The 57,671-nt window shown below is 40.2% G+C and carries 40 protein-coding genes and 1 tRNA gene (2 of these 41 cut by a window edge); 12 read left to right on the top strand and 29 right to left on the bottom strand.

Features of this window, described 5'->3' with window-relative positions:
- Positions 1 to 520 carry the beginning of a beta-galactosidase gene (locus AC04Q1_RS20220; protein ID WP_478366377.1) on the bottom strand. The gene continues 1,805 nt to the left of window position 1, outside the view, so only the first 520 of its 2,325 coding nucleotides appear in the window; the start codon lies at positions 518 to 520; its stop codon lies off the left edge, out of view.
- A 456-nt stretch (positions 521 to 976) separates the two neighbouring features.
- On the opposite strand from AC04Q1_RS20220, the gene AC04Q1_RS20215 reads away from it, so the two are divergent.
- A complete protein-coding gene (locus AC04Q1_RS20215) occupies positions 977 to 1,684 on the top strand; it encodes a hypothetical protein (RefSeq protein ID WP_478366376.1) in 708 nt (235 codons plus the stop codon).
- Positions 1,685 to 2,156: 472 nt separating this feature from the next.
- The gene (locus AC04Q1_RS20210) at positions 2,157 to 2,894 is read left to right on the top strand and encodes an immunity 49 family protein (RefSeq protein WP_478366375.1); all 738 of its coding nucleotides are present in this window, start codon (positions 2,157 to 2,159) and stop codon (positions 2,892 to 2,894) included.
- A gap of 49 nt (positions 2,895 to 2,943) precedes the next feature.
- Here AC04Q1_RS20210 and AC04Q1_RS20205 read toward each other — a convergent pair whose 3' ends face one another.
- Positions 2,944 to 3,393 carry a hypothetical protein gene (locus tag AC04Q1_RS20205; RefSeq protein WP_478366374.1) on the bottom strand — a complete coding sequence of 150 codons (450 nt, stop codon included), beginning with the start codon at positions 3,391 to 3,393 and terminating at the stop codon, positions 2,944 to 2,946.
- A gap of 238 nt (positions 3,394 to 3,631) precedes the next feature.
- Positions 3,632 to 3,973, bottom strand: coding sequence for a hypothetical protein (locus AC04Q1_RS20200; protein WP_478366373.1), 342 nt, complete (start codon positions 3,971 to 3,973; stop codon positions 3,632 to 3,634).
- 1,349 nt (positions 3,974 to 5,322) lie between these two features.
- Between AC04Q1_RS20200 and AC04Q1_RS20195 the strand changes: the two genes are divergently transcribed.
- Together AC04Q1_RS20195 and AC04Q1_RS20190 are read left to right on the top strand one after the other, a co-directional pair.
- Complete coding sequence (locus AC04Q1_RS20195) at positions 5,323 to 7,263, top strand: LTA synthase family protein (RefSeq protein ID WP_478366372.1); 1,941 nt, start codon at positions 5,323 to 5,325, stop codon at positions 7,261 to 7,263.
- Between the two features lie 21 nt (positions 7,264 to 7,284).
- Positions 7,285 to 7,650 (top strand): helix-turn-helix domain-containing protein, encoded by a 366-nt coding sequence (locus AC04Q1_RS20190; RefSeq protein WP_478366371.1) that lies wholly within the window; start codon positions 7,285 to 7,287, stop codon positions 7,648 to 7,650.
- Between the two features lie 9 nt (positions 7,651 to 7,659).
- Here the strand turns inward: AC04Q1_RS20190 and AC04Q1_RS20185 are convergent, their stop codons facing one another.
- Positions 7,660 to 8,154 (bottom strand): DUF416 family protein, encoded by a 495-nt coding sequence (locus AC04Q1_RS20185; RefSeq protein ID WP_478366370.1) that lies wholly within the window; start codon positions 8,152 to 8,154, stop codon positions 7,660 to 7,662.
- A 182-nt stretch (positions 8,155 to 8,336) separates the two neighbouring features.
- Between AC04Q1_RS20185 and AC04Q1_RS20180 the strand changes: the two genes are divergently transcribed.
- Positions 8,337 to 9,146, top strand: coding sequence for an AraC family transcriptional regulator (locus AC04Q1_RS20180; protein ID WP_478366369.1), 810 nt, complete (start codon positions 8,337 to 8,339; stop codon positions 9,144 to 9,146).
- 77 nt (positions 9,147 to 9,223) lie between these two features.
- Positions 9,224 to 10,180: a nitrilase family protein gene (locus tag AC04Q1_RS20175; RefSeq protein WP_478366368.1), complete on the top strand. Its 957-nt coding sequence runs from the start codon at positions 9,224 to 9,226 to the stop codon at positions 10,178 to 10,180.
- A gap of 48 nt (positions 10,181 to 10,228) precedes the next feature.
- Here AC04Q1_RS20175 and AC04Q1_RS20170 read toward each other — a convergent pair whose 3' ends face one another.
- The gene (locus tag AC04Q1_RS20170; protein WP_478366367.1) at positions 10,229 to 11,035 is read right to left on the bottom strand and encodes an AraC family transcriptional regulator; all 807 of its coding nucleotides are present in this window, start codon (positions 11,033 to 11,035) and stop codon (positions 10,229 to 10,231) included.
- Between the two features lie 30 nt (positions 11,036 to 11,065).
- Entirely contained in the window at positions 11,066 to 12,085 is a 1,020-nt protein-coding gene (locus tag AC04Q1_RS20165) for an SDR family NAD(P)-dependent oxidoreductase (RefSeq protein WP_478366366.1), read from the bottom strand.
- Positions 12,086 to 12,138: 53 nt separating this feature from the next.
- On the opposite strand from AC04Q1_RS20165, the gene AC04Q1_RS20160 reads away from it, so the two are divergent.
- Together AC04Q1_RS20160 and AC04Q1_RS20155 are read left to right on the top strand one after the other, a co-directional pair.
- Complete coding sequence (locus AC04Q1_RS20160; RefSeq protein ID WP_478366365.1) at positions 12,139 to 12,489, top strand: hypothetical protein; 351 nt, start codon at positions 12,139 to 12,141, stop codon at positions 12,487 to 12,489.
- 2 nt (positions 12,490 to 12,491) lie between these two features.
- Complete coding sequence (locus AC04Q1_RS20155) at positions 12,492 to 12,746, top strand: PIN domain-containing protein (RefSeq protein WP_478366364.1); 255 nt, start codon at positions 12,492 to 12,494, stop codon at positions 12,744 to 12,746.
- 363 nt (positions 12,747 to 13,109) lie between these two features.
- Here the strand turns inward: AC04Q1_RS20155 and AC04Q1_RS20150 are convergent, their stop codons facing one another.
- The 3 genes from AC04Q1_RS20150 to AC04Q1_RS20140 all read right to left on the bottom strand — a co-directional run bounded on the left by AC04Q1_RS20150 (position 13,110) and on the right by AC04Q1_RS20140 (position 15,301).
- A complete protein-coding gene (locus tag AC04Q1_RS20150) occupies positions 13,110 to 13,811 on the bottom strand; it encodes a carboxypeptidase-like regulatory domain-containing protein (protein WP_478366363.1) in 702 nt (233 codons plus the stop codon).
- 40 nt (positions 13,812 to 13,851) lie between these two features.
- Positions 13,852 to 14,535, bottom strand: coding sequence for a hypothetical protein (locus AC04Q1_RS20145; RefSeq protein WP_478366362.1), 684 nt, complete (start codon positions 14,533 to 14,535; stop codon positions 13,852 to 13,854).
- 693 nt (positions 14,536 to 15,228) lie between these two features.
- Positions 15,229 to 15,301 (bottom strand) — tRNA-Lys (locus tag AC04Q1_RS20140).
- 378 nt (positions 15,302 to 15,679) lie between these two features.
- On the opposite strand from AC04Q1_RS20140, the gene AC04Q1_RS20135 reads away from it, so the two are divergent.
- Positions 15,680 to 16,324 carry a Crp/Fnr family transcriptional regulator gene (locus AC04Q1_RS20135; protein ID WP_478366361.1) on the top strand — a complete coding sequence of 215 codons (645 nt, stop codon included), beginning with the start codon at positions 15,680 to 15,682 and terminating at the stop codon, positions 16,322 to 16,324.
- Positions 16,325 to 16,427: 103 nt separating this feature from the next.
- Here AC04Q1_RS20135 and AC04Q1_RS20130 read toward each other — a convergent pair whose 3' ends face one another.
- Both AC04Q1_RS20130 and AC04Q1_RS20125 read right to left on the bottom strand, forming a co-directional pair.
- Positions 16,428 to 17,942: a glycoside hydrolase gene (locus AC04Q1_RS20130; RefSeq protein ID WP_478366360.1), complete on the bottom strand. Its 1,515-nt coding sequence runs from the start codon at positions 17,940 to 17,942 to the stop codon at positions 16,428 to 16,430.
- A 137-nt stretch (positions 17,943 to 18,079) separates the two neighbouring features.
- The gene (locus tag AC04Q1_RS20125; RefSeq protein WP_478366359.1) at positions 18,080 to 21,958 is read right to left on the bottom strand and encodes a TIM-barrel domain-containing protein; all 3,879 of its coding nucleotides are present in this window, start codon (positions 21,956 to 21,958) and stop codon (positions 18,080 to 18,082) included.
- An 829-nt stretch (positions 21,959 to 22,787) separates the two neighbouring features.
- Here AC04Q1_RS20125 and AC04Q1_RS20120 point away from each other — a divergent pair.
- The gene (locus AC04Q1_RS20120; protein WP_478366358.1) at positions 22,788 to 23,186 is read left to right on the top strand and encodes a hypothetical protein; all 399 of its coding nucleotides are present in this window, start codon (positions 22,788 to 22,790) and stop codon (positions 23,184 to 23,186) included.
- A 288-nt stretch (positions 23,187 to 23,474) separates the two neighbouring features.
- Here the strand turns inward: AC04Q1_RS20120 and AC04Q1_RS20115 are convergent, their stop codons facing one another.
- The 13 genes from AC04Q1_RS20115 to AC04Q1_RS20055 all read right to left on the bottom strand — a co-directional run bounded on the left by AC04Q1_RS20115 (position 23,475) and on the right by AC04Q1_RS20055 (position 46,952).
- The gene (locus tag AC04Q1_RS20115) at positions 23,475 to 24,218 is read right to left on the bottom strand and encodes an NIPSNAP family protein (RefSeq protein ID WP_478366357.1); all 744 of its coding nucleotides are present in this window, start codon (positions 24,216 to 24,218) and stop codon (positions 23,475 to 23,477) included.
- Between the two features lie 115 nt (positions 24,219 to 24,333).
- Complete coding sequence (locus AC04Q1_RS20110) at positions 24,334 to 27,828, bottom strand: family 43 glycosylhydrolase (RefSeq protein WP_478366356.1); 3,495 nt, start codon at positions 27,826 to 27,828, stop codon at positions 24,334 to 24,336.
- A 292-nt stretch (positions 27,829 to 28,120) separates the two neighbouring features.
- A complete protein-coding gene (locus AC04Q1_RS20105) occupies positions 28,121 to 30,412 on the bottom strand; it encodes a S9 family peptidase (RefSeq protein ID WP_478366355.1) in 2,292 nt (763 codons plus the stop codon).
- A 79-nt stretch (positions 30,413 to 30,491) separates the two neighbouring features.
- A complete protein-coding gene (locus AC04Q1_RS20100) occupies positions 30,492 to 31,940 on the bottom strand; it encodes an APC family permease (RefSeq protein ID WP_478366354.1) in 1,449 nt (482 codons plus the stop codon).
- 39 nt (positions 31,941 to 31,979) lie between these two features.
- Positions 31,980 to 33,650, bottom strand: coding sequence for a DUF885 family protein (locus tag AC04Q1_RS20095; protein WP_478366353.1), 1,671 nt, complete (start codon positions 33,648 to 33,650; stop codon positions 31,980 to 31,982).
- Between the two features lie 196 nt (positions 33,651 to 33,846).
- Positions 33,847 to 34,749: an AraC family transcriptional regulator gene (locus AC04Q1_RS20090; RefSeq protein ID WP_478366352.1), complete on the bottom strand. Its 903-nt coding sequence runs from the start codon at positions 34,747 to 34,749 to the stop codon at positions 33,847 to 33,849.
- A 376-nt stretch (positions 34,750 to 35,125) separates the two neighbouring features.
- Positions 35,126 to 36,367, bottom strand: a complete 1,242-nt coding sequence (locus AC04Q1_RS20085) for an NAD(P)/FAD-dependent oxidoreductase (protein WP_478366351.1) — start codon at positions 36,365 to 36,367, stop codon at positions 35,126 to 35,128.
- Positions 36,368 to 36,383: 16 nt separating this feature from the next.
- Positions 36,384 to 37,385, bottom strand: coding sequence for a 4-hydroxyproline epimerase (locus AC04Q1_RS20080; protein ID WP_478366350.1), 1,002 nt, complete (start codon positions 37,383 to 37,385; stop codon positions 36,384 to 36,386).
- Entirely contained in the window at positions 37,378 to 38,964 is a 1,587-nt protein-coding gene (locus AC04Q1_RS20075) for an aldehyde dehydrogenase (NADP(+)) (RefSeq protein WP_478366349.1), read from the bottom strand. Before AC04Q1_RS20075 ends, AC04Q1_RS20080 begins: the two co-directional genes overlap by 8 nt.
- A gap of 14 nt (positions 38,965 to 38,978) precedes the next feature.
- Positions 38,979 to 39,896, bottom strand: coding sequence for a dihydrodipicolinate synthase family protein (locus tag AC04Q1_RS20070; protein ID WP_478366348.1), 918 nt, complete (start codon positions 39,894 to 39,896; stop codon positions 38,979 to 38,981).
- 306 nt (positions 39,897 to 40,202) lie between these two features.
- Positions 40,203 to 41,873 carry a M1 family metallopeptidase gene (locus tag AC04Q1_RS20065; RefSeq protein WP_478366347.1) on the bottom strand — a complete coding sequence of 557 codons (1,671 nt, stop codon included), beginning with the start codon at positions 41,871 to 41,873 and terminating at the stop codon, positions 40,203 to 40,205.
- 344 nt (positions 41,874 to 42,217) lie between these two features.
- Complete coding sequence (locus AC04Q1_RS20060) at positions 42,218 to 43,615, bottom strand: aminopeptidase P family protein (protein WP_478366346.1); 1,398 nt, start codon at positions 43,613 to 43,615, stop codon at positions 42,218 to 42,220.
- Positions 43,616 to 44,195: 580 nt separating this feature from the next.
- The gene (locus AC04Q1_RS20055) at positions 44,196 to 46,952 is read right to left on the bottom strand and encodes a DUF5695 domain-containing protein (RefSeq protein ID WP_478366345.1); all 2,757 of its coding nucleotides are present in this window, start codon (positions 46,950 to 46,952) and stop codon (positions 44,196 to 44,198) included.
- Here AC04Q1_RS20055 and AC04Q1_RS20050 point away from each other — a divergent pair.
- Positions 46,951 to 47,262: a hypothetical protein gene (locus tag AC04Q1_RS20050; protein WP_478366344.1), complete on the top strand. Its 312-nt coding sequence runs from the start codon at positions 46,951 to 46,953 to the stop codon at positions 47,260 to 47,262. The two genes, AC04Q1_RS20055 and AC04Q1_RS20050, sit on opposite strands and share 2 nt — an antisense overlap.
- Before the next feature lie 135 nt (positions 47,263 to 47,397).
- Here AC04Q1_RS20050 and AC04Q1_RS20045 read toward each other — a convergent pair whose 3' ends face one another.
- From AC04Q1_RS20045 to AC04Q1_RS20030, 4 genes are all read right to left on the bottom strand, one after another.
- Positions 47,398 to 49,173, bottom strand: coding sequence for an aminopeptidase P family protein (locus AC04Q1_RS20045; protein ID WP_478366343.1), 1,776 nt, complete (start codon positions 49,171 to 49,173; stop codon positions 47,398 to 47,400).
- Positions 49,174 to 49,255: 82 nt separating this feature from the next.
- Positions 49,256 to 49,849, bottom strand: coding sequence for a hypothetical protein (locus AC04Q1_RS20040; protein WP_478366342.1), 594 nt, complete (start codon positions 49,847 to 49,849; stop codon positions 49,256 to 49,258).
- 6 nt (positions 49,850 to 49,855) lie between these two features.
- Positions 49,856 to 52,579 (bottom strand): GH116 family glycosyl hydrolase, encoded by a 2,724-nt coding sequence (locus AC04Q1_RS20035; RefSeq protein ID WP_478366341.1) that lies wholly within the window; start codon positions 52,577 to 52,579, stop codon positions 49,856 to 49,858.
- Positions 52,580 to 52,785: 206 nt separating this feature from the next.
- Entirely contained in the window at positions 52,786 to 54,315 is a 1,530-nt protein-coding gene (locus AC04Q1_RS20030) for an arylsulfatase (RefSeq protein ID WP_478366340.1), read from the bottom strand.
- 499 nt (positions 54,316 to 54,814) lie between these two features.
- On the opposite strand from AC04Q1_RS20030, the gene AC04Q1_RS20025 reads away from it, so the two are divergent.
- Entirely contained in the window at positions 54,815 to 57,160 is a 2,346-nt protein-coding gene (locus tag AC04Q1_RS20025; RefSeq protein ID WP_478366339.1) for a right-handed parallel beta-helix repeat-containing protein, read from the top strand.
- Positions 57,161 to 57,311: 151 nt separating this feature from the next.
- Here AC04Q1_RS20025 and AC04Q1_RS20020 read toward each other — a convergent pair whose 3' ends face one another.
- A protein-coding gene (locus tag AC04Q1_RS20020) for a sugar phosphate isomerase/epimerase family protein (protein ID WP_478366338.1) crosses the window boundary here: on the bottom strand, positions 57,312 to 57,671 show its 3' end. 513 nt of this gene lie beyond the right edge of the window; only the last 360 of its 873 coding nucleotides appear in the window; the start codon falls outside the window, past its right edge; it ends in the stop codon at positions 57,312 to 57,314.

The raw sequence follows: 57,671 nt of genomic DNA, 5'->3' as shown, positions 1-57,671 counted from the left end.
CGCCTTTGCTCACCTGCAGGGGCGCAAGCTGTTTACCAACGGCAAGTAGGTATTTTTTCGACCGTTCTAAGAAATATGGATGTTGCGTGCGCAAACGGATGCTTTTATCTTTTAGCAGCCACCAGGGGAAACCGCCAAACTCCCATTCGGCACAAGAATATGGCCCTGGTCTTAATATCACATATAAACCCACTTCTTTAGCCAGCCTGCAAAATTCAGCCGCATCGCTCTGCCCCTTCCAGGTAAACTGACCGGGCTGTTTCTCGTGCATGTTCCAGAACAAATAGGCACATACCGTATTTAAGCCCATGGCCTTGGCCATTTGTAAACGCTGTTTCCATTCGGCTTTTGGTATGCGTGCAAAATGCATCTCCCCACAACGGATGACATAAGGCTTGCCATTGAGTTCGAAAGCCTCGTTACCAATGGCAAACGATGTTTCTTGTTGTGCCCGGCCATTTATAGCTAAGCCACATAAAAGCACAAGGGTGAGGATATTTTTAAGCAGTGGGACGCGCATTTGTTCGGTTTTGTTGATTTGTATTTTTTAAAAGTATAACAAGGAAATGAGCAAAACAACATAAATAATAGCGCAAACGATTGACTGATTTTTATACAAGGCGTTTTATTTGCGTAGAATTTCGCCATGCATTTGCTGATGATGAGACTTTAGCCTTTGACCTTAAAAAGCCGTGGAATTACTTCCCCAAACACAAAAGAAAATGGGGAAATATGGCAACAGCAGATTCATTCATTTACACCTATAATCATTATTCTTGAATTTTATTTGTACTCTTCAAAACCAAAAAGAAGGGCCATAGCTGCATAGAACGGGCTGTTAGATAAAAACAAACCGTTTATGCGCTTTAATAAAAATAACTGGATTAGCTTTTGCCTACAACTTTTTTAGTGGATAAATTGAAGCATATATATCCATTGATAATCAACTAAACACCTACCTAAATTAGAAAAGCTTATGGCAAACACCGACAGTGGCTACCCGATAAATGCAGCCAATTTAAAAGATTTAATTATCCGTTTAAAAACCCTGGGGGCTGATTATACTCCGCCCAAGCCCAAAATTACTATTGAAGCCTTAGAACTCCTATCTAAAAATGCAGAAGAGGCCAATCGAGCTTTAAGTCTGGTTTTGCCTGTTTACAGCAATGCTGTTGATGAACAGGAAATACTATTCAAACCGCTGGCCGCTTTGATTACCCGAAGTTACAATTACTTTAAGGTAGTGGTTGATAATCCTGATAAGTTACAAACGGCTAAAACACTTGCCGACCGTTTAAGGGGCATGGGGAAAAACAGTATTGCAGCCGATGGTTCTGATGGTCCATCTAAATCCAGGGTATCGTACGATAATAGAGTGGAAAATTTTAAACAATATATTGACGTGTTAAATACGAGTAAAGTTTACGAACCTGCTCAGGAAGATATCAGCATAGGCACTTTTCAGGCTTTGCTCGCCAAAATGGAGACTAACATCACAGCGGTTGCCCTTGCTAAAGCACCTGTTGATGATGCCCGTAAGAAGCGTTTTAATATCTTCCATGGCGAAAAAGGTTTGATCGATACGGTATTAGACGTTAAAAATTATATCAAAGCGATATTAAAAAGTGATCACCCGCAACGCAAACATATCTTGGGTTTAACTTTTACAAGATTGAAACTGTAAGTAGGTACTCAAATCTTTATTTGATATAGGCTATCTTAAAAAAGATAGCCTTTTTTAAGCATTTAATTAATTATTGGTAAACCATCTCCTGAGACAGAAGTTCAAAAGAGATTATTGTCAATAGGATAAGTTTGAGAGACGTATAGAAACGTAAAGTTAAGACTGCAAACAAATAAACCATAAATACATTACATAAAAAAAGCAACTTTCTGCCAGAACCATTACAACCTAATGGCTGATTTTGACTTAACTAAGTTATTAATTATATTCAACCCTGGAAAACTCAAATGAGCGATGCATGGATTAGGGATGTTATATCTCAGCTCAAAACCAACTCTAGCACATCGGCATTAGGAAATACCCTGGAAACTCTATTCCAAAACAATAGAAATCTTTTTACAAAAACAGTAACGGGAGTAGATAGGTCTTCCGGCGAAATAATAATAGCTAAATTAGAGAAGTATTAAAAAATATGTCAGGTTACATTTCCATAGAAACGTTATACGAAACCGATTCGACAAGAGAAAAAGAAACTATAAAAGAGATTGATTTAAAAAATAACTTAGAAGGTCAAATTAATGGTCTTTGGTACTATAATCAAACTTTCTTCTTATATCATCTAAAAAAAAGAGACTTTCATTCGGCCAAATTAAATGCATACTTATGTGGGTGTATAGATGAATATTTGATTACCCATTACGATTCAAGAATTTTAGACTCTGGTGTTAGGAACCTTACTTATGTATTATTGAGCGATAATAATCAATTAATTACCCGATTTGCTGATCTTGGACATTCAAGTTATACATGGATGGTTGAGCGTGGCCACAGTACGCTTTTGTATTGCATTCAACAGATTATGAAAGGAGATTGGGAAAGAGTTAAATGGAGTATCGAAATTATGAAAACAAAAAATGAAAAACTTAGAAAAGTAATTCTACCAGATATACTTTTTTTTGAAGGATTAATGGAGAAAGATGAATCTAAAATTTGTGTTGCAATAGCACAATTACTTAAAGATCATAAAAAACGGAATAAGCATATGGGAATTACAGAAGAATATATTTCTATACCAGCCCTAACTTACACCAAGTTAGCTTGGTTAAAAGGCTTTGAAATTCAAATTGATCACCCATTAATACCAAAAGAATTTTTAACTTATCGACCACTAGAATACTATGACGATAAGTACTCATTTTTAAAGCTATAGTGATATAAATAGAAGCTTGCCTCAATTCCACCGAGGCAAGCTTTTATTTTTAATTACTAAGGCATTTTTCCCTATAACTCAAATATGTTCGGCTATTGCAGATGATATAATCCACAATATCAATATTCAATTTTACACAGGCATCATTAACAAGGTTTACAAAGCATTCATCAATTACGTCTGTTACAGTTGTTTTTTTTGCACAGTATTTTAGAATTACTACACCGTAAGCGTTACTAGCGTGTGCCAAACCTGATATTTGTTGTAAACAGTTACCCGCTTTTCCATACCCCTGCACTTTGTACCAGGCAAAAACCTGATGCCTCTCGTTTACAAACAATACATACTTCTCGTTTTCGTGCCTGGACAATGGTTTGCAGGCAATGTGTTTTAAAAGTTTAAAAGAAAACCTGGCCTTACTAACATCTAAAGGCCGTTTGAGCGCTTGATAGCTGAACTTAAGCTCGGCCAAAGCAATTTGATTTTTCTGTGTTCGCATTTTGAAAAATTAAATAAAAGCCCAGGTCACCGCGAACACAGTCGGAAAACCGATGGGTTGCCGGACTTTCACCGGTATGCCTAGGATATTGTTTAAGAAAAATTATTAATTGGATTTCTCCAACTGTGTTCGCATTATAAAAGTAAGAAAATATCTATTATAATTAAAAAAATCAATGATTTATAGGAGAAGAAAGCCTGAATTGTGGGAAAACAAGTTAGCCGATGAGATGGATGAATCAATGCTTATAATACTCAACCACCTTCTTCACAAACACCTCCATCCTATCCTTTAACGATTGTAACTGTTCGTAAGCAGCATTTATCCCTTCCATGGGGTCTTTTATCTGCAAACGTTCCAGCCGTTTGGGTTCGCCGCCACTTATTCTCTTTTCCAGTTCTAAAAATTCTTCGGGTGTTTGCCAGCGTTTAATTTCGGGGTCGTATATCCATTGTTTAGCGGCTTTGGCTTTTTCGTAAATGGTATAGTAAGTAATCAATGCTTTAGGAGGTTCTTCGTATATAAAATTCTCCCAGTTTTCGTAGCGTTCGCTTTTTCTGGTCAGATCCTTAGGCTTCATATTGCGGGTTGTAATGTAGACCTATTACTTCTTCTTGCGTGGCTTTGGTTTGTCGGTAATTTGATTCAGCGTTTCAGCTTCTTTTAATAAATAGCGTTTGATCAGTTCGATTAATTCTTTCATAATAATTTAGTTTTTTTACGTGGTGATAATTCTCCGTGTTTCACACCGCTGTCTAAGACAAAATTACTAAAAATATTAGTAAATAAAACTCATTTTACCAACACTCTTTTTAGTTGTATTAAAGCGCTTTTTATATTACGGTGTGCACAATGTATATTATTGCGTTCTGATTTTATTTTGATGCGTTCTGGTTTTATTTTGATGCACCCCAATTCTATTTTAATGCGTTCGTGTTTTATTTTCATGCATTCTGGTTTTATTTTGATGCATCCCAATTCTATTTTAATGCATTCATGTTTTATTTTTATACATTCTGGTTTTATTTTGATGCACCCCAATTCTATTTTAATGCATTCATGTTTTATTTTCATACATTCTGGTTTTATTTTGATGCACCCCAATTCTATTTTATTGCATGTGCTTTTTATATTAAAGCTGGATAGATACTGAAATAAATCCGATAGCTATCGGATCAGCATGACGATCGTCCCAGGCATGGCGCTAAAAACAATTTAGCGTAAATGAGATGTAGTTACAGGGTATAGATGCGCGGGATCCGATACTTATCGGATGGCGATAAGCGCAATAAAAACAATCCTCATCCTAAAATCAGGCAAGGAGCATTGGCCAGGAACCACTACCCTTCGTTCATAAACCTGGTAGTAACGGAAATCCTTTTTATTGCTTAAAAATCTTACTGCTTCTAAAATCATATCTGCAATAAAAAGATTGGAGTGAATAACAGGACTGTAATACCCATGGAAAGCCAAACGTTGATTTTCAAAAAAACACCGCTATCTGCAAAAAGAAGGAAAGCGGTACTTAGCCGCTAACTTTTATAGGCGGGAACAAAAACATCTGTCCTTCTACAAGCTGCCAATGACAGCGCCCTACTAAACAGATCTTCGTCCGATAGCTATCTGATGCGAGGGAGAATCCCTAAGTTTCGGGATAGCAATCTCTCCTGCTAGCGATCCTGGTAAGAAAGATTGCTTCCCCGAAGGGTCGGGGCAGGCTGTCGGCTGAAAAAGCCTTCTCGCATCCGATAGCTATCGGATGACGATTCACTTAGGTATTAAGCTAATATTAATAAATTATAAACCCCAACGCTTTATTGCCTACCTTTCGGCACTAACCAAACTTCAGAATTACTTCAGAATTGGAAACTACCTTCGCGCATTATACAATAAGCGGCTGTACATCCGATATTGGATTAATCATTAATTATGAACATTAAAGAAAAAGTAAATAAACTGTTAAATAATAGATTTGGACCAGTTTTTTTAGTTGCCCTGCTGTTATGCGGCATATCGCTTGTTACCCGGCTCAGTTTATTGATCTTTAGCGCTTCATTAGTTGATTGGTCGATACTGAACCTGCTTAAAATATTTGTGATCGGTTTGTTTTACGATCTGGCTGCTGCGTCTTTTGCCGTTATTCCGATCGTGCTTTACCTGTGGCTACTGCCTTCAAAATGGTATGGACGCAAATTCAACAAGGTATTGTTGTTTATCTATTTCTTCTTTGTTGTTTTTACACTCATTTTCAATGCCGTATCCGAATGGTTCTTTTGGGAAGAATTTTCGGTGCGTTATAATTTTATAGCGGTCGATTATCTGGTGTACACCACAGAAGTGATCGGTAACATCCGCCAATCGTATCCTATTAACAGCATTATGGTTGGCCTGGTGCTTGTTACAGCCGCGATTGTTTATCTGCTAAGAAAAGCAATTACGGCATCTACCCACCATAAAACCGGCTTTGGCAAACGCACAACAACCGCATTGATCCTTTTATGCCTGCCCGTGTTTACGTACTTCGGTGTGAGCCATAAATTAAAATACCTGAGCAAAAACCAGTATGTAAACGAACTCTCGGGCAATGGGATGTACGATTTTGGTTTTGCCTTTTGGAACAACCAGCTCGATTACAATACCTTTTACAAAACAATTCCGCTTAAAAACGCTGAATCAATTTTGAGCCTTCTGCTACAACAAGATACGGTTGCGAAAATCGGAACATTTAAAAATACTTCCAGGGCCATTAGCAACCCGGGTGCCGAAAACAAAATGAACGTGGTGCTGATTAGTGTAGAGAGTTTGAGTGCCGAGTTTTTGGGCACCTTTGGCAATACGCAACACATTACGCCCCAACTCGATTCGCTGGCCAAAGAAGGTTTGCTTTTCGATAATTTATATGCCTCAGGAACACGCACCGTGAGGGGTTTAGAAGCACTTTCGCTCTGTATCCCGCCTACCCCCGGACAATCGATCGTGAAACGGCCGGATAACCATAACCTGTTTACTTTGGGCAGTATATTCCGATCTAAAGGTTACAACAGCAGGTTTATTTATGGTGGATATGGTTATTTCGATAACATGAACGAATTCTTTTCGAACAATGGTTATGAGGTGACGGACAGAAGCGCATTGCAGGATTCAGAAATCCATTATTCGAACATTTGGGGAGTAGCCGATGAGGATCTGTTTACGCTGTCGTTACGTGAGCTGGATAAAGATTATAAAAACAACAAACCCTTTTTCGCACAGATTATGACGGTTTCGAACCACCGCCCCTACACTTACCCCGAAGGCAGGATCGATATCCCCTCGCATACCGGCCGGGAGGGTGCCGTTAAATATACCGATTACGCCATTGGTAAATTTATCCGCGAGGCCAGGCAGAAACCCTGGTTCGCGAATACTTTATTCGTGATCGTAGCCGACCATTGCGCCTCGAGTGCGGGCAAAGTGCAGTTACCGGTTGATAAATACCATATCCCGATGATTTTTTATAGTCCGGGGCACATTACGCCAGGCAAATTTGAGAAACTGACCGCACAGATTGATATCGGCCCGACCATTTTGGGTTACCTTAATTTTAGCTACGATAGCAAGTTTTTCGGTCAGGATGTATTTAAAATGAAGGATAGTGATGAGCGTGCTTTTATCAGTACCTACCAAAGCTTGGGTTACATTAAAAACAATAAACTGGTTATCCTCGATCCAAACAAAAAAGCAGCGACTTACAAGCCCGATTTCACTACTGGCAATGCGGTTGCTATCCCTGCAGACCTGAAACTGATTGATGAAGCGATATCCAATTATCAGATGGCTGCTTACCTCTACCAAAATGGTTTATACGGTTTTGAAGCGCAAAAAAAATAATTAAATAGCTAAATTTAAACCATGGGCATAAACATTGGATTGGTGATCTGGAAAGAGATGAAGGCAAAATCCTTTAGCAGGGATCAGCTTGCCGAAGCCGCAGGCATTAGTAAACACCGCGTAGGTACCATCCTTAAATCAGCTTCTATCGACACGGCTATTTTAACGCGGATTTCTATTGCCCTCGAAACTAACTTTTTCGAATATTACCGAAAAGATGAAGACCTCGCAAAGTTTGAAGTTGACCTGGCAGCCCAAAATAACGAGGGACTAGGCGAGCTTAGAAACCTGGTTAAAGAAAAAAACCGCCTGCTTGAACTTTGCAACGAAACCATTAAAAGCCAGAAGAAAATAATTGCTGCATTGGAACATATGCAAGAATTGTAAAACGATCGGTTATCTGCTGATTTCGAGCTGAGAATGCCATTCTTTAAGCAAATCCGGGTGATTTGCTATTTCTTCTTCATTTAAATCGTCATCCAGTTCGCTCAATTTAAAATCGATGGTATCGCTTACCGTACTGCTGATGTTAAGCAAATGGTCTATTTCAGGATCAATCAGATATTCCAGAAGTTCGAACACGGCACATCCGGCATTTAGGGCATAACTACCCAGCGGATCAGGGAACTCTTCCGTATCGGGTAAAACGCTTTCTAAATCAATTAACAGCTGATTTACTTTTTCTTCATCGATGGTATTAGTAACCGAAGCTTTAGCATATTCGATAGCTTCTATTAATATTTCAGGATTGCCCCAATTAAATTTTTGATGAAAACCGATATAGTCAGGTAAAAGCCTTTCACAGATATTGATACCAAAGCCAATAAGCCGTTCCTTAGGTAAATGTGATAGCTGATTACTCAGCTGTTCGTAAAATTGGGTAGCATCCATTTGTTTATTACTTTAAGCTAATGCTATTTTAAACCTCCGCCATTAAGTGATTAAGGTAAGGATTCTAGCACATAGATCAAGGTCAACAAAGATATGCCTAATTTCTATAGCTACAATTTTATTGTTGTTAACGGACCTCCTGCTTCATACAATTGCTTTGATTATCTTACATTTGCTTGGCTATGCAGTTACCTCCGCATCATTTACTCCAGGGATTGGTTAAACACTATTTAATTATAGACCATAAAACCGATGCGCAGCAATATTACAGGATGTTTTCTGACGGCAACCCGGGGATTGTTTTTCATTTAAAGGAACCCTTTTTGCAGTGGGATGAAGAAAATATAATTGCTCAGGCCCAGCCCCAAAGTTTTGTTTATGGGCAGCTTACCCGTTACAATACCATGATGAGCAAAGGCAACCTGAATATGATTGTGGTGGTATTAGCCCCTTATGCGCTATTTACTCATTTCCGCACCGCAGCATATGAGTTAAATGATCAGACTATTCCGCTCGGGGATCTGTTCGGGAAGGAAGGTGGGAATTTGCAAAACCGGATTTTTGAAGCCCCAAAAACTGATGCCGCTGTTGATATTATTGAAGACTTCCTGTTCAAATACATCGCTCCGCTAAATCAATGTATTACAGAATTTCGCATGGCCATGAATCTCATCTATCAACACCGGGGTATGATTAGCATAGAAGATTTACTTAAAACAGTACCGATAACTGAAAGGCAACTGGAACGCAAGTTCCTTGAACATATTGGCAGTTCCCCTAAGCGGTTCGCAGATACCATTAAGTTTCAGCATTTTCTTAAAATGCTTCAGAAACAATCCCCAAAAGAAAAAATCGCCGGCCTGATTTACGAATCGGGCTATTACGACCATGCTCATCTCAACCGCAATTTCAGAAAGATGACCGGCTTTACGCCTGCACAGTATAAAGATACTCCGCAAATGCTGGCCATAAACCTCATGCCGCTACATTAATTTCTTTGTCGGTTTTATACAAATTTCCGGAGATCATACGCCTTAGCTTTGAAGAATAAAGCATTAAATCTCCTGAAATGAAAAATTTTAAAATAGCTACAGCGCAGTTCGAAAACAAAAGTGGCGACAAAAGCTACAACCTTTCTGTAATCAAACAACTGAGTATGGAAGCAGCAAGCCAGGGCGCACAGGCCATTGCCTTCCACGAATGTTCCATAACGGGTTATACCTTTGCCAGGCATCTTTCTAAATCACAGCTGCTTGAGCTGGCCGAGTGTATACCCCAAGGACCAAGCATTATCCAGTTGACCGAAATTGCCAGGGAATTTAACATCGCCATTCTTGCCGGATTATTCGAAAAGGATGAAAACGATAATTTGTTTAAAGCTTATGTTTGTGTTGACGGAACAGGCCTGATTGCCAAACACCGTAAGCTGCATCCATTTATAAATCCACATCTTTTGCCAGGTACGGCATTTACCGTATTTGATCTCTATGGCTGGAAATGTGGCATCCTGATCTGTTATGACAATAACATTATCGAAAACGTAAGGGCAACCACACTACTGGGCGCACAGGTCATCTTTATGCCCCACGTAACGATGTGCACCCCTTCTACCAGACCGGGAGCAGGTTTTGTAGATGCCAGGCTTTGGGAGAATAAGGTGGAGAACCATGACCTTTTACGGGCGGAGTTCGACGGATTAAAGGGCAGGCAGTGGTTAATGAAATGGTTACCCGCCCGGGCCTACGACAATGGGATATACGCCATTTTTGCCAATCCGATTGGGATGGATGATGATCAGCTTAAAAACGGATGTTCGATGATTATTGATCCCTTTGGGGATGTAATGGCCGAATGCAGATCTTTAGACAATGAATTCGTCATAGCCGAATTAAGCGCCGACCGACTTACCGAGGCTGGTGGATACCGGTATATCGAGGCCCGAAAACCTGATCTGTATAAGGAAATTATTGGTCGGGCACACCTAAACAAACAACAGGTTTCGTGGCTGAAAAAGGGTACGAGATAACTTTTTATAGAATCAGGCAGTATTTTATACTGCCTGATGATGAATATCTTATTTGATCAATGCTGAGGGCGCATAGCCAAATTCCTTTTTAAAAGCAAAGGAGAAATGTGAGAGGTCTTCAAAACCTGTTTCCATATACACTTCAATTGGTTTTTTATGCTTTTCTGCCAATTGATAATGCGCCAGCTCCAATCTTTTTTTGGTGAGCCACCTTTGCGGCGAAAGGTTAAAGGCCTTTCTAAAATCGCGGTTAAAGGTGGATAAACTTCGCCCAATCAGATAACCGAATTTCTCCAGTGGCATATTGAACATAAAATTCTTCTCCATAAAATCGACCAGATCGATTTTGCCGGGTTCCTGAAAATCGGTTAACATATTATCGATACCCGGATCAATAAAGCGGAGAATGTTAATGGCCTCGTTTATTTTAATGGCCGCAATGTGCTCCGGAAAAGCTTCCTGAAGATCAAAATACGGAATTAAGGATGCCAGACAGCTTTTCAGTAAGGGATGATGGCTGAAACTCATAATTCTCTGCGAAACCTGCACTTTAGTGTCGACTTCCAGGTTGGCGTAAAAATCCCTCAAACGTTTGGTAGATAAATGCATCACCACGGTTTTGTGTGGCTGCCCATCTTTCGGATAATTGATAATAGTGGCCAACTGGTTGCGTGGAATCAAAAAAATATCTCCGGCATTAAACACATGCTCTTTGTCGGCCTCAATAATTTTGGTTTCCCCAGATATAAACCATACCAGCATGTGGTTATCGAAAACGACTTCCGTTTTAAACAGCTTATCCTCATAACAGGAAAGTTTAATTTCTGGGGTGATGTATTTTGTTTGGAACTCCATTATGGCTAAAATACAAATAATTGATTTTAATTAATCTGCATGAAAGGTGATACCGGTCATTTTTTCACTTAAAGCCCAAAGGCGTTTCGCGTTTATCTCATCAACAGCATAAGGTTGTACCCCGCGTAAAGTAGCCGGTTCGGACATGAGGTGTTCGATATTGCCTAAATCCAGTTCCGCAACATCGGCATCTTCGCAATATACTCCACCAATCTCATTTAATAAGGGACTCGTGGCACACCAAACAGTGGTGGCCGCACCTTGAGCAAGTGTTTTTAGTTTCTTTTCTACTTCCGGGAAGATATTGCCATCGGCATCGTGCGTACCCATTTGCTGATAGAGCTCCATCGGGGCTTCCCTGCCTAAATCAGTATGGTTAACCGAACCAGGATGCAAAGCATAAGCCCTGATCCCGGATTTTGCCCCACGGGCATCAAGCTCAACCGCAAAAAGATTATTGGCCGATTTCGATTGCCCGTAACCTACCAGGGTTTGATACTCCTGTTGTTCAAAATTAGGGTCTTCGAAATTAAAGGGTGCAATCTGATGTCCGTAGGAAGATACATTGATCACCCTCGCCGCGTTGGCTTTTTTAAGTGCCGGCCATAATTTAGCTGTAAGCTGGAAATGTCCCAAATGGTTGGTAGAAAGCTGCGATTCGTAACCACGTGCATCCCTGCGTAAAGGCACCCACATAATGCCTGCATTGTTGATCAACAGATCTAGTGTGCGGTTACTGGCTAAAAACTTTTCAGCAAAAATATTAATGGAGTTAAAATCCATTAAATCCATGGCTTCAACTTCTACGTTAACCAGGCCGGACAGGTTCTTTTTGGCTTTTTCGATGTCGCGTGCCGGTACAATTACCCTTGCCCCCGCCTGCACGAATGTTTTGGTGGTTTCCAATCCGATGCCTGCATAACCACCTGTAATGATGGCTGTTTTTCCGCTGAGATCAATTCCTGTTATGACATCGTTTGTGGTAGATGCTGCATTAAATCCTGAGCCGATTGGCTGCTGTAACGCCCCGTTGTAATTATTGTGTTTCATTTTTTTATTGTTTTAATACACAACAAAAATAATGCACCTAACAACAGGCCGCTTTGTTCAAAATATCAATCTTACTTTGTTTGGAATGTCATGATAACAATCAGTTAAGCGGCAAAAGCTATTTTAGAAATAAGTTTTATTTTAGTATTTTGTATATACAAGTACATCATACCATGGAACTTACATTGAAATCTAACAACCAAGAAAGTATTGCTAAAATTATTGCACTGGCTAAGAAATTAAATGTAATGATTGAGGCGAACGGATCTGAGTTGGGCGATATCCAAAAAAATGCACTTAAAAACCAGATTTTGAACTTCAAAGCGAAAAAAACATCTTCTTTTGGTGATGCTGCTGAATGGCAAAAAAAACAGCGTGAAGACCGAGACCTACCTCTTTTATAAAGATGGCTTTCCTGCTAGATAGCAATATCATCATCTATTCTTATTATAAAGAATTTGATTTTTTAAGGAAGCTCATTACCGATGAATCCTGTATGGTCTCCGAAATTTCGCGCATTGGGGTACTTGGATATCATGCTTTAAAAATGGAGGAAGAAAGATATTTTCAAAATGTCTTTTCTTATGTACAGATCATTCTTCCAAACCAAAATATATTCAATCAGGCTATTATTTTACGCAAGAAATATAAGTTAAATTAGGCGATAGTCTTATTGGGGCTACTGCATTAGTTTATGACTTAAATATTTAAACCCGCTACATAAGTGACTTTGAACGTATTAAAGAGCTAAAAATTTTCAATCCACTCGCTTAACAAGAGAACTTCTCCCCTCATGTGTTTTAAGTTCTTATTCCCCTAATTCTCTACTCATACTTCTTCTCTATTCATCCTTCAAAGCCTCCACCGGATTCGCCCTGGCTGTTTTGTAAGCCTGAAAACCTACTGTTAAAAAGGCAACAACTGCGGACAGTTGAACAATGCAGACTGGCATTAACCTGAATGCAAAAAAGCCCCACATTTCTGTGAGGCTTCAGATTTTTCTATGATTCTATTTAGGTAAATTTTAAAGAGGATATGAATAAAGTGAAGCGGTGGTCTTACCTCCTTTTGCCACACTGAAGGCTCCATATCCATAACCGACATTGTTGTTTGTTAGATTATAAATAATAAAATCGAAGCTAACATTACAAGGAACCTTAATTGATACAAAACCATTTACATCAGTTACTCCTTTTAACACAGCATCGTTTATGAAACTTCTAACATTGACAGAATTTGGCTGTCCCGCATTAGTCGGATAAGCTACTATTCCCAGATTTTTTAACGGTGTCCTGTAATCATTATTAGAGATCAGCGTAATGTTCAATAAACCTGAAAAATCGGAAACTTTAATATTCTTTTTTTTCTCGGCTCCAGCTACAACCTGAACGTATTCATCGGTAAGATAATTAACCTTATTAACCTTAACAGAATCTGTAATCACCTGATAGTTTTTAGGTAGCAAATCTGGGAAGTAAGCTATACCATTTTCATCTGTACGAACCGAACCAACCAACGAATTGGCGTTTGGCAGTAATGTGATATAATAGAGTTCAGGATCATAAACTGAAACTTTAACACCAGCTATACCTTTTCCAGCATCGTCGCTAAGTTGGTAACTAAGCTTTCCTGCGGCCGGCGAATCGATCAACTTCACATTCGTAACCTTTTTACAAGCGCTCATAAAAACACAGAGTGCCAGTAAAAGCATGATTTGATATTTCATATTCTTATAAAAAATAAGTGAATTTATAATCAAACCGTTACTAATACACGTTCATTGAATAGCTAATCGTAGCATCTTTCTGTACCAATACAGTATTGGTATTATTATAAGAGGCATTTGTTACAGTATTATAAAGATACACGTAGTATTGTTTAGCTGAAGGGATTTTGAATGTAATTGCTCCAACGTCGTTAGTTACTCCTGAAAAATCTGCGACTTTTAAATTAGTAGCAGTAGATGAATTATAATTGTATTTATTAGATGGAATCATAATTACACCTATATTTTTCAGGAGTTGGTTATTGTTGTAAGACCTAACCGTTAGTTCAAATGTGCCAGAATAATCTGTGACCTTTGTTTCTTTGTTCTTAACGGCACCTGTAATAACCTGAACATATTCCTGAACGAGATAGGCCACATTGTTCACTTTTGCCGAATCTGCAACAAGAAGGTAATTGTCTGGATTAAGATCTCCAAAATCAGCCAGGCCATTAGCATCCGTTAAACGTGTGTCTAAAAGAAATGTGTTAGCTGGATAATAATAATAATTATCCTGACGATCAAATAAGGATACTTTTACATTTGGTAATCCTTTTCCGGCATTGTCGGTTAATTTGTAAGTCAGTTTTCCACTTGTAGAAAGTTGAACATCCACATTGGTGGTTTTTTTGCAGGAAATAAATGCTGCTGTAAGCAGAATTAAGAGCGTAAATTTTGATTTCATAATATTTTTAAATTTGGCGCAAATATATCATAATGATTGATTAGTTAAGAAACATTTTTACTGGATTGAAAGAGATAAATATAAAAGCTGTTGAACCAGCAGTTTGCTAAAGAAAAAAGAGATTTTTTCAATCCTTAACAACAAGCTACACACGGGAGAAAGCTTGAAAAACTAATATTGAACTGATCTATAACAACAAAAAGAAGCCGTATCATAAATGGTAACTTCATTCGGATTTTTATATTGAGGTTGTTGAAACACCTATACAACATTTATTTAGGTTCTTCGACAAGTTCAGGATAACAATTTTATGATCCCCTGAGTTTTCACTCCCTAAAGCCCAAACACATACCCGCTCAAAATTTCTTATAACAAAAAACCTTTAAGTTTGAGACTTGAAGATTTTCTGTGATCTCGCTGGGATTGGCTCAGCCCTGCAAAATCCCGAACCCGGCCCTGAGCCTTTTACAAAGCGAACCCAGGCCGGCGCTTCTGTTCAGATCCCAGTGGGAATAAAACAAAAAAGCCCCACATTCCTGTGAGGTTTTCTGTGATCCCGCTGGGATTGGCTCAGCCCTACAAAATCCCGAACCCGGCCCTGAGCCTTTTACAAATCGAACCCAGGCCGGCGCTTCTGTTCGAATCCCAGCGGGAATAAAACAAAAAAGCCCCACATTTCTGTGAGGCTTTCTGTGATCCCGCTGGGATTCGAACCCAGGACCACTACATTAAAAGTGTAATGCTCTACCAGCTGAGCTACGGAATCATTTATATCCCTTTCGGGGCTGCAAAGATAGAAATATAATTCACTCTTTCAAAAAATAAAACTAAAATATTTAACAAATACTTAACAATAATTAAAAGACAGGTTGTTAAATCTTTATAGATCATACTGTTAAATGCAATCAAAAAAATATGAGTTTATCTGCTTTTTAGCAAATTTTCAACCTACGCTAAATAAACATGCTCTTAACCAATCCTAAAAAGCTTTCATGTATCCATAGCAGACGTTACTATTGCTAACCATTGTTCTGCAATAGCCATTAACAAAAGATTTTAACATTCCTAAAAGTTGTATAAATTCTTAATCATTTTTTATTTCCTGTTTTATTTACATTTTTACGCATACATTCGCTTTTCCTTAATGAATATTGAAAATCTCTATGGTGAAGATAAATGGGCCGCTTTCGGTGGTTCTTCGCCTCTCATTGCCGTTTTTAAATCTTATCACCCGCTCAGCCCTGAAATTGAAAACATTATTAACAGCTACACTTTTCCTATCCGGTTTGCAAAAAACAAACATATTGCATCGCCCTTAAAACACAACCGGTACATCTTTCTTATTTTAGAAGGTGCCGTACATGGTTATCTGAAAATGGGGAATAAAAAAATCACCACCTGGATTGCCGCCGAAAACGAACTGGCAGGAACCATCCGGAATTTATGGGAGAATGAAATTTCTGACGAATATATCGAAACAATCGATCCGGTATTTGCCATCGCCGTTCCACACGAAATGTCGAAACTGCTGTATGAAAAATTTCCTATAGCCAATTACGTTGGCCGTAAAATGACGGAGATTTATTTCCAGGGGGCAACAGAGAGGGCTTATATCAGCAGGCTGCCATCGGCATTAAAACGCTATCAAAGGTTTCTGGTTTCCTACCCGCATTTAATTAACCGCGTTCCGCTCAAGTATGTGGCATCGTTTATCGGTATGCGGCTCGAAACATTGAGCAGGATCAGGAAAAAGGCTATTGTTGAAACAGAAAATCTTAAACAGGCATAAAATATTCTGTACCAAAGTCAAAGAAAAGATTTATGGTTGGTGTTTTGAAAATCAAAGGCTGTTTTCCAAGGCTGCTAATAAAATGGTGGAACAAAATGCCAGCTTAATTACTCAGTATAGTGGTAACAGACTGTGCTGGTAGAAGTACTTGCCTGCTATCTGTATATTTTTTGTAAGGTGATAAATTGTAATCAGCCGAAGTAACATATGTTTGAACCTTTTTAGGTTTGGTACCCTGTATTTCCATTTGCAAATCGATATCTTTATCAGTAGGATTAACCGCCACCGTGACCAGTTTTTTATCTTTAAAGTAGCTTGACACATAAATCTGCGGAGCGTTATCTTCATTCACCTTAACGAGAACGCGTTTACTCCCAGCACCAATAAACCTGCTGTAGTTACCCAAAGCCCAAAGCATTTTGCTATCGTAAACCTGCCCATCTGTCTTATTTTTATCGATATAAACCAGTCCATCTTTATAATCGCTTGCCGAAATGGCCAGCCACCATTGCCATGATGTGGCACTGGATAAGACCAGATCGTGGTGGATCAGTTTGGCGATAAAGAGTGCGGGCACCATGCCCAGGTCGCGCTTCTCTCCTTTAACTACGGCATCGCCAAGAATACAATATTCCGACATCCAGTACCTTAAACCTTTTACAGCGGCAACAGCTTCAGCCGTTTTTTTGCGTACATCAATCAATTTTGATTCAGGGCTCGTAGTAAAATAGCTGTGTCCTGAAATGGAATTGTCAACAAGTGAAAGATTGCCAACATAATTGGAGGACGCGGCATTGAAGAACTGAAAAACCTGATTGCCCTTCGCCGCATTACCATTGTAATAGAGATAATCCAACTGACCGGCCTCTCCTATCTGGATCTTGGTACGAAGCTTGTTTTTAGAAAAGGCATCGTTAATCCCTCTATAAAGCTGTGCAAGCTCTGTATTGTTGTAAGGACAGCCTTCCTGGTTATGTTCATTCCATTTCCATTGCGGTTCATTGGCAGGACTTAAATAATCAAGCATTATACCAGTAATTTTCTTTAATCCTTTAATCGTAGCAACCAGATCAGCAGAAAACCCAGGGAGTTTTTCAAAATCGAGGTTACAGTTCCCATCAGTGGAGTATGCTTTTCCGTTTTTGGTAAACCGTATGTGAGGACTGTTTACAAAACCGATAAATTGATTTACACCCCGGGCTTTAGCCGCTTTTAAGAACCAGGTCTGACCGGGCATGGCGTTCCAATCATAACTACCATCTGGTTGTAGAAAAGCATACTGGCGACGCCATTGGTCGCCGATATCGCTAGCTTTCCCCTGAGCCGCACTACCTGCCCCAATACTAAAACGCCAGGTATTTAAACCAATCCCTATCGGTTGGCCAGTGTTTGTGGTCTGTTTACTAAAAAGCAGATCGGCCATTTGATTCCGTTTTTCTTCTGGCCACAATCCGGCAAACTGGCACGACCAGGCATCTGAAGCACCGAAACCTTCAATGGCCTGAAATTGAACTGTTGAATCAATGTGGACTTTTACGACTGTTCGTTGTGCAAACGTTACAGTACAATAAAAAAAAGATATGATACCGATAAAGAGTTGGCTTATAATTGCCTTCATTGTAATTTTTTATACAATAATAATAAAAATGCTTTCATCATACCGACGGAAAACGACCTCCCTTCATATAAAACAAAAACATTTAACAAAAAAAGGCCGATAAAATCGGCCCCTTTTTCAAAATAAATCACTACTAACTAAAATTTAACAGAATTGAGATTCTTATCTGTTAAAATGCCTTCACTAAGTTTAAGTCCAAACTGTAGTTTACGTTTTGCCTTTAATTTCAGGATAAACAGATCAGAAGTTCCGTTTAAAGCTTCCTTATTGCCCAGGTTTACAAAGGTTGGATACAAAACCTTCGCGCCGTTGGTATGCAAACGATCGTTGGTGAGGTTATCCATCTGTTTGGTATTTAAACTTTCAACGCTTACAAAATCATAATCCTGTGCATTGTATGGCAGCGCAAAACTTAGCGCATTTACCGATTTCAGATTGATTCCCTTTACTTTGACGTCTATAATTTCGTCTTTATTATAGGTCTGTTTTGCGGTATTGATCTCGAGTTTACCTGAGACTTTATCAATTTTATCATCACTTACACCGCCCTCTAGTTGGGTAGCCACAACCGAAATATCGTAGGCATCGATGAGGTTATTTTTATTGATATCGCCATTGCTGATATAGCCTTCAAAATCGGCATCACCCTTTCTTAATCCGGTATAATTGATATAAGAGGTGAAGTCGTTTTTATCGATTAAGCGATCGTTATTGATATCTCCCGGAAGATAACTTTCAGTGCCCGGAACTTTAAATACATACAGTTCGCGACCAGAGCCAAAACCACCAACCCCATCGGCAACAGCAATTTTGATGTAACGAGCTGTAGGATGTGCAGCAAAATTGAAGATCTTAACATCACCGTTGTTTGCCCATTCAAATGCACCTGCATCTGTCCAGCTTTCCTTATTGTTGCTGTAGTAAACCTTACCTTTCAACAATATTCCATTTCCTCTCCCTGAACGCGGCAGATAATGAAATTTCTCAAGTTGATTAACCGATTTGAGATCAATGACCATATCAAAAGGAACAGCCTTTGCACCCCATTTGGTATGCCACATATTGCCCTCATCAAAATCGAACAGATTAGTGATACCATCGCCGCCCTGGTTCTCTGCTGTGGTTTCGGCCACAATTCCCTGTATGGCGAATTCTAAAGGATTGGTTTTAGTAGTCGCTTTAATTTCCGTCCAGTCAGAATAACCATCTTTGTTTACGGCACGTAATTTAAAGGAGTATGGGGTTTCTGCCATTAATCCATCAAATAACAAGGCCGTATCGCGGATAGTGGTATAATGCATGTCGTTAAAATCGATCTCATAGAAATCTGCATTATCGACCTTTTTCCATGTTGGTGTTAGCGTATATGCTTCTCTGTTTTTATCGCTGATGCCAGCATTAAGCGGAGCTGCTAATTTCCCCGTTGAAACGCGTTGTTTATCAGCGGGTTCAAATGTAAAACCATCAATGTTAAGTGTGATCGGATTTACAGTAATATCAGTAGACTGTAGTTTTACCAGTAACTGTGGATTTTTAACCATTGTTACTTTCTCAAACTCACTTCCCTTTGTGGCAAAACGGTTTAGATTTGGCGCAACATCATAGAAATATACATTTGCCTGTTTTAAAAATTCGTCTTTCGAATTTACTTCTGTCAACTTAATTTTACTGTTCCCAACTTTTGCAACAAGCCTTTTCGGTTTTTCGGTTAGGTTGATCACAAAGGCTGTGGTTTTTTCTTTTACAAAACCGTCGAAATCACCTTTTGCGGGATGGATAGTGACTACAACATGATTCTTTTGGTCTAGTTCTGATTCGATTAAAGTAGAAGCACCTTTACCTAGTTTATAAGCTTCTGTTGCGCCATCGTCATCATATTCGGTAAATGAAGTTTTTCCAAAAGGATAGAGTTCATATATTCTGTTTGCCTTATTAATTTCGGACACATTATTGTTCGCATTCGTCATCGGGATAATCGCGCCGTTTTTCACAAAAACCGGCAATTTCCATAATGGTGCATCAAAACTGTTGAGAATACTGTTTCCATTGTATTTTTCTCCTGTAAAATAATCAATCCAGCTTCCTTCCGGCAAATAAATACCGTTGCGGATATCGTTACCCTTATCATCTGATTTAGTGGCCTGATAAATTGGCGCCACCAGGAATGAAGGGCCATATAAATATTGATATTGTGTTGAGATACCTTTGGTATAGGCATTAGGATACTCCAGAAACATGGCCCTGATGATCGGCAAGCCGGTAAGCGCTTCTTTTGCCACACTATAAGTATAAGGGATCAGTTCCGATTTCAGTTTCAAATAATTCCGGTTGATCGAAGCAACGGGTTCGCCTAAAGCATGCGGATATTTTTCGTTGGCACCCCAGCCATCCATATTTAATTCCATAGGCGTAAAGGTTTTCCATTGGAAATCCCGGGTATTGATGGTTAAATTTTTACCACCAAAAATACCATCCATATCCGACGTAATGTTGGGTTGACCTGATAAGCCAGAACCGATATATGTTGGGATATGGAAACGGATATATTCCCAAACACCCCCGGTCTGGTCGCCCGACCAAACACCTGCATAACGCTGTGTACCTGCCCAACCATCTAATGAAATGATAAAAGGTCTGCTGCTATTGCCATAATAAGGCATAATCTGGGCTACATCGGCCACACCGTTCAATCCGAACGAATAGCCTGCGCCAACCCATGCCACATCCGTTTTTAAAACGCGAACACCTGCATCTCTGGCTTCCTTGATGATATCGCGTTGCAACAGTGCACTTACCCCAGCTTTAGGATGAAGATCTGATTGCGTCCACAAACCGATTTCTACACCATTTTTACGGGCATAATCGCCAAAACTTTTCAGGTTCTGGATATTTCCGTCTAGTGTTTCCGTCTGACCATAACCTGCGCCATAACCATCATTCGGCAGTACCCAGCCCAACGGCATATCATTTTTTTTATACCGGTCGATCACTGCGCGCGCAGAAAACTGATAATTATTTTTTTCTCCGTTAAGCGATTCTTTTATACCACCGTTATCCTTCTGACTTTCTTTGTAATGTTTACCATCTTCAAATAATGTCCCTTTTTCATCTTCTTTCCAGAAATCGCGGTTATAAGCGTTTAAATGCCCTTCGTAGAAACCAAATTTTGGAAGCAATATTGGATTCCCCGCGAGCTGATAAAAATCGTTTAATAGAGCTACTGCTCCATCATTGATCATAAAAAAAGCGTCAAGATAATCGGTATCATGCGTTAGGTTAACCAATCCTTTTTCTTTGGCGCCAAAATTATATTTCCCTTTAGCGAAAGTATACCACATTACCGCATAACCATTGGTAGACCAATAATAAGGTGTTGGAGAGGCCACTCCCCCATCCGTCCAGCTGTTTTGGTTTTCGATGGCAATGGCTTTTCCTTTATGGGAGAAACGGCCGTTCTGCACGCCACCACCGTAAAAATATTCCTGCGGATTCTCTTTTAAGCTGAGGGTAACTTTCCCCTTTTCGAACCGGATAGGTGCCAGTTCTTCCACAGCCACCGCTTGTGTAGCCAGGTTAATTATTTTGATCAGCGAAGTATTTTTATCGATCAGTACGGTAATCTTGCTTGTCAATATAAATAACTGATTATTTTCATCTTTAATTTCCAGTTTTGAAACCGGTCTGCGTGGATTTTCTACCAAAATTTTAGCTTCAGGTTTTGCCTCCGGATCGCGGATAAATCCTCCGGTGGGATCTTCGAAAAGACGGAAAATATTATCGCCATAAAAATCAAGCGTTAAACGTTGATTATCGGATAGCAATAATTCTATTGTTGTGCTGTTGATTTTTTTCAAACTGATTACTTTCGTAACTTGTTGAGTCTCCTGACCCAATTTTTGAGTGGCTGACTGGGCAGAAACAGAAGATGTACAGGAAAGCAATAGTAAAACAAATGCCGGAACCATATTTTTGGGAATGTTGACTTTAAAGTATTTGTTAATTAAATGCAGGGTCATTAAATTTTGATTTGGTTATGTGTTTATACGTTCAGGCAAGCTTAGGTTTCAGCTGCCGTTTGATAAAGTTAATAAACCCATTATAGGAAAAGGTGCATTTTTAAGAACAAAAACCGCGCAATCGTTTGCCTATCTTATTTTTTACCATACAAATTTGTGTTTGTGTACAATTAAGAAGTGAAGTGCATCAAGGTTGTTCAACGATCAAATAATCAGTAGATGTATAATCAATGGATTTTGATGCATAATCATTCTCCCAACATATCATTACCATGAGGTGGTAGAGATTTCTTAATACCATTAAGCGAATGACTTCAATAAGCAACTTCTGCACTGTTATTTGCTCCATATTACGGCTTGGTCCCAAACGAGCATTACATTGGGGAAATCTGTCCAATTCTTCTCAGGAATTTCATTGCAATCATATTCAGTCTTGATTTGGTTAATATGATAAAGCAATTGAATAATTAATTCGCTATCAGTTACAAATGTATAAACCAATCATATTAACTGTTAGCAGGTATACTGTATCCAGTACATCTCAATTATCAAGCAGGCTGTTTGCTTTGTTAACTATGTAAAAAAATTAACACAATTAAAGCGCCGCATGGTTCGTCAAATCCGACGAGAAAAAGAGAAAAACGCTCAAATAATGCATTATAGTGTTTCCTTAGCATTTAATAAAGTACGACTGAAGCATTTATTTACTTAAACTGATCCTGATCAACTTCAACCAAAATAACCGTTTAAATACGTAATAATCGATTTAAACCACTGAAAGGCATCCATGTGGCAAGCATTTTGCATATGCCTAACTAAACAATTATTAATGAATCTTTCAGTACCCCAGTCTTACAGCTGCGTAATTATTGATGATAGCCGCATGAGTAAGCCACTTTTTGAACATTTTATTTCCAAAATAGATAAACTTAATCTTCGAGGCAGTTTTACAGATCTGGTAGATGCCATGGGTGCCTTTTGGAGTTATGGAAAAGTTGATTTCCTTTTTTTGGATATTCAAATGGATATATCTGGAATTGATGTAGCCAGAATGCTAAAAAACAGTTTTAAGTTCGTGGTGATTTTAGGCGAGCCTGGCAACGAAGCTATTGATATTTTTGCCAACAGATGTAAATTTCTGCCTAAACCGCTCGATTTTACAAAGTTTTTGGATATGATTAATCAATTGATTTCAACTGAACGGGAAAGCAGCACGCAACTTTTGTAAGCACTCAGCTATCAAGTTTTTTGCCACACCCTTTCGACCGTTCAGGCGGGGAATACAGATTTACACGAAGCTAGATTTCTTACCTAGTCTTTCGGCTATCTGCGTTGGTCATTTAACTTTAGTCGCTCGGATTTTTTTCCATTGGTTTGATTACACAGATATTAGGATTGCGCAGATGATGGAGCGGTGGTCTCTCTCTTGTAGTCTTTAAACCTTTTACCATTAAGCAGTTAAGGACATTGAGTTTTTGTTCTTTAATCTTTCTGCTCTGGTCTTTGTGCTTCTCACTTAAATATCAGAGTAATCTGTTGGGTAAACAAATTTGGTATCGTTTTTAGAAACATTGTGCTGATACTCGGGCATGGCAGAAAGTTTTTTCCAATAATCATCTGCGGAGAATGCTTTCCAATGCTCATCCCGATCTGCCTTATTCTCGAAAGTGGTTAAATACATCAGGTTTGGCATGCGGCTGCCGGAGATTACTTCTCCATAAAATACGGCGTTAAAATTAAGTCTTTTAAACAGGCCTATTTCATCCCCTTTATTGAACATCTGCACCTTATTCTGAAAATATTTTTCTGTAGGTGCTTCATAACTTCTTAATTCATATACCCGCTCCTTCATCGGAGACTTTAGCTTTGGTAGCATAAAATTAGGGGCATCTTCAAAAGCTTTTAAAACAATTGATTCTAATCGTTCGTAAGGAACATCAGAATAAAGCGCATCTGCATAAGCTTTACCATCCAGGGCATATTGCTGATCTTTAGCCAGCTTTTTATCAAGCTCTAAAACCCCATTTAAAGATTTTAAGGGAATAAATACATAAATAAGCTTTTCTACAACCATAGCAGGATCACTCACCACTGGCTTAAAAACACCTACTTTAGCAATTCCTGCACGGTGTAAAGCCGGCAAATAAGCTTTTTGCAAATAATCATCAACCGTTTTCTCTTGTGTATCAGTTTTTAAATGGTAAATCTTAATCTGATAGAAATCTATTTTTGAAGCATTGGCTGCAAAAACGTTTGACAATAGAATGAGTAAAAAAAGAGCTGGTATTTTGGCTTTTCGCAACATGATAATTAACGAGTGGATGATTAGAGGGGAAAAATAATCAAAGTTTTGGGTAAAACTGAATATTTAACCATTATTTCTGCTGTATCACGCTAAAATTACTAAAAATACCATAGCCACTATTCTCACCATAAGTAGCCTGATAAAGCCCAACCTGAACTATATTTCTACTTTTACCTTGCCAGGTTATGGGGCTTCCGGGTAATTCTTCCCAATTTTTACCATCGTTACTACCACGCAGATAAAAAACATTCCCTTTTCTTTGAATTTGTAAGTAGGGGTAGAAATTCCATCCAGCGGCATTATTTTCCTGCTTCCGGCCATTAGCGTTTAATTTTGTGGTGATGTTACCAATATTCCATCCGAGCATTACACTATTCTGAATTAAGGTTTTATCGGCATCACTTCGCACCATTAATCCTACATCATTTGCACCATTTGCTTTTTTTTCTTTCAGGCCGCTAAGATCGTCTATTTTTACTTCAGCGATAAAATCGCCCGCTATGTTTTTAAACAGAAATGGCCCCATTGGTTTAGCGCCATCCCAAAAGGTTTTTGTAGAGGCAAGCTTAATTGTTTTATCTTTTTTGATTAGCTGATCAACTTTCCCTTCCAGGCCATCCCAAAAAGTAGACGAAATACTTTTACCCGTACTATCGTAATGTAAATCTTCCTCATCGTTTTTAATATTGAAAAGATTCAGTGCGGTACTCACTTGTTCGGAATCAGCAGCTTGACTAACATTTCCCAAATGATCTCTGGCCTGTACAGTATAGGTGTAGTGACTATTACCTATCATATTATAATCGATATAGTCTGCAGAATTTATCCAACCACTTTTTCGATTGCTATGGCTTTCGGTAAACTGATACTGAATGCGGCTACCTGGTAACTTAACTGGCGTAGCACTCATGCTAATGATTGTAGGAGAAATTGCATGAGGTTTTTCAGCAAAAAAGGTTTTTGTCTCATGAACCAAATTTGAGGCCCAATCTTGATACTGCTTTTTTACCTGTATGGTATTGAATGCGTAGTCGTAAAGATAAAAACCGCTTATTGTATAATCATTATTTTGGGCTTTAATGAAAAAATCATTGTTAGGGCTTTTAGCTAAATCAATTTTTTTTTGGGCTATTCCATCAATGTAGAGTTTGAATGATTTTCCGTTAAAGACACCCATCGCATTGGACCATTTTTCTTTGCCGACAAGTTGCAACACGCCCAGACTCTTTCCTAAACTTAAACTAATTTTGCCAGACCGATCTGCATAACTTTGCAGCACAAACGAGAAAGGCTTTGAAAAGTTAATCGGTGATGTAATGAAACGATCTAATTGTTGTTGATTGTCTTTTTGAAGGGTAACGCTCATTAAACCTTTCGTAACGCCTGCCATTGGTCTAACGCGATTAGTGCTTAAGTTACCCAATGCATATCCATCATTTTTCCAATTGCTTACCGGTCCATCTTCCAGCGCCGCCGCATTAAGATAAATGGCAGCATGGCTTTGGGTTTTTGATTTAGCCAAACTGGTTATTTCGGCTGCACTTAATGGTATATCGTACATCTTCAGATTGGCTAAAGCACCTGAAAAGCTTGCGCTGTTGTCTTCATCTACACCGAGAAAAAAATGACTTAAGTGATCAATAAAGAGCATTTTACGTTCTTCATGGTCCAGCTTTCCATCTACAAATAAGCGCTCCATTGTTCCGTCGAAAGTAACTGCGATGTGGTGCCATTTTCCCGCTTCGGGCAAATTGTTGTACTTCATATCCGGCCAGCCCCAATGTGATGCGGCGCCCCATTTCGGGTGCGAGCCATAACCGATTGAAGCATTTGTTAGATCACCCCCACCCCTGGCTGTCCAGGCTAAAAGAGGTTCTTCGAGCGCAATATCAGGGTTGTATACCCACATGGCTACGCTAAAACTACTGTTTCCTTTTAATGATAAGGGCGCAATAAAGTTCGATCTCATTCCTGATTTTGACTCGAAAACAACAGCTTTTTTGCCAGCAATAATGGCGCTTACCGGATCGCGATTTAAGGCGGAAAAGGCGCCTTTCAATTTCCCATTATTTTGCCATTGATGTATGGTCTCACCTATTTCAAATTTCGAAGCGTCAAGGTCTACCAGCAATCCCTTCGGGTGATATCGGCTTAAGTCTTCCAGCTTTTTAACAACGGTAAGCATAGCAGGTTTATATTCGTCGTTATCGAAAATTTTAATATTCCATACCCCTTTATTTAAACCCGGGTATTCGGTTTCTAATATTTTCAATCTCACATACCGGGCTTTTACCGATTTAAAATCGATCATCGGACTTCCATGCTGCGTGTTTTTGCGTTTGTCGGCATAACTTTTCCATGTTTTGTTATCGATAGAATAGTCGATTAGGTATTGATAATACCAGGTTGCATATTCAAATTGTGTATGAATACTTTTTATTGATTTTACGCTTCCCAGATCTATGTTTAATGTAGCCGGACCAATATTATTGTTAGCCTTCCAAAGCGTACCGTTATTATCATCGATTGCAAATTCTGTTTTAAAATCTTCGCTGTAAAATGAAGAGGCTTTTACTTTTGCGCCCAAGGCCTGATTTTGATGCGGATTTACATCTTTACCCAAAAAGCCAATACCAGTGTGCGTAGGCACAAGTGTTTTAATATTGCCTTCTTCGTCAAATTCCATTTTATCAGCTGCAATTTGTCGGTGGTAACCTCCCCCGGAATGTGGGTTATTGTGGCGGTGATAAATCATATAGAAATTATCATTTTGTTGCAAAACAGATTCGTGTCCTGGACCGTGCACAGTACCATCACTACTAGTGGTCAAAATAGGATTGTTTTTCCCAAACACAAATGGCCCCATCGGCCCGGTTTTGCTCATCACATATTGAACGCGATAAGAACCGTCTTCGCAATAACCTGAAGAATAGGTTAAATAATAAATCCCATTTCTTTTAAACATAAAAGGCGCTTCAAAAAAATCTTTGGCAACAGTATTGGGGATCTGCGCGGTTTTTTCAAACGTTTTCATATCGGGATTGAGCAGACCTACGCCACAACCATGATTGGGATAAATGCCCCAGGTTCCCCAATACATGTAATATTTTCCATCATCATCTTTAAAAGTTTGCCCATCGAGTGTAATGACATTAGGCACTAAAAAATTGGGGACAACGGGTATGCCTTTAGGCAAAAGTGATGTCCACGGACCAACTGGTGTATTGGCCGAAGCGCCAAATATTTCTACGGGCTGACAATAATAAAGATAATACTTACCATCACTGCCTTGCGTTACGTCGGGTGCCCAATAGTGGTGGGTGGTGGGCCAGTTCATGTCTTGTAACTGCCAGTTCACAAAATCTTTAGACATCCACACCTGGGAAGGGCCAAAACCACCACCATTACCATCTGTTGTAGCATATACATAATAGGTATCGCCAAATTTCTTTACTGTAGGATCGGCAAAATATCCTGGTATAATGGGATTGCCATTACCCAGTTGCTGAACTTGCTGTGCAAAAATATTAAGGCAATTGAATACAATTTGTATACCTAGGAGCAAAAAGCATTTTGAAAGCTTTAATGAACAACTATTGAATGAGTAAACCATGGAATTACCTAAATTATTAAGTCTTGCGTTAGGCGTTGAGCGCTTAGCGTCGGTTAACCGATTAACCAAACAGCCAATTACCAATTACCAGCCTTGCGTTGGGCGGTTAATGTCGATTAACCGATTTCAACAATTTACTGATTAACCAATATTCAGTTGGCAATTGACAGTTTACGGTAACCAATGACGAATGAACAAATTATCAAGTTTCCAATTGTCAGTTTGCAGTTACTACTGAACCAACCTACTTTGATACATTCGGGTTTGGTGGTTCGGCGTTCAATAAATGTTTCACAAAGAAATCGCGTTTGCGTCTACGTCCGTAAGTGCCGCCATCGCTGTGGCCCATCCCCGGAATGCTTAAGATATCGAAATCCTTATTGGCTTTGATCAATGCATCTGCAAGGCGATAGGTGGATTCTGGTGGCACATTTTCATCTGCTTCGCCAACAATCAGAAACAAATTTCCCTGCAATTTCGCTGCATTTGTAATGTTCGATTGTTCGCCATAATGTGGTCCTACCGGATACCCCATCCACTGTTCGTTCCACCATTGTTTGTCGATACGGTTATCGTGACAACCACAGGCAGAAACCGCAGCTTTATAAAACTCAGGGTGAAACAACAATGCGCCTGTTGAATTTTGTCCTCCTGCTGAAGTACCATAAACGCCTACACGGGTAATATCTGCATTTGGATATTTTGTTGCCATGGCTTTCATCCACAATATCCGGTCAGGAAGCCCCGCATCGGCCAGATTTTTCCAGCACACATCATGAAAAGCTTTCGACCGGTTAGCCGTGCCCATGCCATCAATCTGCACCACAATGAAACCAAGTTCAGCTATACTTTGCATTTCACTTGCTGGTAAGAAGTTTTTGGGCACAAAACTATCTTGTGGACCAGCATAGATATTTTCGATAACCGGATAGGTTTTATTGATATCCATTGTTGATGGAAAACAAACTACGCCCCAGATATCGGTTATTCCATCTCTTCCCTTCGCCACAAACACTTCTGGCAGTTTTACGCCTGTAGCTAAATACGCGTCTGTTTTCCCATGCTCTATTTCTGCTACCTTTTTAGTGGTAGCAGTTAATTTTAATTCGGTAACAGGTGGTACATTTACCTGAGAATAGGTATCGATATAATATTTACGGTCTGGAGAAAAACTGAGGTTATGGTTGCCTTTTTCAGGTGTGAGGCTTACCAAACCCTTCCCATCAAAACCAATACGGTAATAATGGATAAAATAAGGGTCTTCCCCAACATTCATTCCCGATGCCCTAAACCAAACCTGGCGTTTTACCACATCCACACTATCAATCTCCCTTACTACATAATTTCCTTTGGTCAATAAAGATTGTTTTCCATTGAGGGTATTTACCAGATAAAGGTGTTGCCATCCATCCTGCTCACTGGTGTATAACATTTCGTTTGTTTTAGGCAGGTAGCGGGTATAAATACGGCTTTCATAAATAAAGGTTTTTGTTTTTTCGTCGATAATATTTTTAGTTTTCCCTGTAAGGACATCTACTTCGATTACCCTGAAACGCTGGTGACCACGGTCTACTTTCTCGTAGGTATAATACCTGCTGTTGCCTGCACGCCAGTGCAATTCGGGTGGACCGAAAAAATCGATCAGCTCTGCATCTACCTTAATTGCTTTTTTAGTGGCTACATTAAACACATATGGTTGATAGGTAGTAAAATCATCTCCAGGCTGCGCATATTCTCTCGATTTTAGTTCGCCACGGGTAGTACCTGGAACGGAACTCAATACATAATGCACTTTTTTAATCTCTTTTGGATCCGTTTTGTAGGCGACAATATTTTTGCTGTCAGGCGACCATGCAAAATCGCCATAAGGTTTATCGGCATTTCCATCCGTACTCAATTGCGTTTCTGTTTTTGTAGCCACATCAACCACAAAGAGGTTTCCTCCCCGGATCAGGATTTCATTTTTACCATCCGGCGATTTTCTCGCTTCGCGGTTTCTTTGCCAGCGCGATCGCCTTTGCTGTAAAGGTTTTTTCGCATTATAACGGTAAATACTGGTATCTTTTGCATCGGTTAAACTATAATCACCCAGATTAAGCTGATACCATTTATCTTGTACCTTCAGCGTCGCTGTGTTAGACTGATCGGCGAAATAAAGCTCGGCGAACTGAAGTTTTGATGGATTCTGCTTTTTACCTGTCGCCTTTTCTATGCTTTGTGCCAGTTTATCCTGATCAAAGGCTAGTTTTCGTTTTCCAGTAACTGCTTCTACGTAATAATATTCCCATGTTCTGTTCGGCAGGTTCTTTCTATACCAAAAAGCAGTTCCGTCCTTCTTCCAAAAGGGAACAATATCGTTATTGGTTGGAATATTGCGCAGTGCAGTATCTAGTTTATTCGACAATTGGTAGGCATTCGCCATTTCGGCGGCGCTTGGCACATAGGGTGCTAATCTTACATTTTGTGCTTGTACCTGAAAAAAAGCCAAACTTAATAAAACGAGGGCTATTGATTTTCTAGCGATGGAGTAAATCATTATTACAGATTTTTTGTTGTAAATATAACCCTAGGCATTTGCAGATTTCTTTTAGATATTGATGGATAACATCAATATTTTAACCTTTAATATCGCTAATATCCACAGTTTTGAGTTCCTGCCGGGCAATACTCCCTTTAATGACATAATATACCGGTATGCCAATTAAGGTGATGATTAAGCCTGGCCAGGTAAATTTGGGTTTAAAAATAATGAGCAGGATACAAAAGGCCAGTCCCATTACGATGTAAATGATGGGCAACACGGGATAACCAAAGGCTTTGTAAGGGCGTTCGGCATCAGGCCTTTTTTTGCGGAGGATAAAAATTCCAAAAATGGTAAGCATGTAAAACATCACCACCACAAAGGAAATCATATCAAGCAGATCGCCATATTTTCCGCTGATGCACCACAAACAGGCGAAAAGACATTGGATCCAAAGACCAAAACCAGGAACTGCGTTTTTGTTGAGTGTGCCTACTTTTTTAAAGAAAAGTCCGTCTTTGGCCATCGAATAATACACCCTTGCACCTGCCATAATTAAACCATTATTACACCCAAAGGTAGAAACCATAATCATCAAAGCGATAATGATGGTACCTGCAGTACCAAAAATGTGGTTGGCTGCCGAAACTGCAACACGATCTTTATCTGCATAAGCGATATCGTGCAATGAAAGTACGCCTGTGTACATCACATTGGTGAGAATGTAGAGTACGGTAACGATAATTGTACCCAGAGCCAAACTCAAACCGATATTGCGTGCCGGATTCTTTATCTCTCCGGCGATAAAGGTCACATTATGCCATGAATCGCTACTGAATATCGAACCCACCATCGCCGCGGCAATAGCCCCAAAAGCAGCTAAAGTGGTGTACGAACCTATATTCCCATCGGTAGATAAGGGGCCTAGAGTCCACATATTTTCCCAGTTGCTCTTCCAGATGCCTTTATCCAGAAAGAAAAGCCCAAACATGATCAAACCAAATAAACTCAACAGTTTGGCAACAGTAAAGGTGGTCTGAATAATCTTTCCTCCATTTACCCCTCTGTTATTGATATAAGTAAGCAATATAATTACACCAATGGCCAATAACTGTGCCGGGGAGATGGTAAAAAAGCCCAAATCAATAGCCACAAGATCTTCACTTAATGCAGGCACCAGGTAAGCCGTAAATTTAGCAAAGGCTACCCCTACAGCAGCTATTGTTGCCGTTTGGATCACTGTAAAAAAACTCCAGCCATATAAAAAGCTGATGAGCGGATTATATGCTTCTTTTAAATAAATGTACTGACCACCAGCTTTCGGGAACATGGCACTCAATTCGCCATAACTTAACGCCGCAGTAAGGGTCATAAAGCCTGTAATCAGCCAAACGACCAATAACCATCCCGAACTGCCCACATTCCGGGTAATATCTGCACTGACTATAAAAATACCAGATCCGATCATACTTCCGGCTACAAGCATGGTGGCATCCATTAATTTAAGTGAGGGTTTAAACTGTGTGGTTTCCCGGTTCTTCATCTGTTGGTCTGGTTGTTTGTTGTATATTTTTATGTTGGTTTATTTAAGCTGATCGTAAAAATGCCAGGAAGTGGTAAAATCGCGTGTTAAGGGCTGGTTGGTTAAAGTAGCCCTGATCATTTCAACGGGGATGAGGTTTTCTTTGATCACGGCATCATGAAAAGCTTTAAAGCTCATCTTACCGCTATCAACGAGTTCCTTCTTGAGTGCAAAAAGCTGAAGTCCGCCGGTAAGGTAGGCTACCTGGTACAAAGGACTATAATCGCCTTTGAAAGATCTTCGTACTTCACCTTCCGCATTGGCCCGCTCGTGCCCTACACGGTCGACCAGAAAATCGACGCATTCTTGTGGCGTCCATTTACCAAGGTGGAAGTTTAAGGAAAATAGAATCCTGGCACAGCGGTGCATCCTCCAGAACAACATGCCCATTTTTTCTTCAGGCGTTTTGGCGAAACCTTTATCGTAAAGCAAAAGCTCCCAGTATAGAGGCCATCCTTCTACACTAAATGGTGTTTTAAATGATTCGCGGTAGCTTTTATAACGGTTATTGATGAAATATTGGTAATGGTGGCCCGGCAATAACTCATGTTGTACCGTACCTCTTGAAAAATAAGGATTATTACCGCGCATACTCATCAGTTTATCGTCTTCTTCCATGCTATTGGTAGGATAGGAAATACTGATTTCACGACCACCTGTAAAGAATGGGTTCACCAACTGGCGTTCGGCCGACATCATTACCATGCCCCAGGTTTCTTCGGCCAAAGCCGGAATAGCGATCAAGTCGTTGGATTTTATAAAAGTCAGTGCATCATCCTGTAGTTTAACAATTAGTTCTGCTTGTTTACCCAGTGGCACATAACTGTTCTTAATTTTTTCCTGTGCTTTTTTCCAGTCTTTCCCATAACCCATTGCCGTTGATGCCTTTAACAATTCCTCATCGCAATATTTAAACTCTTTTTCGGCGAGCTGGATCAATTGTTCGGGAGTGTAAGGAATTAGCTCGGCATTTAATTGCCGTATCAACTCCTCACGCCCGATAGGCGTTCCTTTTATTTCAGGTTTATCTGTTTTTACAGCTGGAACTGAATCGCGTTTATCGGTAAATAGTTTTGCATAATTGATTAAAGCCTGATCTAGCCGTTCATAAGGTTTGGGTGCCCACCAGGTAAAACCTGGCTCGTAATCCTTATAGAACTGATAAAAGCCTTTTAAGCGCTGCTTTAAGCTAAAGGTTATTTCGGCCGCCATTTTAAGCTGGTCGGGTTTGAGTTTACGTCCTTTTTTAAAATTTAAACTCAGGGTATCAATCTGTTTTGCCGTCTCGCTCATCTGCGCTGCCAGTGCAGATCCCTCTTTATACGTACCTCTTCTTCTTAACTTTTCGAGCGCATAAATGGAATCGGCAAAAGTAAAATACTTAGCCAGTGCATTATAATCTGTTTCTTCCTTATTTAGTAGCCAAACCGACGATTCGATCTCTTTTTTAAGCAAAATATAATCTACCTTCCCATAAACACTAAAAGTTTCGAAAGATGCCGACTTTAATTTTTGCAAATAATCCTTATTGATATCCTGAAGTCGTTTTCTTTGCTCAGGACTTTTAAAGGTAGTCATCGGGTAAGCATAATACCCCCCCGGGGTATAAGGATAATAGAAATCGTTAATGGCGTCTACATCTCTTTGGTAACCCACAATAAGTGTTCCCATCTCGCTAGTTTGTTCGTAAAGACTTGTATTTGACGATTGAGCTGTTGCATCCTTGCTTGATAGCATGCTGATCACTAATAAAAAGACAAAAAACGGGTACTTAAGCTGCATTTCGAATCGGTTAAATTTTACAAATAGGGTTGCCTCCATCTGAAAAGATGGCTAATTTTAATAATAGATAAAATGGATCTGCGGCTTATGCGCCCATGTAACTCACTCTGCTTACGCTGTTATAGGTATCGATATAGGCCCTGGGCGATTGACCAATAATGCTTTTAAATACCCTGTTAAAGTTGGTAATGCTATTAAACCCAGCTTTATAAGCTACTCCCGAAATGCAATCTGCTTTTTCGCCCGAAATAAGGCTTTTACAGGCATCGTTGATCCTCACTTCATTTAAAAAAGAAACGAAGGTATGGCCGGTATGCTTTTTAAAGTACCTGCAGAAAGCCTGTGGGGTCATGAAGGCTGCATTAGCCACATCCTCTAACGAGATCTGATTGTTGTAGTTTTCTGTAATGAAGTTGATAATTTTGCTTAAACGCATACCTTCATTTTCGGTAACGTTCGACGAGTACATATCCGAGCATAACGATTCTACGTTCTCATTCAGATCCTGAAGGCTATTTACCAACTTCAGAAAATTAAACAATACGTCAACCCCCGATGCCAGGTGTACATTAAAAATTTTTGTAATTATATTTTTGGTGAAAGCGGCAGGTATTTTAAATCCATGTTTGTTTTTAGCCAAAAAAGCACTGGCCATTTTCATTTCCGGAAGATTGAACAATGCTGCCAATATACCATTGGGATTGAAATAAACGGAACAGGCTTTAATGGTTTTATGGTTGTCGGCCGAAAAATACTCTGGATTACTTTTAAATAAATGCGGAAGCTTGGCGCCAATCACAAAAACATCGCCCGATCTGAAGGCATGCATATCGTTACCCGCAATTAATGTTCCTTCTCCTTTTTCGATATAAGTAATCTGCCATTCATCATGTCGGTGCAGGTATTGATAAAAATAAGGCGATTCAATATGCTCCGATATCACACTCTTGTCGTCGGGCACAAGCATGGTAAATGGTAATACTTTCATGATTTGTTTAGTTAGGTTCGGTTTGTTGATTATGAATTGAATGTAAGGATATTAACCCTAAAAAACCAAGAAAAGATTAATAAGGTTAAAATGCTGCTACAATTTGATAAAATATGACGGATTTTAGCACAAAATGATCGGAATCAGCACTACTATATCATTAGTTAAAACCCTGTCCCACAACTCCTAAAACGTTTAACTAAACTTTGCAAGTTTTTGAATTTTAGGATTTAGTGCTATTTTGAGGATTAATTTGAGGGATTTATGCCGAAATAAAGATTTTTTTTTAGCAAAAAAAAAGATGTCAGGTTTTTAAAAATCTGACATCTTTAGGTCGCCTACGTTCAAACTAACACACTTAATATTATCGATAAAATTACCGAACTACCGAAAAGGGTTCCAATTTTAAATCGGTAGCCATGCCAGCAATAATCTGGCTCACCAATAATCCTGTGGCTGGCCCTAAACTCAGTCCCATCATTCCATGCCCTGTGGCTATAACTAAATTTTCTCTTTTTTCACTTCTACCGATATAAGGTAAACCATCAGGAGATGAGGGACGGAAACCAAACCAGATATCTTTTTCGGCAGGAATGGCAGGTTTTAAATCAGGGAAATAGTTGGGCACGGATTCTACAATCCCTTTAACCCGCTGCATATTGATCCTGTTATTGATTTTATCCAATTCCATTGTACCACCATACCTGATCTGACCGTTCATTGGTGTAATGGCTACCCTCGCCTCGCACAATAAAGCCGGAATAGTTAAACGGTTTTGAGGTTCAGCTTCCATAAAGGAATAGCCCTTACCTGGCATTAACGATATATTTAAATCGGCCATTTTAGCTACTGCAGGCGACCATGAACCTGTGGCAATTACATATTGGTCTGCCTCCCAGACAGTGTTGCCCGTAAAAACTCTTGTGATTCTCTTGCCCTCAGTTTCAATTTTATCAACCTCTTTACCACGCTCAATCTGCACTCCGTTATTGGTTAAATACTTCAACAGGGCATTCATCAACTTTGTGGGATAAAGATGCGCATCACAACGGTAATGCACTGCACCCAGAACATCCAGGTTTAAATCGGGCTGTAATGTCTTACATTCGTCAACGCTTAACACTGCCATATCCAGGCCCAGCTCAATGGCCCTTGCAGCCAGATGTGCTTCTTCTTCTCCTGCCTTTTCTGTTTTATAAAAAGCAAGGATGCCATTGTTGGTGAGTTCGAAGTTAAAATCAGGTTCTTTAGCCAAACCTTCGTATAACTTTTTGCTCAGTAAAGAGAGATCGCGTAAGGGTTCGGCCGATGCGTTAACATGCTTTGTTGTAGCATGTTTCATAAACTTCAATCCCCAGTTAATGAGACTACCATTTAATGATGGGCGCACATAAAATGGACTTTTGCTGTTAAACATCCATCTGATGCCCTGTTTAATCATACCCGGCGCGGCCAATGGCACAAAATGGCTTGGCACAATCATCCCCGCATTACCAAAAGAACAATTATCGGTAATATCTCCCTTATCCAAAATGGTTACTTCGAAGCCTTTTTTCTGCAGATAATATGCTGAGGTCAGGCCTACAATTCCACCGCCTATAATTAATACTTTTGACATTCTTTTTAAATTTTTACTAAATCACCTGAAATCCATAGGCGTATGGATCATCTTCTGCATCAATTTTAATGGTATTGTATCCATAAACTTTTGCCCAACCTTCTACACTCGGAATAATTGCCTGGATACCATTTAAATCGACAACCTCTTCAACCCTACCGATAAATTTACTACCGATAAAACTCTCATGGATAAAATCTTCCCCCTGTTTTAGCTTTCCTTTGGCATACCATTGTGCCAAACGCGCCGAAGTTCCGGTACCACATGGCGACCTGTCGATGGCTTTATCGCCATAAAAAACAGCGTTTCTGGCAGTAGAAGTTGGGTCGATTGTTTTCCCTGTCCACAACACATGGCTACAGCCATTTATCGTTGGATCCTGAGGATGCACAAAAGTATATTTTTCGTTAATGCGTTTCCGGATGGTCTGGCTCCAGGTAACGAGCTGAGAAGCCGTATAGTTTTCCAATCCAGGGAAATTATCCTGGGGATCTACAATGGCATAAAAGTTACCGCCATAGGCTACATCAAAAGTAAGCATGCCCAAATCAGGGCATTCTACCTGTAAATCTTCAGCTGCGAGGTAAGAAGCTACATTTTTGAGTTTAACAGATTTAACTTTTTTTCCTTCCTGTTTGTATTCGATCAATACCAATCCGGCCGGGGCTTCCATTCTGATCACGCCCGGAATTTTAGGTTGGATCAATCCTTCTTCGATTGCAATGGTAATGGTACCGATAGTGCCATGACCGCACATGGGCAGGCAACCGCTGGTTTCGATAAATAATACAGCAACATCGTTAGCCGGATCGTGAGGTGGGTATAAAATGCTACCCGACATCATATCATGTCCACGGGGTTCAAACATTAAACCTGTTCTGATCCAATCAAATTCCCGCAAAAAATGCTGCCTTTTTTCGCTCATGTTGGTTCCAATAAGCTGAGGACCACCACCAGCAACCAGGCGTACCGGGTTTCCGCAAGTATGCGCATCTACACAAAAAAAAGTTTTACTCATGAGATTTCGTTAATTTCTGGTTTATCGTTCTGAAAATCCCCAACGGGTTTCCATCTTTCAATTCATCCGGCAATAATTCCTGCTCCCAATCCTGATAAGCCAATGGACGTACAAAACGGTGAATGGCCGTAGCGCCTACCGATGTAAAACGGCTGTCGTTGGTTGCCGGAAATGGGCCGCCATGCTGCATGGCCGCACAAACTTCAACACCAGTTGGTACACCGTTTAAAATGATCCTTCCGGTTTTATCCGTTAGCTTATTGACCAAAGTTTGATACTGCTGAAGTTCCTGCTTATCGGCCATCAAGGTTACCGTGAGCTGCCCTTCCAATACCTCAATGGCTCTTTCGAGTTCGGCAATATCCTGAGCCACCACCAAAAGCGAATATGGACCAAAAATCTCCTCCCGAAGTTTTGGATTCTTGATAAAATCGGCGGCATTTACCTGTGCAATTTTTGCTTCAGACTGGTTCTGAAGTTCATTGTTTTTTATTGTTGAAGCCGATAAAAGTTCAACACCTCCTTCACTAATAATCTCTGCCGACAGTTTCCCATAATTATTGGCAATACCTTCGGTGAGCATGGTTGCAGACGGAACTGTAGAAATACTTTCCTTTAAACTCGTTTTAAAATTTTCTAATGCCGGCGATTGAACGGCAAGCATTAAACCCGGGTTGGTGCAAAACTGGCCTGCGCCCAAGGTAATAGAGGCTGCATATTTTTTTGCCAGTTCTTCTGCCTGATCTTCTATTGCCTTTGGAAGAAAAATTACCGGATTAATGCTCCCCATTTCGGCAAAAACAGGAATAGGTTGCTCCCGTTCTTGTGCAAGATTAATCAATGCCATACCGCCTTTAAACGAACCTGTAAAAGTTACCGCTTTAGTTAAAGGATGTTGAACCAAACTGGCACCGATGGTATAACCATCATCGTACAATAAAGAAAAAACACCTTTTGGCATCCCCGTTTTTTCTGCCGCTTTAATAATGGCTCCCCCTACTAAGGCACTGGCTCCATAATGTGCAGGATGTGCTTTTACAACCACCGGGCAACCAGATGCGAGGGCTGATGCCGTATCGCCACCTGCTACTGAAAAGGCAAGGGGAAAATTACTGGCGCCAAAAACGACCACAGGCCCGATAGGGATCAGCATTCTTCTGATATCAGGTCGTGGCAAGGGTTGTCTGTCAGGCAATGCGGTATCAATTATCGCATCAACCCAGGAGCCTTCGGCAACTAAATTGGCAAATAATCTCAGCTGGCCAGTTGTTCTGCCTAGTTCGCCCTGTAAACGGGCCAGAGGCAAACCGCTTTCTGCAGATGCCCGGTTCACCAGCTCGTCGCCAAGACTGGCAATTTCATCGGCAATGGCATTTAAAAAAGCGGCTTTAAGGTCTTTATTTAAACTTCTATAACTTTGGAAAGCTGCTGTTGCTGCTGTTAGGGCATCATCAACCAAACTTTTGCTTGCTTTGAAAAATTCACCATCAAGCGTTAATCCTGTTGCAGGATTAACAGCTTTAAGGCTTTTTTCACTAACTTCTACATAAGTGTTTGCTACAATATTTTTCCCGTTCATATTTGGTTTTTAAACTATTTGCCCCAACTACCTGCTGGTAATTCCGGACGAACAGCCAATGCATCGTTAATAATTTTCAACACTTTTTCTCTTTCTGCTCCGCTTATCGGTAAACGTGGTGCACGTACGGCTTCAGTTCCCAATCCGGTTGCTACTTCTGCCAGTTTAATGTATTGTACCAATTTGGCATGGATATCGAGCTCTAAAACAGGCAAGAACCAACGGTAAATGGTTAAGGCTTCGGAAATGCGGTTTTCTTTGATCAATCTGAAAATGGCTACCGTTTCTCTCGGGAAAGCATCAACCAAACCGGCAACCCATCCATGTGCACCCATTACAATACTTTCCATTGCCAATGGATCTACACCCGTAAAGATTTTGAAACGATCACCAAAACGGTTGATCAGTCGGGTTACGTTCGATACATCACGGGTTGATTCTTTGATCGCCTGTATATTGTCGTATTTAGTCAAAACCTCGAACATATCCAGGGTGACTTCGATTTTATAATCAACCGGATTGTTATAAATCATGATCGGTAAGCTGGTGCTTTCGGCAATGGCACCGAAAAAGGCCAAAGTTTCGTCTGGAGCAGCATTATAACGCATTGGCGGCAATAACATCAGGCCTTGTGCGCCAAGCGATTCGGCTTTTTTAGCCACTTCGATTGCTTTTTTCGTGGTTGATTCTGCAATATTCAATAAAACCGGAACACGGCCATTTACTATGGTTAAGGTATGCGATAACAGACCGAATTTTTCTTCGTCGGTTAAAACGCTGGCTTCGCCAAGCGAACCGCCTAAAATAATCCCCTCAGCTCCTGCTTCTAACTGTGCTTCGATATTTAAATCGAAAGCCGGAAAATCTAACTCATCATTTGCTGTAAATTTTGTTGTTACAGCAGGGAAAACCCCAGTCCATTTGATACTCATTGTAATATTATGTTTTTTATAAATTATGATTCAAAAACTTAATCTGGCAGCAGCCAAACCCCGTTTAATCAAATGATCAGTGATCAATCTGTTAAACGATAATCAAAGTTAGCAGATCGGTAAGCAGTAAGATTGTTGGATTTTAACCGATATTGGTTATAAATGCGCCATTTGAATCAGCCCCATTGTTCGGGATTGGTATAGTAGTGATGGCCATAAAAAGAAATGGTACCCTTCAATGAAGAATACCATTTAGCAAATCAGCTGAGTAACAACATCCAGCCGTTTATATATTTTTTAACGAATCTATTTTGTATTCTTCACCTGCAAATAATACATGAATTCGATGCCCTGCTCTGTAAATAAAGCTTCCTGTCCCTTGCCTAATATAACCTGCTGCCAGTTTTGCGACGGGACAATTTTAAGCGTCTTAACACCATCTTTTTTAAGGCTCAATGGCAGGTTGAAACCTTTAACACAATTGCTGTAGCGGTAAAATGCTTTACCATCTTTCAGGTAATATTCGAATGAGGGTATTTGGGTCGTGCGCAGATACTGATCAAAAACCTTTGAGAAATCAAATCCTGCTTTTTTCGAGATGTAATTTTCGATCTGTGCAGTAGTTACGGTTTTATGATAAAAAGTCTGGTTTAAGCCGCGCAATATCGATCTAAAAAGTTCGTCGTTGTTTAAACTATGTCTGATGGCGTGCAACATATTTCCACCTTTAGGATACATATCGCCGCTGCCCTGTGCATTTACACCATAAGGGGGAATAATAGGCGTATCGTTCCGGATGCCTTTTCTAATGCCAAAATTGTATTCATTGCCTGCTTTATTGCCAAAAATATAATCGACAAAAAGGGTTTCGCTGTAATTGGTAAATCCTTCGTGTACCCACATGTCGGCAAGATCATTAGAGGTAATATTGTTGCCAAACCATTCGTGACCGCTTTCGTGGATGATGATAAAATCCCACTTCAGTCCCCAGCCATCGCCAGACATGTCCCTGCCTCTGTATCCAAATTTGTAACCATTGCCATAAGAAACTGCCGATTGGTGTTCCATCCCGGTATGTGAAGCATCGATCAGCTGATAACCGTCTTCGTAAAAGGGATAGGGACCAAACCAGTGTTCCATGCTCTTCATCATCTTATGTACCTGATCGGGCATATAGGTTTTCGCCTTTGGATAATTGTAATCGAGTACCCAATAATTCACATCCAGCGTACCTTTTTCACCAGCATATTTCTCTTTAAAATTAACATACTTACCAATGTACGGGATAATGCAATAATTGCTGATCGGGTTTTTAACATTATACTGATAAGTGGTGGTGCCATTGTGGTTATCCTTTTTAAATACCAATCTTCCATTCCCGACAGCAACCAATGTATCAGGAACCGTCATGGTTAAAGAAGCCCCGAGATTGGGTTCATCGCTTTGATGATCTTTATTCGGGTACCATACCGAAGCACCCAAACCCTGACAGGCCACCGTCATCCATGGACGTGAAAGCGAATCGGTGGTAAAGATAAAACCGCCATCCCATGGTGCTCTTTTTGCCTGGTGCACCTTGCCGTGGTAAAAAATATGGACGTTGTTTGTTGCCGATAACTTCTGTGCAGGAACATGTACATACCAAACACTGCCAGCATGTTCGAATTTTAACTTCGCTTTTCCATTATATAAAATACTGTCGATAATTAATGGTTCCTGCAGATCGATCTGCATACGGATGCTGCCATTGTTATTCTTGATTACTTTATAAACGATTTTATTCGAACCGGTGATGCTTTTATCTTTATAATCGGGCTTAACCGAAAGTTCGTAACGTTGTACATCCCACCAGGTACGTTCGGCATTCAGACTTCCCCTTAAGGTATCGGCCAAAGTGTAGACCTTTTTTGGAGCCTGAGCAAAGAGCATGGCACTAAAGGTTAAGAAGAGTACGGTTAGGGATGTTAGTTTTTTCATATTTTTTGCCGGTTATAATATTGAAATAGTGTATTATTCATTTGAAAAGCAATGGCAGTGTTTCATTGGTTATTACAGTCCTGCTACCTCTCCCCCCAGATAAATTTCGGAATCCGTCCTATCAGGTTTATATAACCTTGGTTTTTGCTCAAAACAGGTTTTTAAAATTTTGTACTTCTGCCCAATGTTTTTAGCCCTGACGGCAGCGGGCATCCCGATGCTTTATCGATCAGTTGGCACTGCATTAGCACAGGGGTAAAGCGGATGGCAGGAACTCACACAAAAAAAGCGAAAGGCCCTGCGCTCCAAAATAAAAACCGCGATTATTCTAAATACCAATCTTATTAATAAGCTTCTGCTCTAATCGCTTCAATTTCATCCGTAGTTAAGGCCAAATGTTTGCCCAACATCCGGCTTCCTTTTTCGGTAACCAGGAAATCGTCCTCCACCCTGATCCCGCTAAAGTTTCTGAATTGTTCTAATTTATCGTAGTTGATAAATTCTGTAAACTGATTGGCGGCTTTCCAGCGATCGATCAGCTCTGGAATGATATAAACACCAGGTTCAACCGTTAATACATAACCTGCCTCAAGTGCCTTACCCAACCTTAAGGATTTTAATCCAAACTGCGTAGTATTTTTGGTTAGCTCATCGGTATAACCTACGTATTGCTCACCCAGATCTTCCATATCATGTACATCCATGCCCATCATGTGGCCGGTTCCGCACTGAAAAAACATAGCATGTGCACCCACTTGCACGGCATCGTCAATATTTCCTTTCATTAAACCAAGATCTTTCAAGCCCTGTGCCAACATCTTACACGAGGCCAGATGCACATCCAGATACCTTACACCTGGCGCCAGCAGATTTTTGGCATGGGTATAAGCATTTAATACAATATCATAAATGTCTTTTTGGACGGTACTGAATTTTTTTCCTACGGGAAAAGTACGGGTAAGATCGCCCGCGTAACCTAAAGAAGTTTCCACACCAGAATCGTTTAAAACCAATTGTCCTTCCTGTAGTTGATTGCCATGATAATGGTTATGCAGAATTTCACCGCGCACAGTCAAAATCACAGGATAGGCTAAATTACCTCCTGAAGCCAAAGCCGCTCCCTGGATTTTGGCTGCAAGCTCACGTTCGTACATACCAGGTTTTGCCTGTTGCATCACCATTAAATGGATATCGGCAGAAATGGCCGCAGCACGGTCTAATTCTTCAATTTCTTCTACCGATTTGATTGATCGTTGCGCTACCACAGCTTTAATAAATTCAATAGAGGCCTTTTCTTTCAGCTGATCAATAGGCAGGTTAAACCAGTTGGCCAGTTTTATTTTATTTTCTGAACGGTAAGGCGGTAAAAACTGAACCCTTCTTTTCTTTTCCTGATACTGTTTAAGGTAGGCATCTAATTTGTCTAAAGGAAGTACTTTGGTAAGTCCTGCATCCTGGCTTTTTTCTTCAAGCGTTTTCTGCCTGCCCATCCAAACGATATCGTCGATACCCATTTCGTCTCCGAACAGAATGGTTTCGTCTGTATCCAGGTCGATAATGGCCGCCAATAAGGGTTCGCTGATTCCAAAATAATATAAAAAAGTACTGTCTTGTCTAAAGTGATAGGTATTGTCTTTATAATTCATCGGGCTGTCTTCGTTACCCAAAAAGAGTAATATTCCCGAATTTATTTTTGATTTTAACGTTGCTCTCCGTTGGACGTAAACTTTCTTTTCAAACATGTTTTTATGAGTTAGGCAAATATCCCAAAAGCAATCTTTATTCGATAAAGATTGAGCCAACTGGCTAAAATATGGGTTGTATCTGCAAATTATAAGTTAAGATTATGGCACAAAAATCACAATAAATTTCATGTTAGCGAAAAATATGGGTAAAATCTGCACAAACTACGGTAAACAAAATGGCTGATAAGCCACCAGCCAGATGCTAAAGAAACTGTCTAATAGGCGATACAATCGTCTTTCTCAATCCTTCCTCGTTGCAAACGAGGAACAATAAAAATGATATAAATGGACTATATTACTATTTACACTATAGAGATTTGAAATACAAATCTTTAAAATACCCTATATAAAGTATCTATAGAGAAATAAATAAAACCAATATGCGCTTTTATACTCATCAAATACGCCTATAAAATGTTATTTTTAAATTTAATGAACTGATATACAGTTCATAGAAATAGTTTATATACATTAGTACAATCAATCAAGCCTACATTACATTGATTATCAAAATTTATTATAACATAAAGCCCCGCAAATTTTATTTTACGAGGCCCTGAAAGCAGATGAATTGATATTATTTTTGAAGGATGATTTCAGTTCTATGCGTGTTCGAAAGTGGAAGCAGGTATGCTCCTCTATCATTCTTGTGAGCATTCTTTACAGCATAAGTACTTACACCATTAATTTTGGCGGATTGGGTTAACCTTAATACTGCCTGATCTAAATATTCATTTGCTTTGTTCAATTTTAAATGAATTTCGCCATTTGAGGTATTGTAATCAACCTCATCAATTGTCCCAGCATCAAGGGTAATCCATAGCCCGGCGGGTGCGATATAAACCGACGATTTTGCGGCTGTGGTTAATTTAACACTGATGGTATTGCCTGTTTTATTCAGATTAGCCCCAAAAGCCAGCCAACCAAATTCTGGATGTAGTAAAAGGTACGATGAAGTATTCACAGCATAACCAAAAAAGCCAGAGCCATAATCACCAGTGATGCCATCGTTTTTTAAGGTGGATGGATAGGCATGAAAGGCTGCAGGCGCAAAACCCTCTTTGGTGATATTGGAAATTGATCCCAATAAGCCTCCGTAACCTGTACGCAACAGATAAAAATCGTCAGGGTGCTTACGGTAATCCATTAATACCGGAATAGCGTTCAATGCCGATCCATAATGGTGGATCATCCTTTCGATACGGGAAAGTTTACCGCCATAAAGGAAATCCCAATACCTGCGGGCGTTACCGTTATAAGCCCAATGCGGTATTACCGGCATATAGGCCAATATGGCATCGAGTGTTACATTTGCTTTATCCTGATAGCCAAAATAGCTCGACCAGACATAAACTTCTTCTTGACCTGTAGAGTCCCAAGGCATCTCACTTCCAAAAGGATATTGTAACGAACGCCAATGATTGGCACGTTTTTTCATTTCAGCTTCCAGCTTATCAGCCTCTTCGGTTAATCCCTCATTTTTAAGGTCGGTTAAGATGAGGTAAAATATGGTGCCCTCCATCTGGCCAAACTGTGCATAATATGGTGCAATGTTAACCATGGCCATACCGGTTTCGGCTGCATCAATCAGATGCTGTTTCCAGCTTTGCTCATCTACCAAACCTTTGTAATTGCGGGCCAGGCGGTACATCACCCAATGTGCGGCCGCTACGTGGGGGTAATTATAAGATCTGCCCAAATTGTCGGCTTCCTTTTTTGGCCATGCCGACCAGGTTTTAAAGTTAATGTTTGCTGAATAAGTATCTTTGGGCAGCGAATCAGGGGCATAATAAAACAAACTCTTTTTCACTCCATACTTCTGAGGTCCTTCCTTTAGCTGAATCCGCCCAAACATCACAGTATCAACAAATTGTTTCAACTTATCTACCTCTTCCTTTTCCGGATGAACCAATTGTTTCATAATGGCACCCAGCCAGGAGCCTGCCCCACCCTCGTCGCTTAAACCTGCAATCCATGCCCTGTTATCCTGCGTAACCTGTTGCTTTTTTTCGTCATCGTAGGTAATGGCAGATGGACTTCTTTTAAAAATGGGATCAGGCTGATTAAACCATTGTTTGGTGGTTAAAAAGTGGCCGTAACTGACGATGACTTCACTTTCAGGCTCAATTACCTTATAATTGATAGTCTGTTCCAGACCATCTTCATAAGTAATGGATAACCTTGCCCTGCCCCAGGTATTTCCTTTTACGGCATAACTCTTCCAACCATTTTTAGTGGTACTTAATGCATTCACTTTTAAGGCATTTTCGGGTTGAACCTGAATGGATTTAATTTTTTTAGGATAGTTGACGAATAATTTGGCATCTACATCGCGCGGCAATACATAACCTGGAACCGATATGGCTACGGGTCGTTTATTTTCGATCAATTTACTTTCGGTATTTTTAGCAGTACCTGAAAGGATAAACTGAAGGGCATAACTCCTAGTTTCACCAGGTTTTAAAATGGTTGATGTTGGTGTATTCCATTGTTCGGCATTTTTCCATTCATTTCCGGCATAAGCCTTACTGTATACCATCCACTCGTAAAAACCTTCAAAGGCAATTCCTCTTGGCGTTTTGTCATCATTTAAGGGATTGTAAGCCTCGAAAGGCGTATGCCCCACTGGCAACACCAACAATGATGGCGCGTGACCACTTAACCGGGTAACCTGTAGATACCCGGCGTCTTTACCAATGTAAGGATCGTAAAAAACATTTTTAGCGTGGGTTTGCTCCAATGTTCTGCCCTCTAAAATGTTATCAAAAATCATTGGGATACCCAATGCACCAACTTCTACATTTTTATCGGTTTTGTTTTTAAGTTCGAAACGCAGCACCAGTTTTCCGTTTTGCATTTCCCAGATCCGCTTCACCTGTAAAGGAATGTCGGCCGGAAGTGTTGCGGCAAGATCGGCTGCTGCAAATCCACTTTTACCAATTGGAATATTTTTAACAGCGCTCCGTTTTGTGGCTGTGCTATAACTTTTCCAGGCTTCTTCACCAACGTTCCGCAGTTTCAGGTTGATATCGCCCAAATGGTATAATCCATCTGAACTACGCACTTTTAAACTGTCGCTGGGTACGAAGTCGAAATCCTTAACCAACTTAGGTTGAAGGCTAGCCACCGTTTGTGAGGATTTCACCAGTTTCAGGTTAAAAGCTCCGGCGTTAAAGGTCGAAAACCCATTTTCGAGTCCTAATGTGGAAGGCTTTTTGCCTAGGGCAATCCATGGTGATTGCGCAAAACCTACCTGAAGATTAAGTAGAGCCAGGATGCAGCAAAATATTGCTTTAAAAGTAATTATTGATATTTTTTTTAATTTGATGGTCATGATGATGAGGGAGCAAGTGTTTTGGGACAATCAAAAATATACTTTAAAAGATAAACCGGGCACCGATCTTAAAAATAGCGCAAAATTGGTAAAGGATTGGTGTAATTACTGGAAGTTGGTAAGCGGGAGTCGGAGCGCGCTTAGCGAAAAGTGCGACGAAAGAATGGGTTTCCGCAGATTGCACAAATGGCGCAGATTTGAAGGTTGGTGTGTTGCAGAAAATTTAGCGAATAGCGGATGTGTGATGAACGAAGTGGTTCCCGCAAATTACGCGAAAGATTCACCATATAAGGAATATGAGAACATGTAAGCTTATATGCCCCTTATATTCCTTATGTGGTAAACAAACACAGATATCTACTATTTAAGTAATGTCATTATAAGACATAAGCAATCTTAATATCCAAGCTGGGCAGCGATCGGATGATGATGCCCAAGACAATCCTTAAATCGGCTTACATTTTACCTTCAACCACTCCGCTTCTTCTTCTGACAACAGAGGCTGAAGCCGATCGAAAACCATTTGATTGTATTGATTTAACCAGGCTAACTGATGTGATTCCAAAAGTGTTTTATTTATCATAATGGTATCGATAAAACATAGTGTTAAGGTTTCGAAAGCAAGAAAGGCACCAAACTCCCCGTTACTGTGCGCAGTACACAAAACCAGGTTCTCGATCCGTACACCATGTTGGCCCGGCCGATAAATACCAGGTTCGATAGAAGTTACCATGCCCGGTTTAAAGGCTATATCTACATTGGCAGGGCTAATATTCTGAGGCCCTTCGTGTACGTTCAGAAAAAAGCCGATGCCATGCCCCGTGCCATGCCCGAAATTAATGGTATAATCCCACAGTGGTTTTCTGCAGATGGCATCGATCTGATACCCTTTTGTACCTTCTGGAAAAATCAATTTTGAGCCTTCAATAAGTCCTTTAAGCACCAAGGTATAATCATCGGCTTGTTCTTTTGAAGCTTTACCGATGGGCATGACCCTGGTAATATCGGTGGTGCCATATCGGTACTGCCCTCCTGAATCGACTAAAAACAAGCCATCGCCTATAATTTCCTGATCGCTCTCTGCGGTTACGCTATAGTGCGGCAGCGCGCCATTGGCATTGTAACCTGCAATGGTATTAAAACTTAAGTCGACAAAAGATTGCTGCTGGGCCCTAAACGCAGCCAACTGTTCTGCTGCCGACCATTCTGTAATTTTTTCTTTCCCCAGCCTATCTTCCATCCATTTAAAGAACCTGGTTAGGGCTACGCCATCTTGCAGCATGGCTTTACGGATGTGCTTAATCTCGGTGTCGTTCTTTAAACTTTTTAAATGCGTGGTTGGATTGATCCCAAAAATAACCTGAGCTGTTTTAGGCAAGCATTGATACAAGCCAAAACAGGTGCGTTTTGGATCAATAAAAACAGAGGCATCTGGCGGCAAAGCCTGCAATGCTTTCGATATATCATTGTAGGGATATAAAGTTACCCCCTGCTTATTCAAGGTATCGATGTCGATTTTCGACAATTTTGCTTGATCAATAAAGAGTTTTGCTTCATCAAGTGTAATCAATGCAAAACTTAAGGCAACCGGGTTGTATGTTACATCAGATCCCCTTAGGTTAAAAAGCCACGCCATATCATCAAGGGATGAAATAAAATGATAGGCCACACCATTTGTTTTCAATGCTGCTCTTGTTTCAGCAATTTTAGCCGAAATACTCAAGCCAGTGGCATCTTCACCAATTAAATAAGCCTTTTCCCGCGGCAGCTCTACCCTATCGGTCCAAATGGCACTTACAAAATCGAAATCGGCTACTTCAATCGCCCGCGCCTGCAGATGTTGCTTCATCTCGATCGCCAATGCTACTGTAATCAATTGGTGGTTAAAGGCTACTTTTACACCTTCGGGCAATACTTCGAGCAGCCAACCCATATATTCGGGTGTGTGGGGTACTTTTAATTTAACCAATTCATAACCTGTGCCGGTTAATTGGCTTTCTGCCTGACTAAAATACCGCGAATCCGTCCATAGGCCCGCAAAGCTTTGTGTAATTACCAATGTACCCGCCGACCCCGTAAAACCGCAGGCAAAAGGGATAGCTTTATAATGTGCTGGCAAATATTCACTAATGTGAGGATCCGCAGCGGTAATAATATAGGCATCTACATTTTGGGCAGCCATTAGCTTACGCAAGGCCTGCAGTTTCTCTAAGTAGGTCATGTTAAGGAAGAATTTTATTGGCCAAAGATAAATTTCTCTGCTCAAATCGGGCAAAGAATGTCATCGCAAAATGCTGTTCAGATTACCGCATATTTAAGCGCAGCTGTTTTTCTTTTTCACCGTTCCAATAGGCACAATCCAGCTGTAAGAAAACAGAAGTATAAGGGATTGTTTCATTGGTTTTAATGACTAAAACTTTAAATAGTTTAGATTCCAGATCCAGTTTCTTGAATACAGAATCATGTAACAGGGTTTGCACCTTTGAACTGCCAAAAATGGATTTGGACCTGGTTACAAATTGTTTAACTCCCTTGGCTTGTGCTTCTGTTATATAACCCAATTCTTTATCCTGATAAATTACTGGTTTTACATGACCGGATTGTTCAAGTTTTGTGAACACTTCTTTTAATACAGGTAGTAGATCATCATTGGCGTATAAATATTCCATTCCAGGTGCATTTTGCTCTGGAAAGGCCTTGTCTACAATCAGTATCCAGTTCCGATGTCCCAACATCAAAATCTTTTTATCTAACTCAGGTTTCCAATCTGTACTTGTTACAACTTCGTTTTGTGCTGCACTTTTATCTATTGACTTTACACAACTAAACAGAAACATTAATACGCCCAAAACCATCAGCGCGCAAATTAATTCCAAAGATTTCATTGATTTTTTCATGCCAGGTTAACTAAAAATAATATTTAAGGTATCATTCAATCTCATTGTTATCTTTTCATTGAATGTTAATAGCAACACATGATCTTTTTGGTTTAATTTTACCGGAACATGTCGATTTTGATGTTTAACGGATACCGCTATAACCTCCTGTCTCCCAATTTTTTCAAATTTTATCTGCTGTAACTGTAGTTCGCCATACTTTAAGTGGAGATTATGCTTTTGCCCTGTTGGATTTTTCTGTTGTTCATAGGTACCCCAGCCTGCAGCTGAAGTAAAGGGTGCCCTAAAATTTTCCTTATTCCATTTAGGAGCGAAACCAATAAAAGCATTTGGGCCATGATATTCAAATCCGCAGGCCGTAATGAAGGTACCATAACTGGCCATCGCCCTTGCATAGTGGTCGCTACATTCAATTTCGTTAAACGGGTTTCTTTTTGCGGCATGGTGGCGATCGTGGATGGCCCTGGTTAAAATCAATGATTCACTAATCATTCCTTCCCCCATCAGGTGTGCCGCTACCTGATGTTCAAAACCGCTCATACATTCGTGAAAATAGCCCAACTGCCAGCTATCATTTTCGCCAAAAGGTTTACTTTCGTTACGGGGATTGGTATTCATGACCATCCCTCCCTCACCTGGCAGTGCATAGGGGCGACCTCCGGTATGCGTTTTGATATAGGGGCCAACATCCATTGTAAAATTATATTTCCAAAGTGCCCGGAGGGCTTTAACTGTCTTCTCTTTATCTAAAACCCTGGGTAAACCAACCTGAAAGGCCCAGCTCTGGCCATATACCTGATCGATATGACAGGTATTGTAAGAACCCAATTTTGCGCGCCCCTGTACCGCATCAGGGCGGTGGATAAAGTATTCTCCATTAAACAGTTCTTTTTCCATGTTCCCGCGCCCCTTAGTTACATAATTTTCACAAGTTTTCGCGAATTTAGTATCACCCATTTCCTCAGCCATAGCCTGCGCAGCTCTTGCTGCCGCGATACAGAGCCCAACAATCCATGCAATTTCTCCTTCCCATACCGCATCTAAAGTATTTTCCATTGGTGTATCGGTCATGCCGTCTCCATTTTTATCCTGATCCAGCATAAACTGAACTGCTTTTTTAATTTTAGTCCAGTTTTTTTTAAGAAACGTATTGTTTATACTCATTTGGTGCTCCCGATAAAAGCGGAGCACAGTGCCTGCTTGACCATCAATAGCCGGTCTACTTTCGTTCTCAGCCCTAAAAATAATAGCCCCACTGTCTTCTTTAAAGCCTACGCCTAAATCTACCTTCTCGCGAAGATTTTTTTCCAGATCAGGAAAAATTCTGGCAACGGCCTGGGCATATTGCCACACGTGGGTACAGGTGCCTGCACATGCGCCAACACCTTCCCAGCTCCAAAAGCGACCATCTGCAAAACGGTATGTATTTGCTGTGGCCAGCGTGCCAATGTTAACAAAAGTGCGCTCTAAAAACCAGTGTGGTAAGGTAGCGTTGTTCCATGTATTGCTCCACAATTCTGTTGTGCTGGTAAGCGCATTAAAATTGGTAATGATAAAATCGGATACCGCTTTGGCATCTTTGAACTTTCGCCCATACCAATAACCGCCCTCGGCATTTTTAACCAGCGTTTTAAGCCTTGGATTAACGTTATTAAAATGCCAGCTTACCGAATAATCTGCTTTTAATGATTTCCCTGGCGCGAGTATTTTCTTAATACTAATACCACCAACAAGTTTTTCGGGTGCTAAGGCAATGGCCGTTGGTTGGTTCTCATCTGAATTAAAATGATTGTTATTTACCGGCCATGGGCTAAACGACGCAATAGCATTTCCTTGTGCCTGATGTAGTGTAAAACACATCGTACCGTGATCGCCGGTAGCTTTCAATTCTTCATGATCAGTTTCGAATGCAGATACGATGCTGGTGGCATTGCCATTTCTAGCTATACTATTTTTGCGCTGCCCGCTATTGACTTTTGCGCTGAGTTTGTTTGTCCCGTTTTCCATCCAGCCTATCAGGCCAATATCAATTGGCGTTTTGCCGGTATTTAAAACCTCTACTCTTAAAATTGTTGCCGGAAGGGCTGATTGATCTGCATCCAGCGGAATAAATGGAGAATATACTTTTAGTTTAACTTCGATTGGGAAATCTGTACTGGAATAACAAATATCAGCGATTGGATAAGAAGCTTTAAAACTAATTTCGTCCCAATGGTCTTCATTCAGTTCTTTAATGATGGTTTTGCCGTTAACTGTGGCCTTTACCGCAAAACCCTGTTCCAATACGCGCTTATTATTTGCAATTGTGGGTTCTACATAAGCCGAGCCATCCCTGGGCCTAATTTTACGCACAGTTTCACCATCGTTCCAGTTAACCGTTTTTGGATCTATTCCCTCGTGGGCACCTTCGAAAGTTTCATTATAAATCTGCCATAGCCATAATCTGCCATCGCCACCAACATATACTGTACCGCCGTGCAAACCACCTGCAGGCATTCCTATATACTTTAACTCATTTTTACTTTTAAGATAAATAGTTGGCTCACCCCGATCAAACAGCGATTTAACCCATTTTCTATCCAATCCTTTATCCTCCGGGATATTGTGGAGCGGATATGTGGCGGAAAATATACTCTTGCTCCAAACGGGAAATTGTATTGCAGTTAATCCAAGGCCAAGGATGCCTATCTTCTTGATAAAATCTCTTCTTTCATGGGATGTTTTTTTCATCTGTTGTGCTTATTTTAGGGATGATCGTCATTAAATGAGCAATAAAAGACCGAATGCCGTGAAAATATTGTATTTGGTTATGTTACCTGCAATATAAATATTGTTTTTGCAGCATGCCTAACATTCCAAAATAAGGGAATAATTTGCCAATTGAGTTCAATTTATTGCCTTTGATATCTACTGTTTTTACGCCAAAGATTAAACAATTATTGCTTTTCCTTTTCCAATACCGGTATTTCAAATCTTTTGATCAATGGTGTATGGTGTTCTTTTTTTGAAATGGCTACCATCTGTTTTACAATGTCGGGGTGATCTGCAGATACATCATTTTGTTCTTTCAGATCGGTTGTCAGATCGTATAACGTCCATGCATCATTTCCTTTCAGCATGTTTAACCTTACCCCCTTCCAATTGCCGATTCGGATGGCCTGTTGCCCACCATATTCGGGGTATTCGAAGTACAGGTAATCATGCTGGATCTGTTTCCCTTTATCTAAAATGGCTGGCAGAATACTTAATCCATCTATCCCTGTTGGTAATTTGATATTCAACAGCTCGCAAAATGTGGGCATCATATCAAGTGTCGAGGAAATCAGATCGCTGGTTGATCCTTCTTTTACCTTACCTGGCCAGGATACAATAAAAGGCTCTCTGATGCCACCTTCCCGAACAAAGCCTTTGCCCCAGCCATATTCTCCTTTAAAAGGGCCGTTGCTGTTAAAAAATACCGGATCAGCCCCCGCATTAAATGCTGTTCCGTTATCGGCACAGAACATGATGATGGTATTATCATACACACCTTCATCTTTCAGTTTTTTAATTAATTGCCCCACCTGTTGATCGAGTAAGGTAATCATTGCGGCATAAGTAGCACGGGGGTAACGGCAAGGAAAATAAGAACCACCTAAAAAGGGCTTTTCATCACCAAACTTTTGGTGGTAATAATCGACCATTGTTTTGGGTGCCTGTAATGATACATGTGGCAGTGGGCTTGCATAATACAAAAAGAAGGGCTTGTTCTTATTCTTTCCGATAAAATTGAGTGCCGCTTTAATCAGAAAATCCGGGGCATAATCGTTTTGCTGATATCGCTCATAGTTTTTCTCGTTGAGCGGATCAAGATCGGCGGGGAATTTAACATCGGGATCTACAATTTTATTATCAAGGGGAACCCGTGTCTCGTTCTCCCATAAATGTCCACCATAATAGGTGTGATCTTGTCGCTGGCAGATAAAACCATAGAAATAATCAAAGCCCTGCCGGTTTGGCGTGCCGGCGGTCATCGGGCTTCCCAAGCCCCACTTCCCTACCAATGCAGTGTTATAACCCACAGTTTTTAATACTTTGGCAATGGTGACAGTCGAATCAGGAATCGGGTACTGGCCCTCAAGAAAAGGATTTTCTTCCATGGCCTTAAAATTCCATACATCACCACGTTCTCCCCACTCATGGTTACCGCGGATAAACGCCTTACCTGAGTTGATGCCCGTCATCAAGCCATACCTCGAAGGTGCACAAACCGGATAAGCATAATGTTGGGTAAAACGTTTGCCATGTTTGGCCAGCTCATCCAGATGAGGGGTTTCTATTTTTTGCTGCCCATAACTACCGAGTTCACCATAGCCCAAATCATCAGCAAGAATGTATACAATATTGGGTTTAGCTTTTGCTTTTTGCGCAAAAGATTGGGTAACCAGCATCCCGCTTATCATTAGTAATGCAACTGTCTTTATCATAAGCATTTATTTAACAGGCTTGAGCCTGTTCCTTAATTATTTGGTTTGATATCATCTTTATTCAGTTTTTCAACCAAAAACATCATATGTCCTTACAAAACATTAAATCGCTTCCCATTTCTGTATCGAACTTGTATTGGCTTATGCAAGATATTGATAACAACATCGCCGTTCTTATTTTTTCTTAGCACAAACGTTTGTCTAGTTTCTTTTCCAGGGAAAATAAGCAAACAGGAGAAGAACAGGTATCGGATTTTTTTAAGAGCAATGCGTTAAGCCAGATCAGTGACAAGATATAATGGCTTATATAAGAGAATCATTTGCCAATAAGATTAAATTTAAATTAAGCCCTAATTGTTTAATTGCAATAAGCTAATTAACAATACCTTAATCATTTAAGGCCTTTAGCATAACCGGGTGTTCGAACATCCTGTAAAAATGACCAAATATTTAAACCAATTGTACCATAATACCTGCAGTATTTAAAAAAGAGATAAGGATGAAAAAAACATCACTAGCGATTATTGCTTTTTTGGCATTTAGTATTGCTCAAGCACAAACCGTTTTTGTTTCAACAGCCGGCAATGATCTAAATCCTGGTACGGTTAACCAACCCGTAAAAACTTTTGCAAAAGGGATCAGTAAAGCATTGGCTTATCAAAACAAAAATGTAATTATCGAACTTTCCGGAGGGACGTATCCAGTGGATAAGACTGTAGAAATTACTTCGGCACAATATCATCTTAAAACACTTACCATTAAAGCAAAATCGAATCAAAAGGTGCTCATTTCGGGGGCGCAAAAGGTTAAACTTTCCTGGAAGCCTTATCAAAAGAATATCCTATCTGCCAGATTAAGTTTAAAGCAAGCACCCGATCAGCTATTTATGAATGGCAAGATACTACCAATGGCCCGATATCCCGATTTTGATCCATCGGCCAGGGTATTTAACGGAACAGCTGCCGACGCAATTGCACCGGAGCGGGCAAGAAAATGGAAGAACCCCAAAGGTGCTTATATCCATGCATTACACCAGGGCGAATGGGGCGATTTCCATTACCTGATTACCGGAAAAGACAGTACCGGCAAACTGCTTTACGAAGGTGGCTGGCAGAATAACCGTCCTGCTAAAATGCATCCTCAGCACCGCTACGTAGAGAACATATTTGAAGAATTAGACCAGCCTGGCGAATGGTTTTATGATCAAAAAGAGGGAATGATTTACCTCATCCCTCCAGTTGGCACGAACCCACAAACGGCCGAATTTGCATTGAGCAGCATCACTGATCTTGTACACCTCAAAGGATCACTGGCCAGCCCCATTAAAAATATCACCATAAACGGTATCGATTTTACCCAGACGGCCAGAAGCTTTATGCTGGTAAAGGAACCGCTGTTGAGAAGTGATTGGACCATATTCCGTGGGGGTGCCATTTTGCTAGATGGGACAGAAAACATCGTGATTAAAAATTGTAATTTTTACAATTTAGGCGGAAGCGCTGTTTTTCTGAGCAATTACAATAAAGATGATAAAATCGACAGCAACCATATTTATAACATCGGCGCAAATGGAGTCGCATTTGTAGGTAACCCGAATGCGGTTCGCTCGCCATCTTTTAGATATGAAAATGCTGTTCCATACCCAGAAACAGATATGCAGCCAGGACCTAAAAGCACAAATTATCCGCAGCATTGTGAGGCTGTAGGTAACCTGATCCACAGTACGGGTACTATAGAAAAACAATCGGCTGGTGTCCAGATCTCCATGTCGTCGGATATCTTGGTGAGCCATAACACCATCTATAAAGTGCCGCGTGCGGGCATTAACATTAGCGAAGGGACCTGGGGTGGACACATTATCGAATTTAATGATGTATTTGCTACCGTACTCGAAACCGGAGATCATGGCGCTTTTAATTCGTGGGGCAGGGACCGATACTGGCGGCCGGCCAGAAATACCATGGATAGCATTGTGGCAGCCAAGCCAGGTATAGAACTTTTGGATGTGATCCACCCAATCATTTTACGCAACAACCGATTTCAATGTGATCATGGCTGGGATATTGATTTAGATGATGGCAGCAGCAATTATCAGATTTATAATAACATTTGTTTAAGTGGCGGCCTAAAATTGCGAGAAGGCTATCACCGCAACGTATACAATAATATCATCATTAACAATACCTTTCATCCTCATGTTTGGTTAAAAAATAGTGGCGATATTTTTAAAAACAATATTGTGTCATCAGCTTACGCCCCCATACTAATGGAAAACTGGGGCAAAGAAATTAATGACAACTTTTTCCTGAGCAGAGAAGGCCTTTTAGAAACGCAAAAGTTCAAAACAGATGCAAACAGTCGGGCTGGCGATGCCCAATTTGAAAATGCGAAAACAGGAAATTATCACCTTAAAAAATCATCTGATGCCTTAAAAATCGGTTTTAAAGATTTCGATATGAATTTTGGCGTAACCGCTATCCGTTTAAAAAAACTGGCCGCTTCCCCAAAAATCAACCCATTGAATAGTACCGGTCAGGTTGGCCAGTCCAGTGAAGGTGAATGGTTAGGCGCGACATTCAAGAATATTGAAAATTTAGGTGAGAGATCAGCAGCAGGGCTATCCAATAATGATGGTGCTTTGCTTATTCGGTTAACAAAAGGTTCTTTAGCCGAAAAAAACGGATTAAAGAAAGGTGATGTGATTATCGGGCTTGATCAGAACGAAGTGAAATCTGTTGCCGGATTATTAAAGATCCATAGCGAAATCCGCTGGAAAGGACATGCACCCAGTACCATATTTAGAAATCAAAGGGAACAGCAACTCGATATTTCGTTAAAAGATTAAAAAATAACAGCATAGACCTGCTTATATCTATCAGACAATCAATTTAATTAGCATTACCGCTCAAAAATCTTATGGCTTGAAGGTTCTTGTTAAGCTAAATAGCCGGAGATATTTCCGGCTATTTTAGTAATTTGTTAAATAAGCTTTTTTATCATTTTCCAGAATACACCTCAGCAACCTGACTAGAAAGGTATTTAAAAGCAATTGGGATATCAACTGCCGGATGACTGGTGCTGCCCTCGATAAAAATAAAACCTTTGTAATTGATTTTCTTCAGGGCGCTTAGGTAAGGTTTAAAATCATCACCAGCTACACCGGGTAATGTACGTTTTTCTTTTTCGGCAATTTCACAAAAGCCTACAACAGCGCCAGCGGCAACAATTTCGTCTGGAGACTCTCCCTCGCGCAACATGTGGAAAATATCGACATTCAGCCTAAAATTGGGTTCATTTACCTTCTCTACTATCCCGGCTGCCGACTTTAAAGAGGTAATAAAATTGGTTTCGGTTTT

This window comes from Pedobacter humicola (assembly GCF_056490705.1).
Note: the sequence above shows the minus strand (reverse complement) of the source record. Positions and strands in the feature narration are given on the sequence as shown.

What these genes read in the sequence shown, in the direction of transcription:
- AC04Q1_RS20215 (WP_478366376.1), top strand. Translation starts at nt 977, where the DNA reads ATGGCAAACACCGACAGTGGCTACCCGATAAATGCAGCCAATTTAAAA.
- AC04Q1_RS20210 (WP_478366375.1), top strand. Translation starts at nt 2,157, where the DNA reads ATGTCAGGTTACATTTCCATAGAAACGTTATACGAAACCGATTCGACA.
- AC04Q1_RS20205 (WP_478366374.1), bottom strand. Translation starts at nt 3,393, where the DNA reads ATGCGAACACAGAAAAATCAAATTGCTTTGGCCGAGCTTAAGTTCAGC.
- AC04Q1_RS20200 (WP_478366373.1), bottom strand. Translation starts at nt 3,973, where the DNA reads ATGAAGCCTAAGGATCTGACCAGAAAAAGCGAACGCTACGAAAACTGG.
- AC04Q1_RS20195 (WP_478366372.1), top strand. Translation starts at nt 5,323, where the DNA reads ATGAACATTAAAGAAAAAGTAAATAAACTGTTAAATAATAGATTTGGA.
- AC04Q1_RS20190 (WP_478366371.1), top strand. Translation starts at nt 7,285, where the DNA reads ATGGGCATAAACATTGGATTGGTGATCTGGAAAGAGATGAAGGCAAAA.
- AC04Q1_RS20185 (WP_478366370.1), bottom strand. Translation starts at nt 8,154, where the DNA reads ATGGATGCTACCCAATTTTACGAACAGCTGAGTAATCAGCTATCACAT.
- AC04Q1_RS20180 (WP_478366369.1), top strand. Translation starts at nt 8,337, where the DNA reads ATGCAGTTACCTCCGCATCATTTACTCCAGGGATTGGTTAAACACTAT.
- AC04Q1_RS20175 (WP_478366368.1), top strand. Translation starts at nt 9,224, where the DNA reads ATGAAAAATTTTAAAATAGCTACAGCGCAGTTCGAAAACAAAAGTGGC.
- AC04Q1_RS20170 (WP_478366367.1), bottom strand. Translation starts at nt 11,035, where the DNA reads ATGGAGTTCCAAACAAAATACATCACCCCAGAAATTAAACTTTCCTGT.
- AC04Q1_RS20165 (WP_478366366.1), bottom strand. Translation starts at nt 12,085, where the DNA reads ATGAAACACAATAATTACAACGGGGCGTTACAGCAGCCAATCGGCTCA.
- AC04Q1_RS20155 (WP_478366364.1), top strand. Translation starts at nt 12,492, where the DNA reads ATGGCTTTCCTGCTAGATAGCAATATCATCATCTATTCTTATTATAAA.
- AC04Q1_RS20150 (WP_478366363.1), bottom strand. Translation starts at nt 13,811, where the DNA reads ATGAAATATCAAATCATGCTTTTACTGGCACTCTGTGTTTTTATGAGC.
- AC04Q1_RS20145 (WP_478366362.1), bottom strand. Translation starts at nt 14,535, where the DNA reads ATGAAATCAAAATTTACGCTCTTAATTCTGCTTACAGCAGCATTTATT.
- AC04Q1_RS20135 (WP_478366361.1), top strand. Translation starts at nt 15,680, where the DNA reads ATGAATATTGAAAATCTCTATGGTGAAGATAAATGGGCCGCTTTCGGT.
- AC04Q1_RS20130 (WP_478366360.1), bottom strand. Translation starts at nt 17,942, where the DNA reads ATGAAGGCAATTATAAGCCAACTCTTTATCGGTATCATATCTTTTTTT.
- AC04Q1_RS20125 (WP_478366359.1), bottom strand. Translation starts at nt 21,958, where the DNA reads ATGACCCTGCATTTAATTAACAAATACTTTAAAGTCAACATTCCCAAA.
- AC04Q1_RS20120 (WP_478366358.1), top strand. Translation starts at nt 22,788, where the DNA reads ATGAATCTTTCAGTACCCCAGTCTTACAGCTGCGTAATTATTGATGAT.
- AC04Q1_RS20105 (WP_478366355.1), bottom strand. Translation starts at nt 30,412, where the DNA reads ATGATTTACTCCATCGCTAGAAAATCAATAGCCCTCGTTTTATTAAGT.
- AC04Q1_RS20100 (WP_478366354.1), bottom strand. Translation starts at nt 31,940, where the DNA reads ATGAAGAACCGGGAAACCACACAGTTTAAACCCTCACTTAAATTAATG.
- AC04Q1_RS20095 (WP_478366353.1), bottom strand. Translation starts at nt 33,650, where the DNA reads ATGGGAACACTTATTGTGGGTTACCAAAGAGATGTAGACGCCATTAAC.
- AC04Q1_RS20090 (WP_478366352.1), bottom strand. Translation starts at nt 34,749, where the DNA reads ATGAAAGTATTACCATTTACCATGCTTGTGCCCGACGACAAGAGTGTG.
- AC04Q1_RS20085 (WP_478366351.1), bottom strand. Translation starts at nt 36,367, where the DNA reads ATGTCAAAAGTATTAATTATAGGCGGTGGAATTGTAGGCCTGACCTCA.
- AC04Q1_RS20080 (WP_478366350.1), bottom strand. Translation starts at nt 37,385, where the DNA reads ATGAGTAAAACTTTTTTTTGTGTAGATGCGCATACTTGCGGAAACCCG.
- AC04Q1_RS20075 (WP_478366349.1), bottom strand. Translation starts at nt 38,964, where the DNA reads ATGAACGGGAAAAATATTGTAGCAAACACTTATGTAGAAGTTAGTGAA.
- AC04Q1_RS20070 (WP_478366348.1), bottom strand. Translation starts at nt 39,896, where the DNA reads ATGAGTATCAAATGGACTGGGGTTTTCCCTGCTGTAACAACAAAATTT.
- AC04Q1_RS20065 (WP_478366347.1), bottom strand. Translation starts at nt 41,873, where the DNA reads ATGAAAAAACTAACATCCCTAACCGTACTCTTCTTAACCTTTAGTGCC.
- AC04Q1_RS20060 (WP_478366346.1), bottom strand. Translation starts at nt 43,615, where the DNA reads ATGTTTGAAAAGAAAGTTTACGTCCAACGGAGAGCAACGTTAAAATCA.
- AC04Q1_RS20050 (WP_478366344.1), top strand. Translation starts at nt 46,951, where the DNA reads ATGATGATGAGGGAGCAAGTGTTTTGGGACAATCAAAAATATACTTTA.
- AC04Q1_RS20055 (WP_478366345.1), bottom strand. Translation starts at nt 46,952, where the DNA reads ATGACCATCAAATTAAAAAAAATATCAATAATTACTTTTAAAGCAATA.
- AC04Q1_RS20045 (WP_478366343.1), bottom strand. Translation starts at nt 49,173, where the DNA reads ATGACCTACTTAGAGAAACTGCAGGCCTTGCGTAAGCTAATGGCTGCC.
- AC04Q1_RS20040 (WP_478366342.1), bottom strand. Translation starts at nt 49,849, where the DNA reads ATGAAAAAATCAATGAAATCTTTGGAATTAATTTGCGCGCTGATGGTT.
- AC04Q1_RS20035 (WP_478366341.1), bottom strand. Translation starts at nt 52,579, where the DNA reads ATGAAAAAAACATCCCATGAAAGAAGAGATTTTATCAAGAAGATAGGC.
- AC04Q1_RS20030 (WP_478366340.1), bottom strand. Translation starts at nt 54,315, where the DNA reads ATGATAAAGACAGTTGCATTACTAATGATAAGCGGGATGCTGGTTACC.
- AC04Q1_RS20025 (WP_478366339.1), top strand. Translation starts at nt 54,815, where the DNA reads ATGAAAAAAACATCACTAGCGATTATTGCTTTTTTGGCATTTAGTATT.